We start from the raw sequence: 57,671 nt of genomic DNA on the forward strand, positions 1-57,671 counted from the left end.
TTGTGACCCAATGTGGAAGTGCAGTCCGATGAAGCGTACATTGCTCATGCCGAGTGCCAAGTCGATGACACGGTCCATATCATCCATGCTGATTCCGAACTTGTTTTCTGCCAGTCCGGTTGTGATATGTGCATGAGTGTGTGCACCGACATTGGGGTTGATGCGGAAGGCCACACGAGCCACTTTACCTTTGGCGGCAGCCAACGCATTGATTACTTCCAGCTCGGGGACAGATTCCACGTTGAAACAAAGGATATCATTGTCCAGTCCCAGCTCTATTTCCCAGTCGGCTTTTCCCACACCGGCATAGACAATCTTTCCGGCAGGGAAGCCGGCTTGAAGAGCGGCACGTATCTCGCCTCCGCTCACACAGTCGGCACCCATTCCACTATCGCGGATGACGGCGAGGATTTTCGCGTTGGCATTTGCCTTGACGGCATAGTGTACCTGAAAGTTCTCGTAGCGTTCCGCTTCGCGGTTGATGACGTTTAGTGTATTGCGTAGTAAATCTGTATCGTAATAATAAAAAGGTGTTTGCAGGTTCCTGAATTTTTCGATAGGGAAGATGCCTTTCATGCTGTGAGGATAATTGATGATTAGTGGTTGAACAGAGATTTGCTTAATGCTTGCAGAGCACGTTTCTTGTCTTCTTCCTTGATGAGGAAAGAGATGTTGTAATTGCTGCCACCGTAAGAAATCATGCGTACGGGAATCTCACTCATGGCTGCCACAGCCTTAGCCTCGAAACCTACATTGTTCCAGCTCAGGTCGCCCACAACACAGACAATACACATGTTGTGGTCAACTGTTACCGTACCGTATTTCTTCAAATCATCGACAATCTCATGCAGGTGCTTGGTGTTGTCAATGGACATGGACACACCGACCTCTGAAGTACAAATCATGTCGATGGAAGTCTGGTAGCTCTCGAAAATCTCGAAGACTTTCCGAAGGAAACCGTGCGCAAGGAGCATACGGCTTGACTTGATTTTGATTGCGGTGATGTTGTCCTTGGCAGCTACAGCCTTGATTTTTCCACTTTCCGACTCGTTGGAGATGAGCGTACCGGGTGCCTGCGGTTCCATGGTGTTGAGCAGACGTACGGGAATGTTGGCATATTTAGCCGGCTGTATGCAGGTCGGGTGAAGAATCTTGGCGCCGAAGTAGGCCAACTCGGCAGCTTCTTCAAACTGCAATTGACGAACGGGAGCCGTCTTGTCGACTACACGCGGGTCATTGTCATGCATACCGTCGATGTCTGTCCATATCTGGATTTCACTGGCATTGACAGCAGCTCCGATGAGTGATGCCGTATAGTCGCTTCCGCCGCGTTGCAGGTTATCAACCTCACCGTAGGCATTGCGGCAGATATATCCTTGTGTGATATAGATGTCAGCTTCGGGGAGTTTGGCCAGCTGTTGTGCGAGCTTCTCCTTGATGTAGTTCAAGTCCGGTTCGGCATTCTTGTCCGTCCGCATGTAATCGAGTGCCGGGATAAGAACTGCATTGATGCCCTGTTCGAGCAGGTAGTTGGTCATCATGTTGGTTGAGATGATTTCTCCTTGTGCCAGGATTATCTTTTCTTCAAACAGGGTGAACAGGTCCTTGGTATAAGAGCGGATGAAGTTAAATTCGTCTTTCAGGAAAGCGAGTGTCTTCTGCTTGTATTCATCTGTCGAATAAAGCTCATCCACATGCTTTCTGTAAGCAGTTTCGAGGTTGTTGATGATTTCGTTGGCACCCTCTGGATTCTTTTTGTAGAGATAGTCCGAAATCTCAACCAATGTGTTTGTAGTCCCCGACATGGCCGAAAGCACTACGATTTTCTTCTCTCCGTCTGTAATCAGCTTGGCAACATCCTTCATGCGCTGGGCTGAACCGACAGACGTTCCTCCGAATTTTAAAACTTTCATTGTCTATATCTTATGATTAGTTGTTAATTGATTGTTGTTGATAAAATGTCTGTGTGATTTCTTCGACGTGGTGTTCCCGACATTGGTAGACGATGCCCGGATAGTCTCGTACGATTTTCAAGTTGTGTGTGGTCATGACGACTGCCGCTCCCTTGGAACTTATCTCGTGGAGAAGCTTGACTATCTGACAACCGGTTTCTTCGTCCAGATTGCCTGTTGGCTCGTCTGCCAGAATAATCTTCGGCCGATTGAGAATTGCCCTGGCGAGAACGATGCGTTGCTGTTCTCCACCCGACAACTCATGGGGTAACTTATATCCCTTGTTGCTCATTCCCACCCGTGACAGCACCTCCTCGATGCGTGTATCCATTTCGTGCCGGTCTTTCCAGCCGGTGGCTTTCAATACAAAAGCGAGATTGTCATATACAGTCCGGTCAGTGAGTAGCTGGAAGTCCTGAAAGACAATGCCTAGCTGACGGCGCAACCGGGGAATATGTTTGCGTTTGAGTGAGTTCATGTCGCATTCTAATACTCGGGCGTTACCTGCAGCAATACTCAATTCCCCATAGATGGTTTTGAGCAGACTGGTCTTGCCTGTTCCGACTTTGCCTATGATATAGACAAACTCCCCTTCGTTCACTTGGAAGTTGACCTCCGACAGAACGAAATGTTCCTGTTGGTTGATTTCCACCTGTTGGTAATCGATGAGCATGTTGTTTCCCTTTCGTTGACGAGTTAAGAAGTAGATGGGCGGGGAAACCGACAGTCAAAGGCAGTATCCTCAGCCTTCTTGCTTATCGGTTCCCTCATTTTCTTTCGGTTTTACTTATGTCTTTTTTGCAGTTCCCGGGCAAGATCCTCGATGCGCATTCCCTTGGAAGTGAGAAGGACGATGAGGTGATAGAGCAGGTCAGACGCTTCGTAAATCAGTCGTTCGTCTGTCCCGTTCGTTGCTTCGATGACTGTTTCCACAGCTTCTTCACCCACCTTTTGTGCCATGCGGTTCACTCCGGCCTGGAAGAGCGATGTCGTGTACGATTTCTCGGGCATTTCCTGGTGTCGCTTTTCAATAAAGTCCTGCAGGTAACTGAGGAAGAAGATATCAGCGTCGTTTTTCTCTCCCCAACATGTGTCAGCTCCCGTATGGCAGACAGGACCGTCAGGATGTACCTTGACAAGCAACGTGTCCTGGTCGCAGTCGGCCTTGATGGAGACAACATGGAGGAAATTTCCACTGGTCTCGCCTTTCGTCCACAATGTCTGGCGTGAACGGCTGAAGAAGGTCACTTTTCCCGTCTCCACAGTCTTGTCGTATGCCTCCTTGTTCATTAAACCAAGCATAAGCACCTTGCCGGTGCAATCGTCTTGGATGATGGCAGGAATAAGCCCATTCATTTTGTCAAAATCTAATTCCATGTGTGTACTGTTGGTTAGTTTATCTTAATCGTACATTTACATTGTGCGCACAAAGATACTGTTTTAATTTCGAAATATTTATTTCTCCGAAGTGAAAAACACTAGCTGCAAGCGCAGCGTCGGCTTTTCCTATCAAAAATGCATCCCTGAAGTGTTCCATTGCACCGGCTCCTCCTGAAGCGATGACAGGAATGGGAAGGGCGTCCGCCAGCTTCGCCAACGCTTCGTTGGCATATCCCGTTTTTACCCCGTCATGATTCATGCTGGTGAAAAGAATTTCGCCTGCTCCTCTGTCCGCGGCTTCATGAGCCCATTCGAAAAGTCCCCGTCCAGTCTCGATGCGCCCTCCATTGAGATAACACTTCCAACCGTCTGGTGTTTCTTTGGCATCGATGGCAACGACGCAGACTTGTGAGCCGAAATGTGAAGCAATCTCATCAATGAGTTGAGGATTACGCAAGGCGGACGAATTGACAGAGACTTTGTCAGCACCCGCTTGCAGCAGGCGTTCCACATCGCTCAGTTCGTGGATGCCGCCTCCTACGGTAAAGGGAATATTGATATTGGCTGCAACTCGCTCGACAAGCTCAGTGAAGGTCTTCCGTTTTTCATGGCTGGCGGTGATGTCAAGAAACACCAGTTCATCCGCACCTTCCTGTGAGTAGAAGCGGCCGAGTTCGACAGGATCTCCGGCTTCTCGGAGATTGACAAAGTTGGTTCCTTTGACCGTCTGTCCATCCTTGATGTCCAGGCAAGGTATGATTCGTTTGGCTAACATGGCAGGTCCTCCTGTGCTGATGCTTGCACTTTACCGTTGTTGGCGATAAAGCGGTTGATGTCCTGAAGATTGATTCGGTTCTCATAGATGGCTTTCCCCACAACTACGGCCGGTATGCCGGCTGCATTGAGCTGCCGGAGGTCTTCCAGGGAACTGACTCCTCCACTGGCGATGAGATAAAGTCCTGGAAGTTGGGTGAGTATGTCCTGATAGAGTGGGAGTGAGGTTCCTTGCAACATGCCATCTTTGCTGATGTCGGTGCAGAGCACTTGCCTGACGCCCTGCTGGTGATAGTTGCTGAGATAGGGCAGGAGTTCGATTCGGCTGTCTTCCAACCAGCCATTGACGGCAATGAACCCATCTTTGGCATCGGCACCCAGAATGATACGTTCCGCACCGAAACGCTCCATCCAGGCTGAGAACAGTTCCGGTTGTGTCGCGGCGATACTGCCTATGGTGACCATCTGCGCTCCGCAGGAAAAGGCCGTTTCCAGGTCCTGGTCGCTTTTGATGCCGCCGCCAAAATCAATAATCAGCGATGTATGGGTGGCAATCTCCTCCAGCACCTTGTGATTGACGATGTGTTTAGACTTGGCACCATCCAAGTCTACCAGATGCAGTCGGCGGATGCCATTGTCTTCAAAAGCCTTGGCTACATCCAGTGGACAGTCGGCGTATACCTTCCGGCTACTGTAGTTCCCCTGTGAGAGTCGGACACATTGTCCGTCCATCAGGTCGATTGCAGGAATTATGTCGATCATTGTGTGTACAGTTATAGAGTAAATAGATATTCCTGTCATTACAGAGCCAGGAAGTTCCTTAAAATCCGTTCGCCCACGCTTCCGCTTTTTTCGGGATGGAACTGCGTGGCATAAAAGTTGTCTTTCTGCAGGGCGGCACTGAATGGAAGGATATAATCCGTTTGTGCTGCGGTATCCGGGCATATCGGTGCGTAGTAGCTATGGACAAAGTAGACGAATTCTTCGTCGGTGAAGCCTTTAAACAGTTCCCCTTGGGTATGGCTTAACGTATTCCAGCCCATGTGAGGAACTTTGTCGTCATGATTCCGGGGCTGGAAGCGGAGGATGTTGACGTCGAAGATTCCCAGCCCGTCCACATCCCCTTCTTCAGAATGCTTGCAAAGCAGCTGCATGCCAAGGCAGATGCCCAACAAGGGTTGGCGAAGCGAGCAGATAAGCTTGTCCAATCCCGTTTGTTGCAGATGGCGCATGGTGTTAGCCGCTTCGCCTACTCCGGGAAAGATTACCTTGTCCGCTGCCAGCAGAGTTTGCGGATTAGCCGTGATGCAAGGCTCAACGCCTAACCGTTTCAGCGCATGACTGACAGAGTAGAGGTTTCCCGCATTGTATTTTACGATAGCTACATTCATACTATATAATAAGGTGTTAGTTGAAAATGACCGTTTTGTTGTGATATGCCAATATCTTCTGTTCGATATGTTTCTGGACTGCTCGGGAAAGAACAATCTTTTCCAGGTCTTTCCCCTTGTTGATCAGGTCCTCCAACGTATCTTTATGCGTGATCCTCACCACATCCTGTTCGATGATGGGGCCGGCGTCCAGCTCGTTGGTGACATAGTGACTGGTGGCTCCGATGATTTTCACTCCCCGTTCGAAGGCTGCATGGTAAGGGCGTGCCCCGATGAATGCCGGCAGGAAGGAATGGTGGATATTGATGATACGCTGTGGATACGCCTTGATCATGCGGTCAGAGATGACCTGCATGTAGCGTGCCAATACGATGAAGTTGACATTATATTCCTCCAACAGTTGCAGTTCCGCCTTTTCCTGTTCCATCTTGTTTTCTTTGGTAATGGGGAACACGTAAAAAGGAATGCCGAAGCGTTCAGCCACCGGCTTAAGGTCAGGATGGTTGCTGATGATGAGCGGAATATCTACATGCAGCTCTCCCGCAGTATACCGTGCCAGAATATCAAACAGACAGTGTGACATCTTCGACACAAAGATAGCCATTTTGGGCTTTATGTCTGAGAAATGGAGCTGGAATTCCATCGCGTACTTTTGTGCATACAATGTCTGGAAATAATCGTGTATCTTTTCCTTGGGGATAAGAAAATTCTCCAAATCCCATTCGATACGCATAAAAAATGCACATTCAGCGTGGTCGACATATTGATCGAGGTAGATGATGTTGCCTTGATTAATGGTAATAAAGTTGGTCACTTCAGCTAGGATACCCTGTTTGTCCGGGCAATGTAACAGTAATCTCGCAGTTGTAGTCATACGTATTTTTCTCTTGTCTATTTTTGTAACGGCACAAAAGTATGAAAAAAATGTGAGTCATTGCATTTTATTTCTTCAAAACCTTCTTGCATATTCGAAAAAGTATTTATATTTGCATCCGTAACCCAACAAGGTGCGTTAGTTCAGTTGGTTAGAATACATGCCTGTCACGCATGGGGTCACGGGTTCGAGTCCCGTACGCACCGCAATAAACATTGAATATCAATGTTTTACAAATTAAACACCCGATTTTACACCCAAGAATGTAAAGTCGGGTGTTATAGTTTTTATCTGTATTTACTATTTGGGGGCTGAGCCGGAAAAAAATCCGCTGACCCGGATTTCTTCCTTGTGGACTCCAAACCGATAGAAGTCTGCCGCCTCGCAAGAGGAAAACGTTGCAAGATGGGACAGACGGGAGATTTTTCCAAGGCTCCTGATTTCGGCTATTGTGCTTCGCAAGACACATATTGGTTATAAGCTTCATGCCCTCTGTGGGTTAAGTGGGGTGATTCATTCCTATGACTTGTCAAAGGCAAGCGTACATGACCTCAATTACATGAAAGACGTGAAACTGGAATATCACGATTGCAGCATCTATGGAGACAAAGGATATATTGGGGCTGACGTACAGCTCGACCTCTTTGAAACCGCACATATCAGGCTGGAATGTCCCTACCGCCTGAACCAAAAGGATTGGAAACCGACTTTCATTCCTTTTGCAAAAGCCCACAAGAGGATTGAAACGATATTTTCACAATTATCAGACCAGTTCCTGGTCATCAGGAACTATGCTAAGATAACAAACGGTTTGTTTGCCAGAATCATTGGCAAAATTAGTGTGCTGACCGTGTCGCAATAGTCAACTATATCAATAACAAGCCTATTGGCAGAATTAAGTACGCACTAAATCAATTCCGCCAATAGGTTGTTCTATATAATGATTATTATGTTTAATATAAAGGTGGAAATAGATTTTTTCCCAGTATAAGTGCATCTCCTATTGCTCTCTTTAGGGACATTCAGTAAATAGTATAAAATTAGCCAACTAATTCATACATAAAGTATTGCGAATTAGTTGGCTTTTTTGTATCTTTAGGCATTCCCCCGAATTTAAGGTTTGGCAGCCAAAACGGGGGAAATTCCCAAACTAAGATATGGCTAAGATACAAAATATTTCAGAAATTCACCCTACTTTGGGCTTTACAGAATTTGATATTCTGGAAAAATATCGCAAGAGTTTTCATGAGAGTGAGCTTGGCAGGCTTCATTCCGTGTTCCCGTTTGACCGTATGGCAAAGACTATGGGCCTGTCGGAACAGCGACTGGGACGCAGGAACATCTTCAGTCCTTCGGCTAAGATTGCCCTCATGGTTCTGAAGGCGTACACCGGCTTCTCTGACAGACAGCTGGTGGAGCATCTTAACGGAAACATACACTACCAGATGTTCTGCGGAATCATGATAAATCCGTCTTTCCCCATAACCAACTACAAGATAGTCAGTGCCATCCGCAATGAAATAGCATCCCGTCTTGACATTGATTCCCTCCAGGAAGTGCTGTCCTCACACTGGAAACCTTATCTTGAGAACCTTCATGTGTGTATGACCGATGCCACATGCTATGAGAGCCATATGCGTTTTCCTACGGATATGAAACTCCTTTGGGAAAGCCTGGAATGGCTCTACAGGCATATCTGCCTTCATTGCAGGGATCTGGGTATAAGGCGTCCGCGCAANTGTATGACCGATGCCACATGCTATGAGAGCCATATGCGTTTTCCTACGGATATGAAACTCCTTTGGGAAAGCCTGGAATGGCTCTACAGGCATATCTGCCTTCATTGCAGGGATCTGGGTATAAGGCGTCCGCGCAACAAGTATGCGGATGTGGCGAAGTCCTATCTGTCCTACTGCAAGAAAAGAAAGAGGAAGGCTTCAAGGACAAGGATGCTCAGGCGTCGTATGATCAGACTCCTTGAAAAGCTTCTCATACAGAGGGATGAAATCCATAGAGAACATGGGACCTCACTCCGATATACCCGGGATTACCGGAAGCGTCTTTCCATCATCAGAAAGGTTCTTGTACAGGAAAAGGATTTGTTTGAAGGCAGGAAGGTCAGTGACCGTATTGTCAGCATTGACCGTCATTATGTACGTCCCATTGTAAGAGGTAAGGAAACAAAGTCTGTCGAGTTCGGTGCGAAGGTCAACAACATACAGATAGACGGCATATCGTTCATCGAACACCTCTCCTTCAAGGCTTTCAACGAAGGCATACGCCTGAAGGACTGCATCCGCATGCAGCAGAAGCTCATGAATGTGAGAGTAAGATGCGTGGCTGCCGATTCCATATACGCCAATAATGCCAACAGAAAGTTCTGTACAAAATATGGAATATCCACCTCCTTTGTACGCAAGGGAAGGGCGGCCAGGGATGAATCCTTGAGAAAGGTTCTCAGAAGTGAACTCTCAAAAGAAAGAGCTACCCGGCTTGAAGGCAGCTTCGGCACACAGAAGCAGCATTACTCACTCTCAAGGATAAAGGCACGGACCAGAAAGACGGAAATCCTATGGATTTTCTTTGGAATACATACGGCAAATGCCGTACTGATGATNAGAGCTACCCGGCTTGAAGGCAGCTTCGGCACACAGAAGCAGCATTACTCACTCTCAAGGATAAAGGCACGGAACAGAAAGACGGAAATCCTATGGATTTTCTTTGGAATACATACGGCAAATGCCGTACTGATGATGGACAAGATCGGAAACAGAGCTGTTAAAGCGGCATGACATGATTTTACTGACAGAATCAGAAGAGGTCATCTGACTTCTTCCGCAACGTCATGTCCTGCTGATAAGAGTATATGAGAAAATACAGAAGAATGACAATAAAAATGGCATATGAAGTGATTATATTTTGTCATCTTCATATGCCATTGTATTTTATAGGGGCATTTACTGAATATCCCTCTTTAAAAACAAAACCGTATTTGGGGATAATACCCAAATACGGTTAAATCAAGCTAGAACAATTCAATTGCCAATTGTTCTTCTCATTTTTCTTCTTGATAGTTGATATTCAATTCATCCAGAATTTTTAATGCCTTATCTAATACAGTCGTGTCATCCAATTGGACAATGCCTCCATTAGGTCCTGGTTCAATATGAAGTCCTACACTCTTACCATCTTTGAAGTTTTGTCCTCCAAAGAAATTGCGGACTGTATCGACAGACAAATTCAGTTCATCGGCAATTCTATGCATGCTTCCATCGGGTAATGAATCTTTGATTCTACGAAGTTCATTAAATGTAATTGTCCTTTCCATGATATTACAAGTTTAAAGAATAAATACTTGAGTGAATGAATTACGGAATAAAAATAGCAAAAGATTTATTGACATGCAAAGAAATGTGACAATATTATGTCTACCGGATGAAAAATCAAAAACCGGAAAGTTTCCACAATACGCTTATCAGTTGAATAAATCCTGTTAAAATCAGTATATTACCCAAGAAGAATATATCAGATATTGCATATCCACTACGAGTGTAACGCTCCGTAATCCAGGTGGCCTTTTGTGAGGATAATTTATAATCAAGCAGGATAAACAGAAAATAAACAATTACGGCCAATATGCCACCATAGAGAATATCAAAAATAATTATAACCTTCAACAAAGGGAGCATGAAATAGAGCAGTATGCCTTCTAATAAGGTAATAAGCAACAAAGAACGACTACGAAAAAGGCACAACGAAAATACCAATATTGCAGTACTTATGCCTACAGCCTTTGAATCTTCAGAACTTTCAACTCCAATGATATATTCTTTTGCAAGGTCTGATGTATAATAGACAAGCAACAACAGCAATCCTATCGTGCTTAAGATAGAAATCCCCCTTTTTAATGAATTGTTTCGGAGTAGTATTATGAACCATGACAGCAATAAAGGGATATACAAGTAGATGCAGGAAAGGAGTTCAATCAGCTCCTTTCCTATCCATCCACTTATATGTCCTAGAATAATCACTGCGTTATAAAGATTCAAATGATTTCCATAACTTCACGTGGTATCCATCCTATGCTGCCATCTTCCAGCTGAATTTCACACCACTCCTTCATTGTCGAGTCCTTAATGAGCACTTTATGTCCTTCATGGAGGATAAACAAATCGGTACCACCTGTATCCGGGGTGCTTTTTGCCGTCACGCTAGGACTCATAATGATAGCGGACTGTCTGTTGACCAACAGATCCTTTTGTTGGAACGCACACACATTTGCAGCAATTATTATTACTATGCAGACAGCAGTTCCTATAAATCCAACCTTCCGCCATACTAAATTCTTCCCAAATATATATATGCCCAAGCATATAAGTGCCAGAATGAACGTAATAATACCCACTCTAGCCCAGCCATCTGTTCCCAAGCAGTTGCGCAGGGAAGTAAACCAGCTCGTCAAAAAGAATGTATTGACAGCATCAACTTTGTCTATCGTATTATTTCGCGCCATCTCCAGGTTAAAACGTATGTCGCTGTCTCCCGGATTGAGCAAGTGGGCACGTTCATAGTTTAGCACAGCATGTGCTATGTCCTTATGTTTATAATAGCTGTTGCCCAAGTTATAATAGATATCTGCCGATTCGCCTTGTTGTGCTAAAAGCTGCTCATAAAGCCCGATTGCCGAAATATAGTCTTGCTTTGCATAAGCGCTGTCAGCCAGTGCTTTTGTCACATTCTGATCAAATGCAGATTTCTCAGCTGGAGCAGATGCCTCTATTTGAGTCGAGTCTGTCTGTGCCTTTTCAGATGACTGTTCTTGTGCCTGTAAAGAAATTACAGGCAGACAAAGAAGAATAGTCATATAAATAATATTTCTCATATATAGGTTCTATCGATTTAATGTTTGAAACTGTCTTCTATTTTACTAATGATAGTTACTGCAGAGGAATATACTTTATCCATCGCTTCACTCTCATCTCCCGGAGCGTAACGAGCAAATTCACAGTCGTTCAGTGTATCCATAAATTCCTTAATCAGTTCATCTGACACCGCTGCCCGTTTTAGTTCTGAATCGATATTATCTTTCGACAACTCTGATACTGGGATATTAAGCTTATCGCTAATGTAGCCCCATAGCGCTTTCAGTACCTCATCATAAAACTCGTTTTTCTTGCCTTGGTTCATTAGAGAACCAGCCAGTTTCATCCGTTTCACAGCCATCTTATTGGCCTTCTTCGTACGGATCTTTGCTGTGTTTGCATTTTCCAATGCTTGTTTCCGCCCCATAATAATGAGAGCAATAAACAATGCCAATGGAATAATGTACCACAGGTAATAAGCCATAGAGCCAAAGAAAAAGTCACCTCGCTGTTTGAATGTCGTGTCACCCAGCTTAATATAAAGAATGTCTTTTCCCAAGCGCTTGATGTCTTCCTTATTTGTAAAATCCGCAAGTACCTGACTGGCATCTCCCTTACCCTTCTCAACATTGAGTTCATAGGCTTCTGTTGTCAAGGTCTTGTAACTGTTGGTTTTCAAATCAAAATAAGAGAATTCAACAGCCGGTATAGTATATTTTCCCGGATGACGAGGTATAGCAAGGTACTCAAACACCTTATTTCCACTCAAGCCTGATTGGGTCAATGAAAATTTGTTATCTATCTTCGGATCATAAATCTCAAAGTCTGAAGGGAATTTGACTTCCGGAGTATCGATGAGTTTCATATTTCCTGTACCAGACAGGACTATCTTTACTGTCACAGCATCTCCAGTCTTTACATTCTTGGAATTGATGGATGATGTGAGTGAAAAATTGCCGACAGCTCCACCAAATGATGCCGGTTTATTATCAGGCAAAGGAAGCACTTCAATGCTGACTTTCGGAGTGACAACTGGTTTGCGAACAGAAATATACGCTGAACTACCATTAAAGAAGGCATCAAAGGGATCGATGTTTCGATTAGGTTGTTCGATAACACCTGTGTAAGTTATAGATGGAACCTCTAACTTTCCTGTCTGTTGCGGAAAGAGAACATATTGACTCCATACAATGGTTTTGTAATTACGCCCCCGATAGTGCTCAAGCGAGAATGTTTTGTTCCGTGGCAATGGAACCTCTTGGGTATGAAAACCCTTCAAGTCCGGCATTTTCCCTCCTTGAAGTTCTGTCAGATTGAGAGTCGTATAAATCTTATAAGTCAATAAAACGGCTTCCTGTTCATGTACCTTTGATTTGCTAACCGTAGCCGTCATAAACAGGTCGTTGTTGGATATATTTTGAGAAACTGACGTCCCCCGTTGAGAACTGGAGTTCCCTCTTCCATTCCCTCCAATTCCATTGCTTTGATCCGGAGGTAATACTTTAACTGTGACAGAATTGGATTTATACTCCTTCCCGTCTACTTTGATTGATGCACCAGGGATGTTAAAGGTCCCTTCCTTTGTAGCAGCCAATACATAAGTGTAGGTAATAGAGCTTGAGGAAGACATATTACCATTGATGATTTGTGCGCTAGTTTGTTGTGAGCGGCTAGGTCCCATCAGTACATCGAAGTTAGTGATAGAAGGTGCTCTGAATTCCTTCACGTTCATCGTATTTACAGTAAACGTGAGTCGGAACTGTTCACCATTCACCACTACATCCGGCGCATGGGTCGTGAACTCTACATTATCAGCCCACGTCGTACCGATGCTCACCATCCATAGCATTACAAGGAAGACTATTTTTTTCATTTCGCTATTACTTAATTATATAATTACCAATCTTTATCATATTTCTTACCTCGCATTTGAAGGTTCTTCTTTACCTTTTCCTGCACATTCTTTTCATCCTGCATGACTGCATTCAACAGTTGTTCAGCATTCTCTTTTGACATTTGGTCTTTGTTTTCTTGCTGCTGTTGATTCTTGTTGTCCTGCTGCTTCTGGTCCTGATTCTGTTTGTCTTGTTTCTGTTCTTGCTGTTTCTGCTTATCTTCCTTTTGGTCCTGACCATTTTTATCCTGTTGTTGGTCCTGCTTTTGGTTCTGCTGTTGATCTTTCAACATCTTTTGAGCCAAGGCCAGATTGTAGCGAGTCTCATTATCCGTCGGATTATTACGCAACGATTGTTTATAGGCTTCGATACATTGAGGATACTGTTTACCAGACTGCAAAATGACACCGGTATTATGATAGATTTTTGCCAATTTGGTTTTATTGGTCTCAATCTTGGATGCTGTCTCATATTGCTTCATAGCCTCTTGCGCTTTCTGCTGCATGAGCAAAGCATTCCCCAAGTTATATAAAGCTTCTGTAGATTTTGGATTTGCATCCAATGCCTTTCGGTATTCCACTTCTGCCTTGACAAATAAGCTGTCATTGTACAGTTTGTTGCCACGACGGATGTGGTCGCGTTCGCTTTTCTGTGCCATCACACTAGTCGACGAGCAGATGGCCAGCAGGAAGATTCCAATGTATTTTATATGTTTCATATCCTTAATATCCATATCTCTGTCAACGAAATAGTTTGATATTCTTAAATAGAGGATTCTTCTTATCAAGTACCACCACCTCAATGATGAGAAGCACTATAATAATCCATGCTAAAGCCGGGAACTGTTCATTATAATTCGAATAGACTGTACTTTCCAAATCGCTCTTTGTCAGCTTATCTATTTCTTTTTGCAATAAAGACTGTGCAGAACTGGAATTGTCTACTCGAATATAAACCCCATTACCTGCCTGCGCTACTTCCCGGCACATTTGTTCATTTAGCCGAGTTACGATAACATTTCCCTGGTTGTCTTTCCGATAGTCATTACTGCCTTCCAAAGGTATCGGTGAACCATCAGGAGAGCCTATACCCAGTACAAAGACTTTCATCCCTTTGGATGCAGCTTCTTTCGCAGCTTCTACAGCCCCACCTTCATGGTTCTCACCATCCGTTATGACAATAATGGCTCTTCCAACTTTCTCTTGGGGAGTAAAGCTCTTTATGGCTAGTCGTATCGCTTCGCCGATGTTGGTGCCTTGGCTGCTGATTAACGAAGGCGTTATTGATTCCAAAAACATCTTGGCCGAGATATAATCACTTGTGATAGGCAGTTGTGTGAAAGCATCTCCAGCGAAAACAATTAATCCTACCTTATCATCATTAAAATTGCTTACCAGACGTGATATCAGGCTTTTTGCTTTTTCCAAGCGACTCGGGACAACATCTTCAGCCAGCATGGAGTTTGAAATATCAAGGGCAATAATTGTTTCAATACCACTTCGCTTCACCTTTTCCAGTCTCGTGCCGAATTGGGGCCTGGCCAACATGACTATGGAAAGTCCTAATGCAATCCACAGTATCCAGAACTTAAAGACCGGTCGATGCGCAGAAGCTTCGGGCATTAACATACTCAAAAGCTCCGGATCACCATATTTACGTAATCGTTTAGTACGGCGATAGTTTGAATAGAAATAGAATATAGCCACAAATGGCAATATTATCAATAAATACAGGACGTTAGGATCTGCAAATCGAAACATAATCAGTTCTCCTTTTAATCGATTTTAAGGTATTCGTTTTAAGATAGAATTGCGAAGAACGACCTCCAGCAAAATAGATACAACCAATATCCACGCAAACAGCTGATAGTCATCTTCCCGTTTACTAAACTCCTTGACATTCAATTTTGTCTTTTCCAACTTATCAATCTCTTGATATACTTCCTCTAATTTAGCATTACTACCAGCACGGAAATAATTTCCATTGGTTGTTCCTGCTATCTGCGTTAGAGTCTGTTCATCAATCTCAACAGGAACCTGCATATACTGCACGCCTGCATAAGTCGGTACAGGATAGGGAGCTGTTCCATTTGTTCCTACGCCAATCGTATAGATACGAATCCCGAAGCTCTTGGCTATTTCTGCTGCCGTCAGAGGTGAAATATCTCCGGCATTGTTGGTTCCATCAGTCAGAAGGATGATAACCTTAGACTTTGCTTTACTGTCTTTCAAACGAGATACGGCATTAGCTATTCCCATTCCTATTGCAGTTCCATCAGAAATAAGTCCTCGTTGAGCAATATCGCACTTTATGTTTTGAAACAAATTTAATAAAACAGCATGATCTATAGTAAGTGGGCACTGTGTAAAGCTTTCGCCTGCAAATATCGTCAAGCCAATATTATCATTAGGACGTCCATTGATGAATTGCGACGCAACTTCTTTCGCAGCTTCCAACCGATTAGGTTTTAAGTCCTCGGCCAACATACTGGTTGAAACATCGACTGCCAACATAATATCAATACCTTCCACTTCAGTATTTTGCCAGTTATCAGTAGTTTGTGGACGTGCCAATATGATTACTAACATCGTAAATGAAAGTAAACGCAATAGGAACGGTGCATGTAGAAGATAAACTTTATAACTTTTCGGTGCAGAAGCATACATGTGGGTGTCTGACACTTGAAGTGTCGGCGACGTCTTCCCTTTAGACAGAATGTACCATAATATATAAGGTATAAGTAAGAGAAGCAGAAACAGATATTCTATATTCGCAAAAGTCATGTCCTTCTAAATTAAAAGCATAAATTATAAATATCACGAATCACCACTACCAGCATACCTACAATGGCAACAACCAATATGATAATGGAAGACAACAATGCAATCTTGGCATATCGAGAGCGTTTCTCTTCTACCGTAATCTCTGTAGGGATAGGCTTAGCATTCGGATCTTGCTCAATCTTAGTCTGATTAATAAAATCAATGGCATTGATCAGATTCATATCATTCTCATTCATCAAGGGATGATGTTTGGCAAACTTGACGAGGTCAGCTGTTTCAAATAGGCCTTTCAGTTCGTCGATAAGCTTCTGATCCTTTTCTTGGAGCAGACGATCAATTATTTCCGAAGAAGTCATCTCCAAGGCATTGAATCCAAATCTTTCCTTAATATAAGTACGGATAGTATCAGTCAGTTCTGTATAATAAGCTTTTGATTCTCCGCTTTGTCGCCAACTCTTATCAGCCTTAATTCGTTCAATTTCGTTCAAAGCCTGTTGATGTGGTGGCAATTTAGGTTCAATCTTGATGGTACGTAGGATAGGCTTATTATCCTTATAGCGTATAACCAGATAAACTACCAAGATAACAAGAGGTATGACAAAGAGGGACAGCCAAATAACTAAAGCCCAATCACTCCATACAAAAGGAGCTTCCATAATCCCTTTCGGTCCGAAGAACTGTTCCGGATGAGCTTCATCAATAGGTACAGGCAGCGTAAGTACTTTTAATGCCAAGCTCTTTGATTGATAAGGTTTTCCGTCAACAGCTACTACAAACGGAGGTATGTAGTAGAATGCTGAATCGAAAGAGGTTACCAGATATTCCTGCGTTACGAGTAAACGCTGTTTATTATTAAGGTATTGCGTATCCGGTTTAGCAATATCAAGCACCTCTATCCCATGTACTAAAGTATCCCGTATGACCGGTAAAACCATTTTCTGATGAGCATCAAGACTCACTTCGAGTCTAACTTTTGTCTGTTCACCAATAAGTATTTGCATCGAATCAATTGAAGCCTCTACGGTTACATTTTGTGCTTTAACCGATAAGGGCAAAAGCATAACCAAAATTCCCCAAAAGGCTTCTTTCAATCTCTTATGTAGAACTAGTCTATTCATGTCAGCTACGTTTTGCAAACAAGTTTAATAATGATTTCACGTAGTCCTGATCCGTACGTATGGATACAGAGTCTACCTTACTTTTTGTAAATATCTCGTGCAAAGTTGTTTGCTTTGATATCCACCAATCATGGTGTGCTTTTCTTAAAGCTTTAGAAGAAGTGTCAATATACTGCATGTGTCCCGTCTCTGCATCCCGTACTTTCATCAAGCCCACATCGGGTAAGTCTTCAATTCGTCGATCGTAGACTTGTATGGCAACGACATCATGTTTACGATTTGCAACGACCAAGGCATTGCGAAAATCATCATTTGTGATGAAGTCACTTAATATAAAAGCTGTGCAGCGCTTCTTTATGACATTCGTCAGATACTCGACCCCCTCTTTCAAGTTAGTGCGTCTACTTTTCGGCTGAAAGTCGATAAGCTCACGGATGATATAGAGAATATGTTTACGCCCTTTTTTAGGTGGAATGAATTTCTCTATTCGATCTGAGAAAAAAATGACACCGATTTTATCGTTATTTTGAATAGCTGAGAATGCCAATGTTGCAGCAATCTCAGTTACCATATCACGTTTCATCTGTTTGATTGTTCCGAAGTCCAAGCTTCCTGAGACATCCACTAACAACATCACAGTCAACTCTCGCTCTTCTTCAAATACCTTGATGTAGGGCTTGTGGAAACGGGCTGTCACATTCCAATCAATGTCTCGCACATCATCGCCATACTGATACTCACGAACTTCCGAAAAAGCCATACCTCTACCTTTGAACGCAGTGTGATATTGTCCGGCAAAAATATTGCTAGATAGCCCGCGAGTCTTTATCTCAATCTGGCGAACCCGCTTTAAAAGTTCGTTTGTCTCCATTATTTTTAAGTATCTGATTAGGGTACCTCAACTCGGTTCAATATCTTGCTGATGATTTCTTTAGACGTAACGTTTCCCGCTTCAGCTTCATAAGTTAAGCCTATACGATGCCTCAATACATCATGGGCAACTGCACGTACATCTTCCGGAATCACATAACCTCTGCGTTTGATAAATGCATAAGCACGTGCTGCCAATGCCAAGTTGATAGATGCACGCGGCGAGCCTCCAAACGCAATCATATCCTTCAATTCCTTCAAATCGTATTTATCCGGATAACGGGTTGCAAAAACGATATCGGCAATATATTGCTCGATCTTTTCATCCATATAAACTTGACGTACAATGTTGCGTGCCTCCAAAATGTCTTCACTGCGTAAGATAGGGCGTACCGTAATCTTTTCCCCTGAAATGTTTTGGCGGATAATCTTCTTTTCCTCTTCCAATTTAGGATAATCGATCACCACCTTCAGCATGAAACGGTCGACTTGTGCTTCCGGAAGAGGATAAGTGCCTTCTTGTTCTATGGGATTTTGTGTGGCAAGTACCAGGAAGGGTTCTGGCAATTGAAAAGTCTCTTTACCTAAAGTAACCTGACGTTCCTGCATCGCCTCCAACAGAGCACTTTGGACTTTTGCCGGTGCACGGTTGATTTCATCAGCTAAGACAAAGTTCGCAAATACCGGTCCCTTATTAACAAGGAAACGCTCTTCTTTTTGACTGTATATCATGGTACCTACCACATCGGCAGGCAACAAGTCCGGAGTAAACTGTATACGGCTATATTTTGCATCAATCAAAGATGCCAATGTTTTAATAGCCAAAGTTTTTGCTAATCCAGGAACGCCTTCCAACAAAATATGTCCGTCAGATAACAAGCCAATTAACAGTGATTCTACCAAGTGCTTTTGCCCAACAATCACCTGATCCATTCCTGTCACCAAATTTGTAACAAAGGCACTTTGTTTTTCGATTCGCTCATTTAATTCACGAATATCAATTGCTTCAGCCATAATTCTTTTTTGTTTTAGTGTTCTATTAGTCTTAAGTTTTCAATTCCTGTCAAGAGCCTGTTGCTCTTGTTAGGGTTGTCCAAAAGTATAGCTTATAATTAACAGGGACAACTAATTTTTACTAAAAAAGTTTCTCAAATACTAGATTTTAAAAGTATTTGCAATCCAACCATATAAACGTAAGAAAGTCTTAAAACCCTATCTAATGCTTTTACCAACCCGGACCTCGCATAAGAGGGTGCAATCCGAGACCGGATTGTACCCCAATTATTGCATTCTTTTTGATTAATTAGCTAGTTATCTTTGTTCATTTTTTAAAGAGGTCACTCTACGACTGTTCCATAGAGATCAAAATCATCAGCTGAGGTTATTTTAACCTGGTAAAAGTCACCTATTCGGAGCTCTTTGTTCTCGAGAGCTATGAGAACTTCCGGATCCACCTCAGGGGAATCATATTCTGTTCGTCCGACAAAATAATCTCCCTCGATACGATCTATAATAACTTTAAATATTTGACCGATTTTTGTAGCTCCTAATTCAGCTGATATATCCTCTTGTATAGCCATGAGTTCATCCAAACGTTGACGCTTGACATTCTCAGGCACATCATCCTCATAATGCTCTCCTGCATACGTCCCCTCTTCCTCTGAATAGGCAAATGCTCCCATTCGGTCAAACCGAACATCACGGACAAATCTTTTCAATTCCTCAAAATCATCTTCAGTTTCTCCAGGAAATCCAACCATTAAAGTCGTACGTAAATGAATCCCTGGGACTTCCCGGCGAAACCGTTCAATGAGTTGATAAGTCTCTTCCTTATTAACATGTCGGCGCATACGAGCTAAAACAGGCGTACTAATATGTTGTAAGGCAATGTCCATGTACTTACAAACATTTTTGTGCTCACGCATCACACGAAATAGGTCGTCGGGGAAATGAGAAGGATAGGCATAATGTAAACGTATCCATTCGACCCCATCAACTTCGGCCATGCGTTCAACCAGCTCTGCTATTTTTTGTTCTTTGTATAAGTCTACACCATAGTATGTCAGTTCCTGAGCAATCACTTGAAATTCTTTAACGCCCTGTGATACCAACCATTTAACTTCTTCTATGATATCTTCTATTGGGCGTGATACATGATGCCCAGTAATAATTGGGATGGCACAATAAGCACATTGCCTATCACAGCCTTCTGATATTTTCAGGTAAGCATAATGACCTGGTGTAGTTAAGGTACGTTCCTGCTGAAGTTCTGGATGATACGCCTTACCTAGATCTTGCAGTAATTCTGTCCAATTAAATTTACCATAAAACTTGTCGACTTGAGGTATTTCTACTTGTAGCTCCTTCAAATACCGTTCCGAAAGACATCCCATCACATAGAGATGACGCAATCGGCCCTCTTCCTTCGCTTCACAAAACTCCAAAATCGTATTGATGGATTCTTCTTTAGCATCCCCTATAAAACCGCAAGTATTTATTACGGCGATTTCACCAGTCGGATGCTCCGAATCATGAGTAACCTTATAACCGTTGGCACGCAACTGCCGCAATAACTTTTCTGAATCTACAAGATTCTTTGAACACCCGAGGGTGATGATATCTATCGTATTTTTTCTCATTTATTACTTCCAAATAGCGAATCAACAAACTCCATTCGATTAAATAACTGTAAGTCTTCCATTCCTTCTCCTAAACCTATATATTTCACAGGTATCTTGAATTGGTCTGATATACCTATAACGACACCTCCTTTGGCTGTACCGTCCAATTTAGTAATGGCCATAGCGGTTACTTCTGTTGCTAACGTGAACTGTTTTGCTTGTTCAAAGGCATTTTGACCAGTAGAACCATCCAGCACCAATAAGACTTCAGCCGGAGCATCAGGAATGACTTTCTTCATTACATTCTTAATCTTCGTCAACTCGTTCATCAAGCCAACTTTATTGTGCAATCGTCCGGCTGTATCAATAATTACAACATCTGCATTATTTGCTACAGCAGAACTTAAGGTATCAAATGCGACAGAAGCCGGATCGGCCCCCATTTTCTGCTTGATAACAGGTACACCGACGCGATCTCCCCAAATAACCAATTGCTCTACAGCAGCGGCACGGAAAGTATCCGCTGCACCTAGATACACAGATTTCCCAGCTTTCTTGAACTGATAAGCCAATTTGCCAATAGTGGTTGTCTTACCGACGCCATTGACACCTACTACCATAATAACATACGGCTTTTTATCGATTGGAATATCAAAATTCACAGCATCAACAGCATTATTCTCGGTCAATAACGCTGCGATTTCTTCTTTCAATATCTTATTGAGCTCTTCCGTGGTTACATATTTGTCACGTGCTACACGCTCCTCAATACGCTTGATAATCTTTAAGGTTGTTTCAACACCAACGTCAGAAGTTACCAACACCTCTTCCAGATTGTCTAACACTTCATCGTCGACCTTTGATTTGCCAGCCACAGCACGCGCGATTTTCGAGAATACGCTTTCCTTTGTCTTCTCCAGACCTTTATCTAAGGTTTCTTTCTTTTCTTTAGAGAAAAAACTGAATAATCCCATACAAATGTTTTTAAGTGATACTTGCCACAAAGATAAACATTTTCAGCAAATGATACAATGAAGCAAAAACCATAATAAAAAGTGGGTGATTGGACATTGTACATCGGATAGTTCTCCATAAAACAACACTTGCCTGTAGGCCGGAGTGCCTTACACTCTGCCTGCAAGCAAGTGCCAATATTTTATCAGATGGAGAACTGTAATTTATGTTCTAAGATCCCCTTTCCCTTTCAATATTTAATATTCAATGTCTGTAAAATCTGTCGCATCTTCTCATAGGTCGTAATACGTGTAGGTACCAATGGCAGACGTAACCGATTTTCAATAAATCCCATAGCGTTCAACATGGCTTTTACACCTGCCGGATTCCCATCCACAAATAACAAATTAAACAGTTCTGTAAATCTATGATGAATAGTCAAAGCATTGGCATAATCCCCTTGTAATGCCAAACGCGTCATTCTACTGAACTCACGAGGAAACGCATTCCCGATAACGGAAATAACCCCTACTGCACCTAAAGTTATCAAAGGAAAGGTTATACCATCATCTCCGGATATAACATCAAAGTTATCAGGCTTATTCTTGATGATATCATCCATTTGCGTAATGTTCCCTGAAGCTTCTTTAATAGCAATCACATTCGGAAAATCACGGGCTATGCGTAATGTCGTTTCTGCAGTCATATTTACTCCTGTACGACCTGGAACGTTGTAAAGAACGATGGGCAAATCTGTTGCAGTAGCTATTGCTTTATAGTGCTGATAAATGCCTTCTTGAGACGGCTTATTATAATAAGGAACAACAGACAATATTGCATCAACACCCGTAAAGTCATCCTGCTTCAAGGAATCAATAATAGCTTGCGTATTATTTCCTCCGCAACCGAGCAATATAGGCATACGCCCATTAACACGTTCTATAACAAGACGTTTGATTTCATTTTTCTCTTCTGTCGTTAAAGTGGGGGTCTCAGCCGTCGTTCCTAAAACACAAAGGAAATCAGCTCCATTTTGCAGGAGGTAATCTACCAAACGAATTAAGGCGGCATAATCCACACTCCCATCCTCTTTGAAAGGAGTTATCAATGCAACCCCCATCCCTCTAAATTGCCGATGTATCATAAATATATTATAAATCCGTATTTAATTGACCGCAAAAATACTAAAAACGCAAAAATACTTACTCTATGAGCTTCAAAAAATCATCTTCATTGACAATTTTTATACCCAGCTTCTTTACTTTTTCCAATTTGCTAGGCCCCATATTATCTCCGGCCAGTATAAAAGAAGTCTTTGAAGAAATACTACCTACGTTTTTGCCTCCATGTTGTTCAATCAGCGCTTTATATTCATCACGCGAATGATGAATAAATACACCGCTAATGACAATGGACATGCCTTTTAGTTTCTCGGTCTGTCCTTGCAGCGTTTGTTCGGACAAGCTCATCTGCACTCCGGCTCTTTTTAATCGTTCGATAAGTAAGCGGTTATTTTCATTGGAGAAATAAAGAATTACACTTCTAGCAATCTTTTCTCCAATTTCATCAACATGAATAAGTGTATCCAATGTGGCATGAGACAATTCCTCGATGTTTTTGAATACACGTGCCAGTTTTTTTGCAACCGTTTCTCCAACAAAGCGTATGCCTAATGCAAAAAGCACTCGTTCAAAAGGAACATTACGTGAATCCTCTATACCCTTGATAATGTTGTCAGCTGATTTTTTTCCCATACGTTCCATACGGCAGATAGCATCAGCTTGCAGTTCATAAAGGTCGGCTATGTCCCTAATTAATCCATGTTGATAGAATTGGTCGACTGTTTCTGGGCCTAAACTGTCTATATTCATTGCCCGACGGCTGATAAAATGTTCAATACGGCCTTTGATTTGAGGAGGACAAGCAATATCATTCGGGCAATAATAGGCAGCTTCTCCTTCATAACGAATCAAAGGAGTCCCACATTCCGGACATGTAGTAATAAACTGCACTTTTGTACTATCTGATTGCCTGGAGGCTATATCTACACCCGTAATTTTAGGGATTATCTCTCCTCCTTTTTCCACATAAACCATATCACCGATGTGCAAATCCAGATTTGCAATAATATCTGCATTATGCAGGGATGCCCTTCTCACCACGGTGCCTGATAACTGTACAGGCTCCAGGTTGGCAACTGGCGTAATGGCTCCCGTACGGCCTACTTGAAAACTGACGGAATCCAAACGGGTTATCGCACGTTCCGCCTGGAATTTATAGGCAATGGCCCAACGAGGGGATTTTGCGGTGTATCCCAAATTACGTTGTTGGCGCAATGAATTTACTTTCAAAACAATACCATCTGTCGCAACGGGGAGATTCTTTCGTTCCGTATCCCAATATTTGATAAATGAAAAGATTTCTTCCAGCGTATGACATTTACGTGCGACATGGGAGATTTTGAATCCCCAACGTTCTGCCATCTGTAAATTCTCAAAATGTCCATCACTTGGCAAATTCTCGCCCAACATATAATATAGGTAGGCATCTAGCTTACGCGATGCGACTACAGCAGAGTTTTGCGATTTTAGCGTCCCAGAAGCTGCATTACGAGGATTGGCAAATAATGGTTCTTCCCTCAACTCTCGTTCTCGATTCAAGCTGTCAAAAACCTCCCAAGGCATTAAAATCTCACCACGCATCTCAAACGATTGCGGATAACCTTCACCTTTAAGTATTAAAGGAATAGAGTGTATCGTCTTGACATTGTCCGTTACATCGTCTCCCTTTTCACCGTCTCCACGAGTTACAGCTTGCACAAGTCTGCCATTTTCATAAAGCAATGATATCGAAGTTCCATCATATTTCATTTCGCAACAAATCTCAAAATCTTCTCCTTCCAACCCTTTACGCACACGTTCATAGAAGTCTGTGACTTCCGCTTCCGAATAAGTATTTGCCAAGGATAGCATAGGGTACTTGTGATAAACTTGCTGGAAATCTTTATTCAAATCACTCCCAACACGCATGGTTGGCGAATTTGGGTCAGCCATTTCCGGATGTTTTGCCTCTAGATCCTGAAGCTCACGCATTAAGGAATCAAACTCTTGGTCGGTTATTACGGGAGCATTCAAAATATAATAGTTGTAATTATGTTCGTGCAATTCGTTTCGTAGTTGCAATATGCGTTCTTGTTCTGTCATAAAATTAGCAAATTGAATTTTAATGTTAGGTGAGCAAAGTTACAACAAAAAAGCCAACAGACTATGAGCTGATAAGAAAGATAGATGAATTTCCAATGAAGAAAATTCCCATTGACCGATATCTTTTTCGTATTTTTGCACGAAAAAGATTTTAATTGCGATAATGAGAATAGATATAATCACCGTTTTACCGGAAATGATAGAGGGCTTCTTTAATTGTTCGATTATGGCGAGAGCCCAAAAAAAAGGATTGGCCGAGTTCCATCTTCACAACTTGCGAGATTATACACTTGACAAACATCGTAGGGTTGATGATTACCCGTATGGGGGATGTGCCGGTATGGTTATGCAAATTGAACCTATTGATCGTTGTATCTCAGCGTTAAAAAGTGAGCGAAACTATGATGAAGTGATTTTCACAACACCTGATGGTGAGCAATTTGACCAAAAAATGGCAAACACATTATCGCTAACTGAGAACCTGATTATATTATGCGGACATTTTAAAGGTATTGATTATCGCATCCGTGAACATCTTATAACCAAAGAAATCAGTATTGGAGATTATGTTTTGACAGGAGGAGAACTGGCTGCTGCTGTGATGGCTGATGCTATTGTACGTATCATTCCGGGAGTAATCTCCGACGAGCAATCTGCTTTATCAGATTCTTTCCAAGACAACCTGTTGGCTCCGCCTGTTTATACCCGCCCGGCAGAATACAAGGGCTGGCGTGTTCCTGATGTATTGTTATCGGGTCATGAACGTAATATCCGTGATTGGGAATTACAACAGTCTATTGAAAGAACTCGTCTTCTACGACCCGATTTGCTTAAATAATATCTATTCACTTATATAGTACAGATAAATTGCATGAGAGCATATTCAAGAATATATTTGATCATAAAATACAATAAGGTATAAAAAAGTCCCCCAACAACAGCTAGAGGACTCTTCATAAAATTCAGATGATTAACATTCCAAAGCTCCAATAATGTCAGTGACTGATTCAAAATGATGGCGATCCAAATAGTCATTAATACCATCAATCACTTTCAAAGAAACCGTTGGGTCTATAAAATTTGCTGTTCCTATTTGTACAGCGGTAGCACCGGCTAACAGAAATTCAATAGCGTCACGCGCATTCATGATGCCTCCTAATCCAATTATTGGAATCTTAACTGCCTTACTAACTTGCCAGACCATTCGGAGTGCTATTGGTTTAACCGCTGCACCACTCAAACCACCGGTAATAGTTGATAGTATAGGGCGACGCCGTTCTGCATCAATAGCCATGCCCAAGACAGTATTTATGAGCGAAACACTATCAGCTCCACCGTCTTCTACAGCGCGTGCTATCTCTGTAATATCAGTCACATTGGGGGATAATTTTACAATTAGAGTCTTATTATAGACTTTTCGTACAGCTTTTACTACTTCGTTAGCTCCTTTGGCAGTCACTCCGAAGGCCATGCCTCCTTGCTTTACATTAGGGCAAGATATATTTAATTCAATGGCAGGAATACCGGATAATTCATTGATAATTTCGGCTGTCTTCATATAACTCTCTATATCGGACCCCGATACATTCACAATCATATTAGTTTGTATATCTTTTATCTTGGGATAAATATGATTTACAAAATAATCTACACCTTTGTTTTGAAGCCCTACAGCATTCAACATTCCAGAAGGGGTTTCTGCCATACGGGGATAGGGATTCCCTTCTCGATGATTGAGGGTAGTTCCTTTAACAATGATTCCTCCCAATTGTTCCAAACTAAGAAAGTCTGCGAACTCAATACCATAACCAAAAGTGCCCGATGCCGTCATTACCGGGTTGTTCATATTAAGATGATTTATTTTTACATTTAAATTTGCCATAACAATCGTTTTATATTAAACACAGGACCTTCCTTACATACGCAGACATTGCCTTCATCCTTGAGATTCTCAACACAACATAGACAAGCGCCTACTCCACAAGCCATATGGTTTTCGAGGGATACCTCGCATTCTATTCCATTTGTTTTGGCAAACTTGGCAACAGAAACCATCATCGGTTTGGGACCGCAGGTATAAATCATATCAAAACGTTCATTTTGGAGTATCGAATGTTGGGTCACGTAGCCCTTTTCACCCTGGCTTCCATCTTCGGTTGTTGTATATACCTTACCGTATTTTTCGAATTCTTCCAATTGCAATAAATCTTTGCTGGAGCGTGCTCCCAAAAGGAATGTTGGCTCAAAACCTCTTGATTTGAGTCGCTCTCCCAAATAAAGCATGGGAGCAGTTCCAACTCCCCCACCGATTAACAGAGTCTTCAAATGTGTATTTTCTGGGATTGTGAATCCCTTTCCAAGAGGATAGACTACATTTATCAGATCTCCTTTTTTCGCTTGTGCGAGATGCTTGGTTCCTTCGCCCACGAGTTGAATCAGAAACCAAATCTCATTCTGCTTTTTGTCAATAAAATTCACGGATATAGGACGTCGCAGAAAAGTAGCGGGAGAATTGTCTACGCGAATTTCTGCAAACTGTCCGGGGCACATCTCCGGTAAAGAACCTGTAGGAGTCAGTTTCAATAAAACATAGTTAGCATGTAGGCGGATATTTTCCGTAACCGATAAATCTTGAATGTATTTCTTCATCATAGAAAAAACTGTATTATATACTCTGTGGGCAAAGATACGTATTTTGCTTCATACCGTAAATATGCATTTATAACGAATGAAAGGTAATAAATCTCTATTTAGAAGGAGTCAAAGTTTCATAGGTACCATCATCATAAAAAATACGAACTTCTACAATCTTTCGAGGAGGTCGTTCTATATAGCGAACACTTTCCATCGAAGGGATATTTTCAGGCTTTCCGGGCGTATTTTCTATTTCATTTATATCATCTGCAGGGAAAAGTTCATTCATAACAGGCGCAATGATTTGCCCCTCTCCATTTTCTGGACTGTTTATCAAGTTACTTTCATGTACAGTTCCTTTTTCGCCTTTTCCATAGAGTAGCCATTCCAAATGGATTCCAGGATAAGCTTGATTAATCTTCATAATAACATCTAGACTAGGATTATTTCTTCCTGTCAGAATGTGTGATAAAGAAGCCTGCTTCACTCCAATAATCTTGGCAAACTGAGAAGAAGTAACTTTAGCTTCTCTCATAATTTCTTCTATCCGCTCTTTCATTTTGCAAATTCTCTAAGATGTTACAAATGTAAATAAGCGAGATTAAATATCCAAATTTGTCTATAACAAAAATAAAATATATTTGTATTGACTACTGATTGCATTTGTATTATGTACTTAAGTACTTAACTAATAACAAATCTATAATTAACTTGTATTAAATTAAATATAGTACTAGTATACAGCGTGTTATATATAAAGAAAGGAGCATACTATACAAATCTAAGTTTATATACATTTCATTTTTAACCCTGTCTACCATATAGCCTCACTGTTCAGACACTAATATATTGGTATTCATTAGAATATTATCAATTAAGAAGAGTGGATAAATATACATTAAAACAATTGTATTGTTATATTATGATATATAATGTAATATCTAAATATAATAAATCAAGTTTTATTCTACCGATCTTATCACCTATTTATTATACTATTGTAATATAATATAGGGCATTTTATAATGATTATTATAATTGTAATACAAAAAGTCCCTATAAGAAATAATATCTTACAGGGACATATTTAATGAAGGATTGTATAGACAAGTTCTTTGAGAAGCTCTCCATTTGTTATTGAAGAATTACCTACTCCTTTAGACTTGGCATCGCATTGGCGAATGGCCGCGATAATCTGCATAACCTTTACTCCACTGAATTTTTTCATTGCGAGCATGTATTCCCGAGATTGCCATTGATTTCGCAATCCTAATTGAATGGCTATTCCAGCTTCTGTCTTCTGAGGTGCATAATAAGCAAGCATCAAATTGGAGAAGAAGTTAAAGAGCACAGCCAATGTCATCTGGAGAGGATTATTTTTGGGATTTTCCTCAAAATATTTAATAATCTGGTTTGCCTTAAATACATCCTTCTCAATTAATGCATTTTTCAATTCAAAGTTATTAAAGTCTTTACTGATACCTATATTTCTTTCAATCTGCTCAGAAGTAATCCGGTTCATCCCTTTGGGTAAAGTAAGAATCAGTTTATCCAACTCACTACTCATTCGGGACAGGTCAGAACCAACAAAACCAGCCATCAGTTCACAAGCTTTGGGTTCTATATCCACCCGTTTTCGCTTCAGGTAATTTGTGATAAATGCAGGTAGCTGTGATTCCTTCAAACGCTTGGACTCATAAAGTACCCCATTTCTCTCAATCTCTAATGTAACTTTTTTTCTTCGATCCAAACAGCCGTTCTTATGGCAGAATACTAAGATCGTAGAGGGCTGTACCTTCTTCAAATAATAAGACAGCTTATCGATATTCTTTAAGCCTTGGGCTTCCTTGACAATAAGCAGTTGGTATTTACTCATCATCGGAAACCGTTTGGCTGCATTGATGATAGTTTCTATATCAGTATCTCCTCCATAGAAAATCATTTGATTGAACTCTCTCTCTTCAGGAGTCAGGATTGTATCTGCCATATAATCGGCAATCTTATCAATGTAATAAGACTCATCTCCCATTAAATAATAAATGGGAGCATATTGTCTATTTTTTAAGTTACGGATTATTTCCTCAATGCTTATTTCCTGCTTAGCCATCTTAAATTCATTTTTGATTACCATTCATATTTCAAGTGCTTCACCGTCCGTTTTTCATCAATAATCATGCGGAGGGATTCGATACCGATTCGTACATGTTCGCGCGCGTAATTGTGCGTAACCAGCGTGTCACTCTTTTCCGTCTTAACGCCCTCGGGAACCATTGGCTGATCTGATACCAGCAGCAACGCCCCTGTTGGTATATGATTGGCAAAGCCCACGCTGAATAGAGTTGCTGTTTCCATGTCAACAGCCATAGCACGAGTTGACAACAGATATTCCTTAAACTTTACATCGTGTTCCCAAATGCGCCGATTGGTTGTATATACAGTACCTGTCCAATAATCCCGTCCATGATCGCGGATTGTAGAAGAAACGGCTCGCTGTAGCATAAAAGCCGGGAGGGCCGGAACTTCAGGGGGAAAATAATCGTTTGATGTACCCTCACCACGTATTGCAGCAATGGGAAGTATTAAATCTCCTAATTGATTTTTCTTGTCAATTCCTCCACATTTTCCAAGGAACAGGCAGGCTTTTGGTCGAATTGCTCCTAACAAATCCATAATGATAGCCGCATTGGGACTTCCCATTCCAAAATTGATTATTGTGATACCATTGGCAGAAGATGATCTCATATTAGCATCCTCACCTGCAACTTCAGAATTACATTCTTCTGCAAACAACTCCACATAGTTGTTGAAATTTGTCAACAATATATATTCTCCAAAGTCTTCCAGACGCCTGTGCGTGTAGCGCGGAAGCCAATTCTCGACAATTTCTTGCTTCGTCCTCATAATTTCTATACTTTTGTCTAAATGAATATGGCTTGATATAAACTCTCACAAAAGTAGCAAATGTTATCATTAAACTTACCTCCTTTCCAACCAAAAATAGAACTTCATGATGGGAAAACAACTATCTTCGACATTCTGCGCAGGCGATATGTAGTGTTAACTCCCGAAGAATGGGTCCGGCAGCACTTTGTACATTTTCTTATTGAGCATAAGGGATATCCTCAAGCATTAATGGGCAATGAAGTCATGCTGAAGCTGCACAAAACGACCAAGCGTTGCGACACGGTCCTTTATAATCGTGATCTGTCGGCAAAAATGATTATAGAATACAAAGCCCCCCATATCGAGATAACCCAACAGGTCTTTTCACAAATCAGCAATTATAATATTGTCTTGAGGGTAGATTATTTGATAGTCAGCAATGGGCTGAAGCATTTCTGCTGTAAGATGGATTATGCCCGACAAACCTATACCTTTCTTCAAGAGATACCGGATTACTCGTCTTTATAAAAAATACAATAAGTTCTTCTTTGGATACTTCCTAAAGTTCTTAATAAATGAACAAGAAGAAGCGGTAGCACATCCTTTTCTATTCAGGGATATGCTACCGCTTTTATTAATTCTAGAGGAATGACAAGACTTATTCAACGCCAGCCAGTTCAGGATCGATCATGATACGGCCACAATATTCGCATACGATGATTTTTTTACGCATTCGAATGTCCAATTGACGCTGAGGGGGAATCTTATTAAAGCAACCGCCACAAGCATCACGTTGTACATAGACAATTCCCAAACCATTACGAGAATTCTTACGGATACGCTTAAATGCTTGAAGCAAACGAGGCTCAATAGTTGTTTCCAACGCCTTTGCTTTCTCACGCAGTTTTTCTTCTTCCTGTTTGGTCTCAGACACAATCTCATCCAATTCTGTCTTTTTGACCTCCAAATCTTGCTTACGTTCCTCAAGCAACTCCGTGTTCTTTTTCAACTCTTCGGCTTTAGCAGTTGCAGAAGCATTGTATTCTCTGATTCTTTTCTCGCATAATTCGATTTCCAAAGTCTGAAATTCGATTTCCTTACTCAACACATCGTATTCACGGTTGTTGCGTACATTATCCAATTGAGTCTTATATTTATCTACCGATGCCTGTGCCTCAGAAATCTCATTTTTCTTAGTGGTGACGTTCTCTTTCAGCTCAGCTATTTCCTTATTGATCTTCTCGATGCGGGTCGTCAGGCCTGTCACCTCATCTTCCAAGTCTTGTACTTCCAAGGGGAGTTCACCGCGCAAAGTCTTAATTTTGTCAATTTCAGAGAGCATAGTCTGCAGTTGATACAGTGCTTTCAGTTTCTCTTCTACCGACAGATCTTGAGGGTCTTTCTTTACGTCTTTTGCCATATGATTATAAATATTTGATGGGATTTGTATTGATCTTTGTTTGTTCCACTTTAAGCCCGGGGAATTGTCTCTGCAGATATTCTGCAAGCAATTCCTTCGTGTATTGCTCACTTTCATAGTGGCCTATTTCAGCCAGAAGAATCTCTCGTTCATGTCCAAAATATTCATGATAACGGATTTCTCCCGTAATGAAAACATCGGCCGCAGCCGCAATAGCATCCGGAATCAGGAATGCACCGGCTCCTCCACAAATGGCCACACGTTGAATCTGACGTCCGGTCATTTTATTATGGCGAAGGCAACCGACCTCGAAGAGCTTTTTGATGCGTCGCAAGAAGTCGGTCTCAGTTTCAGGCTCAGACAATGTACCTATTATTCCGCTTCCGCTCATACCGTCATTCTGAGACGGAGTCAGGAAGGTAACATCCCTTAAACCAATCTTTTCGGCAATCTTGAAGTTTACACCTCCCACTGTATTGTCCAAGTTGGTATGTGCTGAGTAGATTGCTATATCATTTTTTATAGCTTTCAAAATACAGCGCTCCACATAAGTTGAACCGGAAATGGATTTTACTCCTTTGAACAACAGTGGATGATGCGACACAATGAGGTTAAACCCCAATGCTATCGCTTCGTCTATGACAGGTTCGGTGACGTCAAGACACAACAAAGCCCCTGTCGTTTCCGACTCTGTCAATCCTAATTGCAAGCCAGCATTATCATAGCTTTCTTGCAAAGGCAGAGGCGCGAAGCTTTCAAGGGCGCATACAAGTTCCTTTATTTTCATTCTATTTCTAAAATTACCGCAAAGATAGTGGAAATCTACGCGCTATCCTAGTACCAAATACATTTTTTGGTTGAAAAGACTTATCTTTGCCGCACAAACAAATACGAATGTCAATCCATGATCTCATTTTAGTCGCAAAATCAGAAAAATCATGATATCAGACATTCAATTGAACAAAAAACAGAATATTATAAATTGATAGAACACTATGGGATTATTTGTTAGCCTACCCCAAGGAGGCGGTACAGAAAAAACGTTGCAATTGAACTTTGGAGTCGAGACTGTTGCCGCTTTTCTTCCTGCTGAGTGGCATTTACAGAGTTTGATCCAACTGACTTGGCCCCATAAAAATACAGATTGGGCACCCATGCTTGGCGAGGTGGATGCCTGCTACATGGAGCTGGCTAAAGAGATTACTGACAGACAACCGCTACTCATTGTCACACCGGAACCGGAACGTGTACGAAAGCTTATATATAATAAGGTGAATATGGATAATGTCTACTTCCTGGAATGTCCGACCAATGATACGTGGGCACGTGACCATGGCTTCATCACAATGCTTACCGAACAAGGGCCTCTCCTACTTGATTTTTGTTTCAACGGATGGGGTATGAAGTTTGCTGCCAATGAGGACAATCAAATCAATCGTCGGCTGTTCGCTTCCGGATTATTGCATGGAGCTTATCGCAACTGCCTTGATTTCGTTCTGGAAGGTGGTTCGATTGAGAGTGATGGCAAAGGAACGCTACTGACGACTTCCACTTGCCTGCTGGCTCCCAACCGCAATGAAACCATGAATAGAAAGGACATCGAAAACCATCTCAAATCTCTGTTCCATCTCGAACAGGTTTTATGGTTGGACTACGGATATTTATCGGGTGATGATACAGACAGCCATATAGATACTTTAGTACGTTTTTGCCCGGAAGACACATTGGTCTATGTGAAATGCACGGATGAAAATGATGAGCATTATGAAGCGCTTCAACGGATGGAGGAGCAATTGTCTTCTTTCCGTACACTCGACGGACGCGCTTACCGCCTGTTGCCTCTTCCGATGCCTGACGCTATTGTATGTAACGGGGAACGCCTGCCAGCTACTTACGCCAATTTTCTTATTATGAATGAAGCGGTATTATATCCGACTTATGCCCAGCCAGATAATGATGAGAGAGCTAAAAAAGTATTGTCACAGGCCTTCCCCCATCACGACATCATCGGGGTGGATTGCCGTGCACTCATCAAGCAGCATGGTTCATTGCATTGCGCCACCATGCAATATCCTTCAGGATGTTTTGTAACAGCTAAAGAAAATAAATAACACGATATGAGAAAGATAAAGATTGGTTTAATCCAACAAGCAAACAGTAACGATTTGCGTATCAACCTGGAAAAGCTTAATCGCAATATAGCTGCCGTTTCAGCTTACGGGGCTGAGTTGGTCGTATTGCAAGAGCTACACAACACACTCTATTTCTGTCAGACAGAAGACACAACGAATTTTGACCTTGCTGAACCTATTCCAGGTCCGTCTACCGGGTTTTATAGCGAGATTGCACGACAATTTCATATTGTTCTGGTCACTTCATTGTTCGAAAAGCGTGCGCCGGGACTTTATCATAATACAGCAGTTGTATTCGATAAAGATGGAAGTATTGCCGGAAAATACCGGAAAATGCACATTCCTGATGACCCTGCTTATTATGAGAAATTCTATTTTACTCCTGGAGATTTGGGTTTCAAACCAATACAAACTTCGATTGGAAAACTTGGTGTGCAAGTCTGTTGGGATCAATGGTATCCTGAGGGAGCGCGTCTGATGGCATTGCAAGGTGCCGACATTTTGATTTATCCGACAGCGATTGGTTGGGAAAGTAGTGACACTGACGATGAAAAGGCCAGACAACTGGGTGCATGGATGATTTCCCAACGGGGCCATGCCGTAGCCAACGGGTTGCCGGTCGTGGCTGTCAATCGTATTGGACATGAGCTTGATCCTTCCGGGCAGACCAGGGGTATCCAATTTTGGGGTAATAGTTTTGTTGCCGGACCGCAAGGAGAAATTCTGGCACAAGCCGGCAGTCTCAAAGAAGAGAACCTCGTAGTGGAAGTAGACTTGGAACGTTCGGAGAATGTGCGCCGCTGGTGGCCGTTCTTACGGGATAGACGAATTGATGAGTTTCAAGAGCTGACTAGGAGATTTATAGACTAGTTGCAGAATCTTGAAGCAATTCCTTGTTTTTTCCTGACTTTGACAGCTTGATATTTCAACAATTGTAACATTTTTAAAATCAGCCATTCCAGAAAATCTTCATGGTGACGCGGGTGACGCAAACCTAAAATGAGTACCTTTATGGCATGTTTGTACGCAAGAAAAAGAACCGTAGCGGCACTGTGAGCGTGGTTATCGCAGACAAGAGCAGTGGCAAGTTCAAGGAGCTTAAGACAATTGGAGTATCGTCTGCCCCCGACGAGATTGTTCGCCTTGAGGTCAAAGCGCGTCAATGGATAGACGAATATTCCGGTCAGATGACACTTGACTTTGACGAGAGCGCTCAGGCGCTCCAAGAAGCGAGAAATACCATTGCGCGCATCGAGAGGACGCTCCAGAACACGCCACAAGTTATCCTCGGCCACATATATGACAGAATTGGCTTTGGAGTAATCGGGGACAGCATTTTGCGCCATCTCGTCATCGCAAGGGTCTGTCATCCGCAGAGCAAGGTTGCCACAGCGTCGTATCTGAAGTCCTACTTCGACGAAGACGTTCGGTTACATAACATCTACCGCTATATGGACAAGCTGTATAATACGCAGCGCGAGAAGGTCCAGCGGATAAGCGTAGAGCACACGATGAGGATTCTCGGCGGACGGATTGGGGTCGTTTTCTACGATGTGACCACACTTTACTTCGAGTCCGCACCACAGCCGGACGATGTTCTTCGTCAGGCAGGCTTCTCAAAGGACGGCAAGATGGCAGAATCGCAGATAGTCCTCGGACTGCTGGTGAGCGAGGACGGCTACCCGATGTCCTACTCTATCTTCAACGGCAGCCAGTACGAGGGGCGCACAATGATTCCCGTAATCGATGACTTTGTCCAGCGCTTCAAGCTGACAGACTTCATCGTTGTGGCCGACTCGGGCCTTATGAACACAAAGAATGTGGAGCTGCTGGAATCCGCCGGCTACCGGTATATTATCGGGGCGAGAATCCGAAACGAGTCTCCAAAGATTAAAGACTGGATTCTTGCAATTGACAGGACGGACGGGAACATTATTGAATGTTGCAAGAATGATTGCCAGAGGCTGGTTGTGAGCTATTCAGATGCACGGGCAAAGAAAAACGCATGGAACCGCAACAAAGGCGTCGATAGACTCCGCAAGGCCTATGCGAAAGGTACTCTGACCAAGGACAACGTCAATAAGCGAGGCTACAACAAATTTCTCGATATCAGCAAGGACATAACCGTAAGTATCAATGAGGAAAAGATAGCAGAAGACAGTCTTTGGGATGGACTGAAGGGGTATATAACGAATACGACCCTGTCCGGGAAAGAGGTCATATCACAATACCATGGCCTTTGGATGGTTGAGAGGGCTTTCCGTATTGGCAAAGGGACGCTCGAGATGCGTCCAATGTTCCATTTTACGGAGAAACGTATCGAGGCCCATATCTGCATCTGCTTTGTAGCCTACAAGGTGTATAAGGAACTTGAACGGGTCATCAGAGAAGTCGGCATGAAGATGAGCGTTGACAAGGTTCTTGAAATCGCCAAGACAATAACGACGCTCAGAATAAGGCTGCCCAACGGCTCGGTATATACTGAGACTCNNNGGTGTATAAGGAACTTGAACGGGTCATCAGAGAAGTCGGCATGAAGATGAGCGTTGACAAGGTTCTTGAAATCGCCAAGACAATAACGACGCTCAGAATAAGGCTGCCCAACGGCTCGGTATATACTGAGACTCTATTCACAACACCACAGCAGGAGACCATCAAACCATTGTTGGAGGCATTAGATCAAGACAAAAATAAAGCAGGGTGACGCATTGTCAAAGTCAGGAAGCAATTCCTTGTTTTTTCTTAGTTGACGTGGATAATACGAGTCTGTTTGTGACCCTGTTATCCGCGTCAGTAGTTATTCAGATTATTTCTCACTTCCCGATATATCGCTGATAGGCCAAGCGGGGAGTCCCGTTTGAAACGTAGATAATACCGCAATAGGTAAATCCATATTTAGCCACGAGATGTTGTAATATAAGATTATCACGATGAGTATCTACGCGTAAATTATTGCTACGCTCCATGCACCAGCGGAAACAAGCATCCGCTACTCCCCTCTCTTCTCCGGATGTCGCCAATCGATGAATTGTGGCATACGGCAAATCATTTAGCCAAGCTCCTTGTTCAATATGTGCATAGTTCGGGTCTTCTCCTTCGATATAGCAGAACACACCGACTACTTGTCCGTTTCTCCCCACACAGACATAGCAATGTTTTTGCTCAATCTCTTCCCTAATCAACTGCTCGGAAGGATAGCCGTCAATCCATTGATGGGGATTATTTGTAGCAATCATTAGCTGACGGGCATGAGCAAAAATATCCATCAAGCGAGTCAGATCGCTCAATTCGGCCTTACGTATTTCCATAAATTTACGATACGAATCAATTATTCCAATCGACTATTATTAAGTTGATGGTGATTGAATAAAAAAGACCCTATTTATGAACCGTTCTAACTGAAATGTCCATAAATAAGGTCTTTATAACAGAATAGTTATTTTATTCCAATCACTTTTCCTTCAAGTCAACAATCAAATGTAGTTCGTCCAATTGCTTTTGTTCCAAAGCTGCAGGAGCATCCAACATAACGTCACGACCGGAGTTGTTTTTGGGGAATGCAATGCAATCGCGGATGGAATCCAAACCTGCAAACAACGATACCCAGCGGTCAAGCCCGTAAGCCAATCCTCCATGAGGAGGAGCTCCATATTTGAACGCATTCATCAGGAAGCCAAACTGCTCTTGCGCGCGTTCGGGAGTGAATCCCAATATTTCGAACATCTTTGCCTGAAGCTGTGAGTCATGGATACGAATAGAACCACCTCCGACTTCAACACCGTTAACTACCATATCATAAGCATCGGCACGAACAGCAGCCGGGTCGGTATCCAATAGAGGAATATCCTCTTCCTTCGGATGGGTAAAGGGATGGTGCATAGCCATCAGACGTCCCTCTTCATCACTCCACTCAAACATCGGGAAATCTACGACCCATAGGCATGCGAACTTATTTTTATCACGCAATCCCAATTGATTTCCCATTTCCAAGCGTAGCTCTGAAAGTTGTTTACGAGTTTTCATAGCATCATCACCACTCAGAATCAGGATCAAGTCACCCGGTTGCGCATTGAAGGCTGCTTTCATCTGTTGCAACACTTCTTGTGAATAGAATTTATCAACACTTGATTTTACATTTCCGTCAGCTTCAACACGAGCATATACCAACCCCTTGGCGCCAATCTGAGGGCGTTTTACAAAATCCGTCAGTTGGTCAAGCTGTTTACGGGTGTAATGAGAGGCACCTTGGGCACAGATTCCTCCAATATAAGCTGCATTGTCGAACACAGAGAATCCATATCCTTTAAGAATGTCCATAAGTTCAACAAAACGCATTCCGAAGCGCAAGTCTGGTTTATCGCTACCATAATATTTCATGGCATCTGCCCAAGGCATGCGCAAGAAAGGTTCTGTCAATTCCACTCCACGGAGTTCCTTGAACAAATGTTTGGCCATCCCCTCAAAGGTCTCAATGATATCTTCCTGCTCTACAAAGCTCATCTCACAGTCGATTTGAGTGAACTCCGGCTGGCGGTCAGCACGCAAATCTTCATCACGGAAACACTTCACAATCTGAAAATAACGGTCCATTCCAGAAACCATCAGGAGTTGCTTCAATGTTTGTGGTGATTGTGGAAGAGCATAAAATTGCCCCGGGTTCATACGGGAAGGAACGACGAAGTCACGGGCTCCTTCAGGAGTTGAACCTACCAGCATGGGGGTCTCTATCTCCAAAAAGCCTTTGCTGTCGAGATAACGACGTACTTCCATGGTCATACGGTGGCGCAGTTCCAGATTCTTGCGTACGGCATTACGTCGCAAATCAAGATAGCGATACTTCATGCGCAAGTCATCACCTCCATCCGTATTGTCTTCAATGGTAAACGGAGGAGTCAATGCTGTATTCAATACGGTGAGAGTATTGACAATAATTTCAATATCACCTGTTGGAATATGGGTATTCTTATTGGAACGCTCATTGACGGTACCTTTCACCTGAATGACGAATTCACGCCCCAGACGATTAGCCTGTCCGCAAAGTGCTGCGTTATTTTCTTCATTAAAAACCAACTGTGTAATGCCATAACGGTCACGCAAATCAATAAAAGTCATACCTCCCATCTTGCGTGAACGCTGCACCCAGCCGGCAAGAGTTACTTCTTTACCTGCATCGGAGAGTCTCAGTTCTCCACATGTATGTGTTCTGAACATTGCGATTAAGTTTTTATGTATTTTCAATTTGCGGACAAAATTAGTGAAAATAATAAGGATGAAGCATCATCCGTTGGGAGAATATACGGCTAACCTACAAAAAAGCCTTAAAATAACTTCTACTCAGATACTTTTTCAAGCACAAAATAAGCCTTGCATGTATAAAACGTAACATGCAAGGCTCATCAAGATTAATTATCCGATTCTATTTAGTTAGATAGATAGTTCATTCAAGACATTAATCAGTTCCCGATCAATGGGCTTATTCCGTTTAATAGCCTTATTGAAAGGAACATAAACAATCTCATTGTTACTGATTCCGATCATCACATTACGCTGTTCCTCTTTCAGAGCTTCAATGACTGCTACTCCCAGACGGCTTGCCAAGATACGGTCAAAGGCGCTAGGGGTACCTCCGCGTTGCAAGTGTCCGAGGATTGTCACACGTACATCATATTGCGGATACTCCTTGCGTACACGTTCTGCATAGTGCATGGCACCACCGCTTTTGGGACTTTCCGACACGATTACGATACTGCTACTCTTGCTTTTACGTACACCACGACCAATAAATTCCTCCAACTGGTCAATATCGGTTTCGTCTTCCGGGATTATGGCAGCTTCAGCTCCTGAAGCAATGGCACTGTTTTGTGCCAGGAAACCGGCGTCACGTCCCATTACTTCTACAAAGAAAATACGATCGTGTGACGTTGCTGTGTCACGTATCTTGTCAACACATTCGATAATAGTATTCAAGGCTGTGTCATAACCAATTGTGGAGTCGGTTCCATACAAGTCATTGTCAATTGTACCAGGCAATCCGATACAAATCATATTATGCTCATTGGCCAACAGTTGGGCTCCCGATAAGGAACCATTTCCACCAATCACAACCAGTGCATCGATTCCATGTGCCTGAAGATTCTCATAAGCTTTCTGACGTCCTTCAGGAGTCATGAATTCTTTCGAACGCGCTGTTTTAAGAATGGTTCCGCCACGTTGTATAATATTGCTGACACTCTCTGAGGTCAAGTCTTTTATGTCATTGTTAATCAATCCCTCATAGCCCCGATAGATTCCTTTTACTTTCCATCCGTTGTAAATGGCTGAACGAGTCACCGCACGGATTGCTGCATTCATTCCTGGAGCATCACCCCCGGAGGTTAAGATACCAATACATTTAATTGTTCCCATGATGTTCTTTTTACCTATGAATAATTTGTTTAGATGCTGCAAAAGTAGAAAAAATAGTTGTACGCATGCAAGAATCTTTTCTAATTTAGAAGCTGTCTATACCTTATTTAATATATGTGTAATAGGTTGCAACAGTCTTTTAAGCTCAGAATTTAATCTCTTCCAATATCTGAAGGATACGTTCTGCCGTACGTCCATCCCAGCGTTCCGGAAGGGAGCCTGTTTTCCACTCTCCTCTTCTCAGAACCCGGAGGGCTTCTGCCAGTTCTTTCATATCCAGACCTACGGCAACGTTGGTCCCCTGATTTACTGTTTCAGGATGTTCCACATAATCATGTAAGGTAATACAAGGTATTCCGAGAAACGTTGCTTCTTCCGCCACATTGCCTGAATCTGTGATAATTCCGGCTGCATGTGCTTCCAAATAGCCAAATTGCAAATAAGGCTGGGGAGGCAACAAATGGAGGCGAGACAAATCAAGATGCAAAGAACGTATCTTATCTGCTACATACGTATGAAGTGGAGCCATGATTGGCAAATCCGTCTCCCGCAAAAGAGTTTCCAACAAATTCTCCAATGTTTCCGGCTCATCGACCACTGCGCGTCGGTTCAGAGTGAACAACAGGTAGGCTCCGTCAGTGATATCAGCCGGCATATCGGGACGCACGAATCTCTGTCGATTGTAACGCAATGTATCAATCAGGAGATTACCTACGAAATAGACATGGGCCTGTTCTGTTCCCGTTTGATTCAGGTTGCGATTGGAATTCATCCCCGCAGTAAAGAAATAGTCAGATAATCCATCTGTAATCATCCGGTTAACCTCCTTGGGCATATTCATATCAAAGGAACGGATTCCTGCAACCAAATGCGCCACTTTGATGCCTTTCTTTTTTGCTACGATGGAACATGCCATGGTTGGGGTCATATCATCGACAACCATCACCAAGTCTGTAGGGTGAGCATCCAGGTCATGTGCAAAAGAAACCAAGATTCCCGCCAAACGTTCAAAGAAGTCCGTTGCTTCCACATTGAGATATACATCGGGAGCATCCATTCCCAAATCCTCAAACAATGTAGAGTCCAAACTTGCATCCTGTCGTGAACCGGTGTAGACCAAACGATATTGAATATCTTTGCCCTGAGCCTGTTCAGCTTTGATTGCACGTGCTAAAGGGGCTATTTTCATGAAATTGGGACGTGCGCCGGCAATAATCGTAATCTTCATACTTAAAAAATGAATATTTAGAGATTTACAGTACTGCTGAATCCTTATAAATTATAGGAGAGCTAATAGCCCACAAATGTAGAGTATTTTAAGTAATCAAGCAACATTCACAATGCACTAAATATCATTTAATAAGCAGGCAGACCTCCTTGTCTGTTGCCAATCTGGTATTGTCCAGCTTATCATACGGCAGATAAAAAAGTGTATATTTGCACCGTATAACTAAAAAGATTGTAACAAAAATGATTAACGGACACGGCGATGACATCCATCACTATACTCATCCGATAACAAGTAATTTCAGTTCCAATGTATACTGCGGAATTGATCATCAAGAGTTATTCCAACGACTTGGCTCTAAAATTTCATGCCTTTGTAATTATCCTGAACCTGCACCTGTCACGTTAGAAACGGCTTTTGCTGATTTTTTTCAGGTAACCGGGGAGAGCGTATGTGTCACCAATGGTGCAACAGAAGCCATTTATCTCATCGCCCAAGCCTTTCGCGGGCGCAAAAGCGCCGTATGGGCACCAACTTTCAGTGAATATGCAGATGCATGTCGTTTGCATCATCACAAGATTTCCTATTTCTACACCTACGATAGCCTTCCGACAGATGCTGAAGTCGTATGGTTGTGCAATCCAAATAATCCGACAGGAGAAGTGCGTACCCTGTCCAAATTGAAAGACTGGATATCCTGCAATCCTCACAAACTTTTCGTTATAGACCAGTCTTATGAGGCTTTTACCTTGCATCCGCTGTATAGCGTTTGTGAAGCAGCAGCTCTACCCAATGTTCTTTTAATTCATTCCCTGACAAAGCATTTTGCTATCCCTGGTCTTCGCATTGGGTATTTGACAGGACACCCGGAGATATTGCGCGATATACGTGTGCAACGGATGCCATGGTCAGTGAATGCTCTGGCTATTGAAGCGGGGTTTTATGCATTGGAACAACATTTGTCTCTTCCATTTGACTTGGTTAGCTATCTCAACGAAAAAGAAAAATTTGTAAATGCCTGGAAACAGACCCGAATGGTAGATGTATGGGACAGTGATACCCACTTCTTTTTACTTCGTTTGCGTCAAGGTAAGGCTGCTGCGCTCAAAGATTTTCTGGTTCGTGAGTATGGAATATTAATCCGAGATGCATCTAATTTCCGTGGACTTGACGAAAGTTTTTTCCGTCTCGCCACCCAAACACCCCGTGAAAACAAGATGCTTATCCAGGCATTTATGCACTGGTTGCAACAATAATATTCATTTTATGTATATCCTTACATCTATATTATCCCTGATTACAGGTTGGAGCCTTGATAAGATTTTTGGAGATCCACCTGCGTTGCCCCATCCGATTGTTGGCTTTGGCAAACTGATTGCCAAAGGAGAGCGTTGGCTGAATCGTGGAAAATTCCGCCTCCTTAAAGGATCTGTCATGGCTATAACCTTGGTCTTTGGCATTTATATTTGTACTTATACGGTTTTACAGGCAACTCAGGAAGCTGGTTGGCCATGGTTTTCTTACCTGCTGTCCTCTGTCTTGATATTCTATTGCTTGGCAGGTACTACACTCATTCGTGAAGTCCGTGCCGTATTCCGTGCCGTAGAAAGGTCGACAGAGGCAGGGAGAAAGCAAGTGTCCCGCATCGTTGGTCGTGACACCCATACGCTATCTTCTCAAGAAATACGAACGGCAGCCCTGGAAACATTGGCCGAAAATTTGAGTGATGGTGTTGTAGCTCCCCTATTCTGGTATCTGCTGTTAGGAGTTCCCGGAATGATGGCATACAAGATGGTGAATACACTTGATTCCATGATTGGATACAGGACGGAACGCTATAATCTGTTTGGGCGTATTGCCGCACGTATGGATGATATGGCAAATTACCTGCCGGCACGTCTGACTGCCTTGCTGATGGTCATTGCCTCCGGTCATCTGCAGCTTTTTCATTTTGTAAGGCAATATGGGAACCAGCATGCCAGTCCCAATTCCGGTTATCCGGAAGCAGCGTTAGCCGGCATCCTGCAGTGCCGTTTTGGAGGCCCGCACGATTATTTTGGCAATACGGTCTGGAAACCATACATTGGTACCCAAGAGCGGCTTTTGACGACCGTAGACCTGGAACGTTCCCTACAAATCAATATTCGTGTAGAATGCATGATGGTATTACTTGTAGTAGCCATACAACTGGTAATGTATCTCTAGAATATGGGAGTGGTTTCGGTACTCAAAAATGACATTACTCAGTAGCAAGAATAAAGATAACACATGGAATGAGCAGAAATAATACGAAAAACGCCGTACCCCAATTGGATACGACGCCTTGTTGCATACCTCTTTATTTCCTTTGGATAAGGCTTTCATTGTAACCTTATCAAATCAGTTCCCAACTACTTATTATGAAGATAGTTCGGGAGTTGTTCTACACGAACGTTCATGGCTATAATCACACCATGCTCATCCAGTAGATAGTTTTTGAAGCCTTTGTCCAAATGATAGAGACTAAACAAATTCGAAGCTTCACCGTCAGGTTCCACGAAATAACGGGCATTTCCTAAACGGTCCTGTTTGAGGGTCTCGTCAAATATTGACTGATAACGGTCAAATGAGACTGAGACCATCTTTACATTCCGTGGCAAGTCATTGAGCGCATGGTCCAGCAACATATTGTTCACACGTGCCGATGCATCATAACTTGCCCAAAAGCTCAAAAGCACATAGTTACCTTTCAGTGCTTTAAGACAGGCTTTCATATGATGCTCTTCAATTGAAAAATCGGGAGCTTTGTTTCCAACACTCAGTCCGGTTGTTGGTTTGTCTTTATCAATGAAAGCCGTTAAGGAAAAAAGTAATACTGCAACAAAAATCCATCTTACATGTCTCATGCAATATGATTTTAGTTCATACTTATCCGGACCTGCCCTAAAAGATGACAGTGATTTCCATCCGGACTATTACCTCTTTATCCTCTATCACAATAACAAGAGATAGAAGATATCATAACGATGAAATCCGGGCACAAAGTTCCCACATATTTCGCTAACAGACAAGCATTTTAAAGAAAATCATGTTTTATAACATATATTGCGCCTTTTTCAAGGAGCATTTTCATTCACTTCCGTCCGAAATAACTACTTTTGTTCATTCTAAACCATAACCACTGAAGAAAGATATGAATGACATCAATACAGAACTTATCCTAATTCGTATTACCGGATTGGATAGACCTGGTTTAACTGCCTCTATGACTGAGATATTAGCTCGATATGATGTAACAATTCTAGATATTGGACAAGCAGATATACACAGTACCTTGTCGTTAGGTATTCTCTTTAAGACACGTGAAGATCAATCGGGCAATATCATGAAGGAGTTACTCTTTGAGGCCTCAAATTTAGGTGTTAACATTCGTTTCTATCCGATTTCAACCGAAGAATACGAGAATTGGGTAAGCCTGCAAGGGAAGAACCGCTATATATTGACATTATTGGGCCGTAAACTTACTGCCCGGCAAATCGGAGCTGTCACTCGCATTTTGGCAAATCAAGGACTGAATATTGATGCCATCAAGCGTTTGACCGGCCGTATACCACTCGATGAGAAGGCAGCCAGCACGAGAGCTTGTATCGAATTCTCAGTTCGTGGAACTCCGAATAACAGAGCACAGATGCAAGAAGATCTCATGAAACTGTCGCGCGACCTGGAAATGGACTTTTCTTTTCAGTTGGATGACATGTACCGACGTATGCGCCGCCTGATTTGCTTTGATATGGATTCAACGCTTATCAAGACAGAAGTTATCGATGAACTGGCAGATCGTGCAGGAGTCGGAAAGGAGGTTCGGGAAATAACCGAACGAGCCATGCGGGGTGAAATTGATTTTAACGAGAGCTTCCGTGAACGTGTTGCACTGTTGAAGGGGCTTGATGAATCCGTCATGCAGGACATTGCCGAGCATCTGCCTATTACGGAAGGAGTGGAACGTCTGATGTATGTTCTTAAACGCTATGGATATAAGATTGCAATTCTTTCCGGAGGATTTACCTATTTTGGCAATTACCTGAAAAACAAGTTTGGCATTGATTATGTCTATGCAAACGAGCTGGAAATTGTGGATGGCAAACTGACAGGACGGTATGTAGGAGAAATTGTGGATGGGCGTCGTAAGGCTGAACTGTTACGTCTGATAGCACAAGTGGAAAATGTAGATATACGACAGACGATTGCTGTAGGCGACGGTGCCAATGACCTTCCGATGATTTCGCTAGCCGGTTTGGGTATCGCCTTCCATGCCAAGCCCAAGGTGGTTGCTACTGCCCAACAGTCAATCAATACCATAGGCTTGGACGGTGTCCTATATTTCCTTGGGTTTAAGGACTCCTACTTGGATGAACGTGGAAAAAGACTTTCTTGATCACATTATAATAAACACATTCTAAAAACTTTTAATCAGAAAATAATCTATGAACTTTTCCGACCTAGACCTAGAGGATTGCATTCTGGATGCGCTGGATTCGATGAATTTCCGCGAATGCACCCCGGTTCAAGAACATACAATTCCCATTCTATTGGAAGGGAAAGATCTGATAGGTGTTGCTCAGACAGGTACTGGAAAAACGGCAGCCTATCTCCTGCCCGTGCTGAATCAGTTAAGTCGGGGTACTTATAAAGAGGATGCCATCAATTGTGTGATTATGGCTCCAACCCGTGAATTGGCCCAGCAAATTGATCAGCAGATTGAAGGGTTTTCCTACTTTATGCCGGTTTCCAGTGTTGCCATTTACGGAGGAAATGATGGAATACGCTATGAGCAGGAAAAAAGAGGGTTAGCCTTGGGAGCCGATATTATCATCGCAACTCCTGGACGCCTTATCAGTCACTTGAACTTGGGAAATGTCGATCTCTCTGAGGTTTCTTTCTTCATTCTCGATGAAGCCGACCGCATGCTTGATATGGGATTTTATGATGACATCATGCAGATTGTCAATCGCTTGCCTAAGGAACGACAAACGATTATGTTCTCTGCAACCATGCCTAACAAGATTCAGCAGCTGGCACAGACCATACTCCATGATTCCGTAGAGGTGAAACTTGCTGTGTCAAAACCTGCCGAAAAGATTATACAGACCGCATACATTTGCTATGAACGGCAGAAATTAGGTATCATCCAATCATTGTTTGCCACAACCAAGCCGGAACGGGTTATTATCTTTGCTTCATCCAAACTTAAGGTGAAAGATGTCACCCGGGCACTACAACGCATGAAACTGAATGTCGGAGAGATGCACTCTGATTTGGATCAGAAACAGCGTGATCATATCATGCATGAATTCAAGAACGGGCGTATTGACATATTGGTTGCCACTGACATTGTAGCGCGAGGTATTGATATTGATGATATCCGTTTGGTGATTAACTATGATGTACCTCATGACTGCGAGGATTATGTACATAGAATCGGACGTACGGCTCGTGCCAATCATGACGGATGCGCCATCACATTTGTGAGTGAAAAGGAGCAAACGAACTTCAAAGCGATCGAAGACTTCCTGGAGAAAGATATTTACAAGCTACCTCTTCCATCCGAATTAGGTGAGGCGCCGGAATACAAGCCCATAACTGGACATGGTGGCAGAAAAGGCGCACATGGACGTAGACGGAATGATAAAGCACCCAAGAAGGGTTGTGTAGAAGAAAAACCTGCAGGGAAAAAGAACGGCAATTCCCGTCGAGGGCATTCCTCTCGCAAGCGTAAGCAACAATCTTCACAAAAGCAGTCATAAAAATAGGCCCCTTGAAAACAGGAGGAAACAATATCTCCAGCTCTCAAGGGGCTTTATTTTATTCATGGAGCAGTTTACATCTCATTGTGAAGTGACATCTCCCCTTCTGGAGATATCTGAATATAAACCTGGTAGCAACTGGTCTCGTCAGGAATACATAGAGAAGCTTCATACCAAAATCCTCGGCTATCCACTCCAATAAAGTCCATATCGCCCAATACTGCATTCTGCAAAAATTTGGCGTCAACTAATGCCTCAAAGTCTTTTTTGGTAAAATCTTTGGCATAAAGTGACTTTTTCCCTTCATACACACAGATGTGAATGACATTGTCATAAAAGGCTTGTTCTATTTTTATTCCATTCTCATTATAAGATGTTTTGACGACACGCATGGTCGAAGGATTAATATATACATAACCTCGATAGCGATGGCGATCAAACATTACCACGGAATCCTTTTGAACCACACTGTCGTAAAGAGCGATAGGCTCACGGAGAACATTTAAAAATTCCAACGAATCCAATTCATACTCGGAACGATGGAGCTTGATGAGTTCACCTGTAATGGAATGATACCAGAATTTGTTGCTATCCAGCTGCATAATCCTATAAGAAACCGTATCGGTCCCACATATCATCAGTTGTCCATTGAGCACTTTAAAATAAAGCGGTTGTGACTCTCTTCCTGGATAATAGAGCGAATCACCCTCAGCACGAAACTGGACAACATCTCCACTATCGTCAGCCCAAATACCTTGCAGTGATTTTTTTGCGACAGTGTCTTCAACCACAATGGCTGTCTCAGCCGGTTCCATCAGGCGATGACAGGCGCATAGACTTCCAAGAGCCGCTCCAAGAACACATCCGACTTGTATCAACTTATTCATATCCTTCAGCATTGCGTAGCCAAACGGCTTTCAGATCCTTTTTTGACGATTCATGTTCTTGTATAAAATCTATTGCTCCTATATGTTGTCCAAAATCGGTACGTTTGAAAGCTTCAACAAAATAGCCTCTTGAGTCTGTGAACACACGCGGCTCAATCAGGTATACTCCTTCTATATTTGTAGGAATGTAATTCATTGCTTTTGTTTTTTATCACACAAAAGTACATAAAACTCGTCAGGTAATAACACTCTTATTAAAGAAAATTAATCTCCGGTGCATACCCCGTTTTTCAAAGGAAAAGGCTACATTTGCAGTATGAAAGTATTGTTATTACATATTGAGAGGCTGTTGGCAGACAACGAATGTGTTATCATACCGGATTTAGGTGGCTTTATTACCTATTATACACCGGCACAGCACATTGACAGCGAAAACCGTTTCCTTCCCCCCTATCGTACCATCGGTTTCAATCCTTTGTTACGCATGAATGATGGACTGCTTATCCAATCTTACATGCAAACCTACGAAGTCAGTTATCCGGTTGCACACCAGATGGTGGAAAGTGCCGTGAATGAACTGTGCGAGGTCCTGTATAAAGAAGGTGAAGTACAGATTGGACGACTGGGAAGATTGTCTGTCAATATTGACAATACAATCCACTTTAAGCCGGCGGAAGAGCATGTTGAATCCATGAGTCTCTATGGATGGGGTGCTTTTGAAATGAGTGAGTTAAAAGACTTACGCAGTAAAAAGGTGGAAATGGAACCGATGCTTCCGCAGCATATTGACAGCAACAGAAAGAGCAATACACTAGTTATCAATATTAACCGCACGTGGCTAAATAATGCGGTAGCGATTGCAGCAGCCGTCATTCTTTTCTTCTTTCTTTCCACTCCGGTAGATAATACTTATGTGGAAGCAGAAAGTTATGCTTCGCTGGGTAATCGCGAATGGTTTGACCAGTTGCGTTCTCGTTCACTTACCACTACCCTATTGGCTGCGCCACAAACTCCTGTTCCGCAAAAAGAGAAGAAAACGAAAACAACGCACCCGACAATTCATGAAGAGAAAATCGAATTGGTAAGCAAATCGGTTGAAAAGACGAAGCCTAGTGCAACAAAAACAGTTGCCGAGAAGAAACCTGTTACGTCTGAAAAAAAGCAAAATGCGATTGCAGCCAAAAGCGAGAAAGTGCACGCAAGAAAACTTTACCACATCATTGTGGCAAGTGTAGGCAATCGGGCTGATGCGGAAAAGACCGTGAAAGACTTGGCGGCCAAAGGTTATCCGGGAGCAACGATCATAGAACGTGACGGTCGTGTACGCATTGCACTGATGTCAGGAACGGATAAGGAAACGTTGAATAACCGTATGCTCCAACTGAGAAAGAATGACATGTTTAAAGGTGCGTGGATGCTTACAACGCGAAACTAACCTACAGAGTAAAGATGAAAAGAGTACGTTGCCCGAAGTGTGATCACTACATTATTTTCGATGAGACCAAGTATGAAGAGGGACAATCGCTTGTATTTATTTGTGATGAATGCAAGAAACAGTTCAGTATTCGTATTGGAGCATCTAAACTTAATGCCATCCGGAAAGAAGAAAAGATTGATGAACAAGAAAATAAAGACAGCTTCGGAAGTATTGTAGTTGTCGAAAATGCATTTGCTTACAAACAAGTGCTACCATTGAAGGAAGGTGACAATGTAATCGGTAGACGCAATAAAGGCATGAATATTGAGGTGCCTATTGAAACGAATGATCCTAATATGGACCGGAAGCATTGCACAATCAATGTCAAACGGAATAAACAGGGAAAACTTCTCTATACCTTGCGTGACAATGGAAGCCTGTGTGGAACATTCGTCATGAATGAGTTGGTCGGAGATCGTGAACAGGTGCGTATTGAGGACGGAGCTATTCTGACTTTGGGAGCCACCACTGTGATCTTACGTGCCGCTGAAGAAAGACAATAATCTCGGTAAGCTTATATTTTCAATCGGATATAACCTATCTAATCAATACGAACATGGCATACAGACTTCTGGTTCTTGATCTTGACGGAACATTAACAAACAGCCGAAAAGAAATTACTCCTCATACCTTGGAAACATTAATTCATGCACAGGAAAGAGGAATTAAAATAGTTCTGGCCTCAGGACGTCCGACTTATGGAGTGGCACCGGTAGCTGATAAACTGCGTTTAACTGATTTCGGCGGATACATTCTATCGTATAATGGTGGAGAAATCATGGATTGGAAAAGCAAAGAAATGCTTTATGAAAATGTACTCGAACCGGAAGTCCTTCCTTATTTATACGAATGCGCCCAAAAGAATAACTTTGCCATTGTGACTTATCATAATGAATTCGTCATTACTGAATATCCTGATGACGAATACGTACAAAAGGAGGCCTTGTTGAATGTCATGCAGCTGAAAAAAGTGGACCATTTTCTTGATGCCATACAATTCCCTGTTGTAAAGTGCATGATTGTCGGTGATCCGGCACGTTTGGTTCGTTTAGAAAAAGAAATGTTTGATTATTTGAAAGACCGGATGGGAGTTTTCCGTTCTGAACCCTATTTTCTGGAACTTGTTCCTAAAGGAATCGACAAGGCTCAGTCGCTTGCGGTCTTGCTTAAAAGGCTGGATATTGTTCCTGAGGAAGTGATTGCTTGTGGGGACGGCTTCAATGATTTGCCTCTTATCAAGTATGCCGGACTAGGAGTTGCCATGGCCAATGCACAACCGGTGGTACGTGAACATGCCGATTATGTGACCCGGTCCAATGATGAGGATGGTGTCGCTCATGTGGTGGAAGAGTTTATTCTATGAAGCAGGAGTCATAGATACAAAACTGTTTCCCCCGAAATGTCATTTTGTCAAATTGTCAAATGAGGTCCTCTGAGGTGACTCCATTTTCGCACTCAGCCCGGTTGAAAGGAATCTTCTTTGCCATTTCATGTAATTCACAGATAACAGGATGCTACTATATTGATAAAACTTGGCAGCAGTTGCTACGGGTATTCCTTGCATAAAGTATATTAGTGTACGAAATGCATGCCTTATGTAGGGATATTTAGTAAATGTCCCTATAAAATACAATGGCATATGAAGATGACAAAATATAATCACTTCATATGCCATTTTTCCTGACTTTGACAATGCGTCACCCTGCTTTATTTTTGTCTTGATCTAATGCCTCCAACAATGGTTTGATGGTCTCCTGCTGTGGTGTTGTGAATAAAGTCTCAGTATATACCGAGCCGTTGGGCAGCCTTATTCTGAGCGTCGTTATTGTCTTGGCGATTTCAAGAACCTTGTCAACGCTCATCTTCATGCCGACTTCTCTGATGACCCGTTCAAGTTCCTTATACATCTTGTAGGCTACAAAGCAGATGCAAATATGGGCCTCGATACGTTTCTCCGTAAAATGGAACATTGGACGCATCTCGAGCGTCCCTTTGCCAATACGGAAAGCCCTCTCAACCATCCAAAGGCCATGGTATTGTGATATGACCTCTTTCCCGGACAGGGTCGTATTCGTTATATACCCCTTCAGTCCATCCCAAAGACTGTCTTCTGCTATCTTTTCCTCATTGATACTTACGGTTATGTCCTTGCTGATATCGAGAAATTTGTTGTAGCCTCGCTTATTGACGTTGTCCTTGGTCAGAGTACCTTTCGCATAGGCCTTGCGGAGTCTATCGACGCCTTTGTTGCGGTTCCATGCGTTTTTCTTTGCCCGTGCATCTGAATAGCTCACAACCAGCCTCTGGCAATCATTCTTGCAACATTCAATAATGTTCCCGACCGTCCTGTCAATTCCATGAATCCAGTCTTTAATCTTTTGAGACTCGTTTCGGATTCTCGCCCCGATAATATACCGGTAGCCGGCGGATTCCAGCAGCTCCACATTCTTTGTGTTCATAAGGCCCGAGTCGGCCACAACGATGAAGTCTGTCAGCTTGAAGCGCTGGACAAAGTCATCGATTACGGGAATCATTGTGCGCCCCTCGTACTGGCTGCCGTTGAAGATAGAGTAGGACATCGGGTAGCCGTCCTCGCTCACCAGCAGTCCGAGGACTATCTGCGATTCTGCCATCTTGCCGTCCTTTGAGAAGCCTGCCTGACGAAGAACATCGTCCGGCTGTGGTGCGGACTCGAAGTAAAGTGTGGTCACATCGTAGAAAACGACCCCAATCCGTCCGCCGAGAATCCTCATCGTGTGCTCTACGCTTATCCGCTGGACCTTCTCGCGCTGCGTATTATACAGCTTGTCCATATAGCGGTAGATGTTATGTAACCGAACGTCTTCGTCGAAGTAGGACTTCAGATACGACGCTGTGGCAACCTTGCTCTGCGGATGACAGACCCTTGCGATGACGAGATGACGCAAAATGCTGTCCCCGATTACTCCAAAGCCAATTCTGTCGTATATGTGGCCGAGGATAACTTGTGGCGTGTTCTGGAGCGTCCTCTCGATGCGCGCAATGGTATTTCTCGCTTCTTGGAGCGCCTGAGCACTCTCGTCAAAGTCAAGTGTCATCTGACCGGAATATTCGTCTATCCATTGACGCGCTTTGACCTCAAGGCGAACAATCTCGTCGGGGGCAGACGATACTCCAATTGTCTTAAGCTCCTTGAACTTGCCACTGCTCTTGTCTGCGATAACCACGCTCACAGTGCCGCTACGGTTCTTTTTCTTGCGTACAAACATGCCATAAAGGTACTCATTTTAGGTTTGCGTCACCCGCGTCACCATGAAGATTTTCTGGAACGGCTGATTTTAAAAATGTTACAATTGTTGAAATATCAAGCTGTCAAAGTCAGGACAAAATATAATCACTTCATATGCCATTTTTATTGTCATTCTTCTGTATTTTCTCATATACTCTTATCAGCAGGACATGACGTTGCGGAAGAAGTCAGATGACCTCTTCTGATTCTGTCAGTAAAATCATGTCATGCCGCTTTAACAGCTCTGTTTCCGATCTTGTCCATCATCAGTACGGCATTTGCCGTATGTATTCCAAAGAAAATCCATAGGATTTCCGTCTTTCTGTTCCGTGCCTTTATCCTTGAGAGTGAGTAATGCTGCTTCTGTGTGCCGAAGCTGCCTTCAAGCCGGGTAGCTCTTTCTTTTGAGAGTTCACTTCTGAGAACCTTTCTCAAGGATTCATCCCTGGCCGCCCTTCCCTTGCGTACAAAGGAGGTGGATATTCCATATTTTGTACAGAACTTTCTGTTGGCATTATTGGCGTATATGGAATCGGCAGCCACGCATCTTACTCTCACATTCATGAGCTTCTGCTGCATGCGGATGCAGTCCTTCAGGCGTATGCCTTCGTTGAAAGCCTTGAAGGAGAGGTGTTCGATGAACGATATGCCGTCTATCTGTATGTTGTTGACCTTCGCACCGAACTCGACAGACTTTGTTTCCTTACCTCTTACAATGGGACGTACATAATGACGGTCAATGCTGACAATATGGTCACTGACCTTCCTGCCTTCAAACAAATTCTTTTCCTGTACAAGAACCTTTCTGATGATGGAAAGACGCTTCCGGTAATCCCGGGTATATCGGAGTGAGGTCCCATGTTCTCTATGGATTTCATCCCTCTGTATGAGAAGCTTTTCAAGGAGTCTGATCATACGACGCCTGAGCATCCTTGTCCTTGAAGCCTTCCTCTTTCTTTTCTTGCAGTAGGACAGATAGGACTTCGCCACATCCGCATACTTGTTGCGCGGACGCCTTATACCCAGATCCCTGCAATGAAGGCAGATATGCCTGTAGAGCCATTCCAGGCTTTCCCAAAGGAGTTTCATATCCGTAGGAAAACGCATATGGCTCTCATAGCATGTGGCATCGGTCATACACACATGAAGGTTCTCAAGATAAGGTTTCCAGTGTGAGGACAGCACTTCCTGGAGGGAATCAATGTCAAGACGGGATGCTATTTCATTGCGGATGGCACTGACTATCTTGTAGTTGGTTATGGGGAAAGACGGATTTATCATGATTCCGCAGAACATCTGGTAGTGTATGTTTCCGTTAAGATGTTCCACCAGCTGTCTGTCAGAGAAGCCGGTGTACGCCTTCAGGACCATGAGGGCAATCTTAGCCGAAGGACTGAAGATGTTCCTGCGTCCCAGTCGCTGTTCCGACAGGCCCATAGTCTTTGCCATACGGTCAAACGGGAACACGGAATGAAGCCTGCCAAGCTCACTCTCATGAAAACTCTTGCGATATTTTTCCAGAATATCAAATTCTGTAAAGCCCAAAGTAGGGTGAATTTCTGAAATATTTTGTATCTTAGCCATATCTTAGTTTGGGAATTTCCCCCGTTTTGGCTGCCAAACCTTAAATTCGGGGGAATGCCTAAAGATACAAAAAAGCCAACTAATTCGCAATACTTTATGTATGAATTAGTTGGCTAATTTTATACTATTAACTGAATGTCCCTATGTATTCATTTCGTCAAATACAAAACAAGCATTTCCTAAGACATCCCAAGGTGGAAAAATCAGAAAACCGACTTTTGAACCGTCAAGTTAATCCCTTCACAGCAGGAAAATGCGGATTTATGGGATAAAACTCAAGATTTCGTCGCATCAATTTTCCAATTTCACCGCAACGTTTTCCAGGAATCTCGCCTCAAAATCTATCTTTTCCTACAATAAAATATTAAGTTTCCCAAAATTAAATGATAGTGTGATGTATAAGAGTTAATTTATGTATACGCAAGATAAGACGAGGGCTAACTCCCTTCTTGAAATTTGTCTGGAGATACAGCAAATTGCTATCTATTGTCTTCATTTATACACAGAATGGTATCTTTTAGAAATACACATTGTATATAAATCGGAAGCCTATAGCCTTATCCGCATATACATCTGAAATTCATTCTTCAACCTATTGCCGTGTCGGTTCGGCGTTTTGCAATGCCGTGCCTGAAGATGATTTACCTGTCACCAGATTTTTGAAAGAGGAAGGATAAGGAGTCTCAAATTTCATCAGTTCGCCGGTAACAGGATGATAGAACCATAATTTAAAGGCATGAAGAGCCAGACGTCTCAAAGGGTCATCACCATTACCGTATTTAGTATCTCCTACAACCGGATGACCAAGGTCCTTCATGTGCACACGAATTTGGTTTTTACGGCCTGTTTCCAATTCCAGTTCCACCAATGAATAACCATTGGCACGACGGATTACCGTATAGTGAGTGATGGCCTTGTCTCCCCCATTGTTGGAGAGGCTGGAATAGGTGACATAAACCTTATTATCTTTCAACCAGGAAGTGATGGTCCCATTATTTTTTTCAACTTCTCCGGATACCACAGCCACATAACGGCGATCGGTTACAATCTCCTGCCAATGATCCTGCAAGTTACGTTTTGTTTGTTCGTCCTTTGCAAATACCATCAGTCCCGACGTATCCTTATCCAAGCGGTGAACAATGAATATCCGGTGCTGTCTGCCTGAACGTTGTACATAATCTGTCAGGATAGAATAAGCAGTACGCTCCTTCTCGCGATTAGTTGCAATGGAGAGAAGTCCTTCACGTTTTTCTACTACAATGAGATACGCATCTTCATAAACAATACTCAACAGCGAACTGTGGAATTCTTTTTGTCCCTTTTTCTTACTGATTTGTACCTTCATCCCCGGCTTTAAGGCAAAATTATACTGCGTAGTGATCACCTGATCAACATATACCGCACGCCCGGTCAGCAATGCCTTTACCTTGTTCCGGCTAATACCTGACATGACTTTCAAAAGAAAAGTCATCAACTCCTCCGGTTCATACACATTAAACGTCGTATATTGTGAAGCCGCACGGGGGCGCTGTGGCATGCGGTCTTTGGTTGTTCTGCTCATACAATGCGATTTAGAGTACTATTAAAATCTCAGTTCATTATTTTCTTTTCTCCAGCAACACCACATTCTCAACATGATGAGTGTGAGGAAACATGTCAACAGGTTGAACTGCCTTTACCTGATAAGATACATCCAATAGTTGCAAATCCCGTGCTTGAGTGGCAGGGTTACAGCTGACGTATACAATTCGCTCTGGGGCAGCAAAAAGTATGGTATTGATGACATCGGAATGCATACCGGCACGTGGAGGGTCTGTAATGATGACATCAGGACGCCCATATTGCCTGATGAAGCTTTCCGTAAGGATATCTTTCATATCACCGGCAAAAAACAACGTATTATCGATACCGTTTACCTGCGAATTGACTTTAGCATCCTCTATGGCCTCAGGTACATATTCGATACCAATAACCTGACGTGCTCGTCTCGATACAAAATTCGCAATCGTTCCAGTTCCGGTATACAAGTCATAGACTAATTCTTTTCCAGTCAGACCGGCAAATTCACGTGCAACCTTATATAATTGATAAGCTTGTTCACTATTGGTCTGATAGAATGATTTAGGACCAATCTTAAAGCGAAGACCTTCCATTTCCTCATAAATATAATCATTCCCCTTAAAGGTATGAACCTCTAGATCAGTAATAGTGTCATTGCACTTATTATTGATAACATAAAGTAGCGATGTAATTTGCGGAAAGGTTTCCCCTACATACTGCAGAAGGTTGGTCATCTGTGTGTGCTCAGTTTCGTTGGTGACACAACATTGCAGCAACACCATCAGCTCTCCCGTCGAAGAAGTACGTATCATGAGATTTCGCAGCAGCCCACGTGGCTCGTCACTCTTGGCGCGGAAATTAAAGAATGAATAATCATGTGCATACGCATAATCCCGAATAGCATTACGTACCTGATTGGAAATATCATCTTGCAACCAGCATTTTTCAATAGCGAGCACTTTATCGAAAGCGTTAGGGATATGGAAGCCAACAGCATTCATCTGTTCATAGACCACATTCTGGTTCACTTCTTCTTCCGTCAGCCAACGCTTATTGGAAAACGTAAATTCCAGTTTATTGCGGTAGAATACAGTCTTCTCAGAGCCTAATATAGGGGAAATTGGAGGCAATTCAATCTTCCCAATCCGTGTCAGGTTATCCTCTACCTGCTGTTGCTTATACTTGATTTGTTCCTCATAAGGAAGACATTGCCATTTACATCCCCCGCATATACCGTAATGCTGACAAAAAGGAACTGCACGTTTGGGGGAATATTCATGAAAATGTACGGCAACAGCCTCTGCATAATGATGCTTTTTGCGTTTCACCTGCAAATCGACGACGTCTCCCGGTACCACATAAGGTACGAATACGACTAAATCATCTACACGCGCCAAGGCCTTTCCTTCTGCTGCGACATCGGTTATCAATACCTTTTCCAACAAGGGCAGCTGTTTTTTCTTTCGAGCCATTCTTAGTCAATCTAATGAAAATTTTCGCAAAGATAGATATTTTCTCATGAGAATGATGAAAGTTATTATGAAACTCTTATTTTTTTGTAAGGGGCCCTATTTTTTTCGACAATATGCTTTTTGTATTCCAAAGAAAGAACTAGTTTTGCGCGCGAATAACTCAAATGTGATTTTTAACTAATAGACAAAATCTTATGACCGAAAAACGAGTGTATATCTTCGGCAATGGAAAAGCTGAAGGTAGAGCAGACATGAGAAATC

General features: G+C 42.6%; 52 protein-coding genes, 1 tRNA gene and 5 pseudogenes (2 of these 58 cut by a window edge). 18 read left to right on the forward strand and 40 right to left on the reverse strand.

The window, feature by feature from the left end:
* The 8 genes and pseudogenes from lysA to purU all read right to left on the reverse strand — a co-directional run.
* Positions 1-576: the 5' portion of a diaminopimelate decarboxylase gene (lysA, locus tag C8275_RS09045; protein WP_106484892.1), read on the reverse strand. Its footprint begins 588 nt before the window's first position; 576 of the gene's 1,164 nt are visible here — the first part of the coding sequence; its start codon is at positions 574-576; the stop codon falls past the left edge of the window.
* A gap of 20 nt (positions 577-596) precedes the next feature.
* Positions 597-1,913, reverse strand: coding sequence for an aspartate kinase (locus C8275_RS09050; RefSeq protein ID WP_022384596.1), 1,317 nt, complete (start codon positions 1,911-1,913; stop codon positions 597-599).
* A 16-nt stretch (positions 1,914-1,929) separates the two neighbouring features.
* Positions 1,930-2,625 carry a cell division ATP-binding protein FtsE gene (locus C8275_RS09055; protein WP_022384595.1) on the reverse strand — a complete coding sequence of 232 codons (696 nt, stop codon included), beginning with the start codon at positions 2,623-2,625 and terminating at the stop codon, positions 1,930-1,932.
* 110 nt (positions 2,626-2,735) lie between these two features.
* Positions 2,736-3,341, reverse strand: a pseudogene (gene hisIE / locus C8275_RS09060) (bifunctional phosphoribosyl-AMP cyclohydrolase/phosphoribosyl-ATP diphosphatase HisIE); the annotation flags it as partial.
* A gap of 7 nt (positions 3,342-3,348) precedes the next feature.
* Positions 3,349-4,107 carry an imidazole glycerol phosphate synthase subunit HisF gene (gene hisF / locus C8275_RS09065; protein WP_022384593.1) on the reverse strand — a complete coding sequence of 253 codons (759 nt, stop codon included), beginning with the start codon at positions 4,105-4,107 and terminating at the stop codon, positions 3,349-3,351.
* On the reverse strand, positions 4,101-4,868 hold the full coding sequence (hisA, locus tag C8275_RS09070) for a 1-(5-phosphoribosyl)-5-[(5-phosphoribosylamino)methylideneamino]imidazole-4-carboxamide isomerase (RefSeq protein ID WP_106484894.1): 768 nt from the start codon (positions 4,866-4,868) through the stop codon (positions 4,101-4,103). Before hisA ends, hisF begins: the two co-directional genes overlap by 7 nt.
* A 38-nt stretch (positions 4,869-4,906) precedes the next feature.
* Positions 4,907-5,497 carry an imidazole glycerol phosphate synthase subunit HisH gene (gene hisH, locus C8275_RS09075; protein ID WP_106484895.1) on the reverse strand — a complete coding sequence of 197 codons (591 nt, stop codon included), beginning with the start codon at positions 5,495-5,497 and terminating at the stop codon, positions 4,907-4,909.
* A gap of 16 nt (positions 5,498-5,513) precedes the next feature.
* The gene (gene purU / locus C8275_RS09080; protein ID WP_022384590.1) at positions 5,514-6,371 is read right to left on the reverse strand and encodes a formyltetrahydrofolate deformylase; all 858 of its coding nucleotides are present in this window, start codon (positions 6,369-6,371) and stop codon (positions 5,514-5,516) included.
* 132 nt (positions 6,372-6,503) lie between these two features.
* Between purU and C8275_RS09085 the strand changes: the two genes are divergently transcribed.
* The 4 genes and pseudogenes from C8275_RS09085 to C8275_RS14975 form a co-directional block, all read left to right on the forward strand.
* Positions 6,504-6,577: transfer RNA gene (locus C8275_RS09085), tRNA-Asp, on the forward strand.
* Between the two features lie 139 nt (positions 6,578-6,716).
* Positions 6,717-7,298, forward strand: a pseudogene (locus C8275_RS09090) (IS982 family transposase); the annotation flags it as partial.
* A gap of 230 nt (positions 7,299-7,528) precedes the next feature.
* Positions 7,529-8,059, forward strand: a pseudogene (locus C8275_RS14970) (transposase); the annotation flags it as partial.
* 51 nt (positions 8,060-8,110) lie between these two features.
* Positions 8,111-9,163 (forward strand): annotated as a pseudogene (locus tag C8275_RS14975) (transposase); the annotation flags it as partial.
* Between the two features lie 263 nt (positions 9,164-9,426).
* Here the strand turns inward: C8275_RS14975 and C8275_RS09105 are convergent.
* The 14 genes from C8275_RS09105 to ligA all read right to left on the reverse strand — a co-directional run bounded on the left by C8275_RS09105 (position 9,427) and on the right by ligA (position 24,677).
* Positions 9,427-9,699, reverse strand: coding sequence for a hypothetical protein (locus C8275_RS09105; RefSeq protein WP_022383543.1), 273 nt, complete (start codon positions 9,697-9,699; stop codon positions 9,427-9,429).
* 115 nt (positions 9,700-9,814) lie between these two features.
* A complete protein-coding gene (locus tag C8275_RS09110) occupies positions 9,815-10,402 on the reverse strand; it encodes a hypothetical protein (RefSeq protein WP_157948235.1) in 588 nt (195 codons plus the stop codon).
* A 14-nt stretch (positions 10,403-10,416) separates the two neighbouring features.
* The gene (locus C8275_RS09115; RefSeq protein WP_106484897.1) at positions 10,417-11,253 is read right to left on the reverse strand and encodes a tetratricopeptide repeat protein; all 837 of its coding nucleotides are present in this window, start codon (positions 11,251-11,253) and stop codon (positions 10,417-10,419) included.
* A gap of 17 nt (positions 11,254-11,270) precedes the next feature.
* Positions 11,271-13,106, reverse strand: coding sequence for a BatD family protein (locus tag C8275_RS09120; RefSeq protein ID WP_106484898.1), 1,836 nt, complete (start codon positions 13,104-13,106; stop codon positions 11,271-11,273).
* Between the two features lie 23 nt (positions 13,107-13,129).
* Positions 13,130-13,846, reverse strand: a complete 717-nt coding sequence (locus tag C8275_RS09125; protein WP_106625783.1) for a tetratricopeptide repeat protein — start codon at positions 13,844-13,846, stop codon at positions 13,130-13,132.
* Between the two features lie 22 nt (positions 13,847-13,868).
* Complete coding sequence (locus C8275_RS09130) at positions 13,869-14,888, reverse strand: VWA domain-containing protein (protein WP_106484899.1); 1,020 nt, start codon at positions 14,886-14,888, stop codon at positions 13,869-13,871.
* 24 nt (positions 14,889-14,912) lie between these two features.
* Positions 14,913-15,911 carry a VWA domain-containing protein gene (locus tag C8275_RS09135; protein WP_106484900.1) on the reverse strand — a complete coding sequence of 333 codons (999 nt, stop codon included), beginning with the start codon at positions 15,909-15,911 and terminating at the stop codon, positions 14,913-14,915.
* A gap of 11 nt (positions 15,912-15,922) precedes the next feature.
* Entirely contained in the window at positions 15,923-17,029 is a 1,107-nt protein-coding gene (locus C8275_RS09140; RefSeq protein ID WP_369861185.1) for a BatD family protein, read from the reverse strand.
* Between the two features lies 1 nt (position 17,030).
* Positions 17,031-17,900 (reverse strand): DUF58 domain-containing protein, encoded by an 870-nt coding sequence (locus C8275_RS09145; RefSeq protein WP_022383551.1) that lies wholly within the window; start codon positions 17,898-17,900, stop codon positions 17,031-17,033.
* Positions 17,901-17,917: 17 nt separating this feature from the next.
* Positions 17,918-18,913 carry a MoxR family ATPase gene (locus tag C8275_RS09150; protein WP_106484901.1) on the reverse strand — a complete coding sequence of 332 codons (996 nt, stop codon included), beginning with the start codon at positions 18,911-18,913 and terminating at the stop codon, positions 17,918-17,920.
* A gap of 323 nt (positions 18,914-19,236) precedes the next feature.
* A complete protein-coding gene (gene rimO / locus C8275_RS09155) occupies positions 19,237-20,538 on the reverse strand; it encodes a 30S ribosomal protein S12 methylthiotransferase RimO (RefSeq protein WP_106484902.1) in 1,302 nt (433 codons plus the stop codon).
* On the reverse strand, positions 20,535-21,494 hold the full coding sequence (gene ftsY / locus C8275_RS09160; RefSeq protein ID WP_106484903.1) for a signal recognition particle-docking protein FtsY: 960 nt from the start codon (positions 21,492-21,494) through the stop codon (positions 20,535-20,537). The genes rimO and ftsY overlap by 4 nt, the downstream gene beginning before the upstream one ends.
* Positions 21,495-21,724: 230 nt before the next feature.
* Positions 21,725-22,618, reverse strand: a complete 894-nt coding sequence (gene dapA, locus C8275_RS09165; RefSeq protein ID WP_106484904.1) for a 4-hydroxy-tetrahydrodipicolinate synthase — start codon at positions 22,616-22,618, stop codon at positions 21,725-21,727.
* Between the two features lie 58 nt (positions 22,619-22,676).
* The gene (ligA, locus tag C8275_RS09170) at positions 22,677-24,677 is read right to left on the reverse strand and encodes an NAD-dependent DNA ligase LigA (protein ID WP_106484905.1); all 2,001 of its coding nucleotides are present in this window, start codon (positions 24,675-24,677) and stop codon (positions 22,677-22,679) included.
* Between the two features lie 163 nt (positions 24,678-24,840).
* Here ligA and trmD point away from each other — a divergent pair, with 163 nt between their 5' ends.
* Complete coding sequence (trmD, locus tag C8275_RS09175; protein ID WP_106484906.1) at positions 24,841-25,515, forward strand: tRNA (guanosine(37)-N1)-methyltransferase TrmD; 675 nt, start codon at positions 24,841-24,843, stop codon at positions 25,513-25,515.
* Positions 25,516-25,647: 132 nt separating this feature from the next.
* Here trmD and C8275_RS09180 read toward each other — a convergent pair whose 3' ends face one another.
* The 5 genes from C8275_RS09180 to C8275_RS09200 all read right to left on the reverse strand — a co-directional run bounded on the left by C8275_RS09180 (position 25,648) and on the right by C8275_RS09200 (position 30,212).
* Positions 25,648-26,559 (reverse strand): dihydroorotate dehydrogenase, encoded by a 912-nt coding sequence (locus tag C8275_RS09180; RefSeq protein ID WP_106484907.1) that lies wholly within the window; start codon positions 26,557-26,559, stop codon positions 25,648-25,650.
* The gene (locus C8275_RS09185; protein WP_106625785.1) at positions 26,547-27,326 is read right to left on the reverse strand and encodes a dihydroorotate dehydrogenase electron transfer subunit; all 780 of its coding nucleotides are present in this window, start codon (positions 27,324-27,326) and stop codon (positions 26,547-26,549) included. The genes C8275_RS09180 and C8275_RS09185 overlap by 13 nt, the downstream gene beginning before the upstream one ends.
* Positions 27,327-27,423: 97 nt before the next feature.
* Positions 27,424-27,870 (reverse strand): helix-turn-helix transcriptional regulator, encoded by a 447-nt coding sequence (locus C8275_RS09190; protein ID WP_106484908.1) that lies wholly within the window; start codon positions 27,868-27,870, stop codon positions 27,424-27,426.
* Between the two features lie 528 nt (positions 27,871-28,398).
* Positions 28,399-29,418, reverse strand: coding sequence for a DNA polymerase III subunit delta (holA, locus tag C8275_RS09195; protein ID WP_022383562.1), 1,020 nt, complete (start codon positions 29,416-29,418; stop codon positions 28,399-28,401).
* A gap of 17 nt (positions 29,419-29,435) precedes the next feature.
* On the reverse strand, positions 29,436-30,212 hold the full coding sequence (locus tag C8275_RS09200) for an AMP nucleosidase (RefSeq protein ID WP_022383563.1): 777 nt from the start codon (positions 30,210-30,212) through the stop codon (positions 29,436-29,438).
* 60 nt (positions 30,213-30,272) lie between these two features.
* Here C8275_RS09200 and C8275_RS09205 point away from each other — a divergent pair, with 60 nt between their 5' ends.
* On the forward strand, positions 30,273-30,722 hold the full coding sequence (locus C8275_RS09205; protein WP_106484909.1) for a type I restriction enzyme HsdR N-terminal domain-containing protein: 450 nt from the start codon (positions 30,273-30,275) through the stop codon (positions 30,720-30,722).
* 130 nt (positions 30,723-30,852) lie between these two features.
* Here C8275_RS09205 and C8275_RS09210 read toward each other — a convergent pair whose 3' ends face one another.
* Positions 30,853-31,614, reverse strand: coding sequence for a zinc ribbon domain-containing protein (locus C8275_RS09210; protein ID WP_022383565.1), 762 nt, complete (start codon positions 31,612-31,614; stop codon positions 30,853-30,855).
* A 4-nt stretch (positions 31,615-31,618) separates the two neighbouring features.
* Positions 31,619-32,401, reverse strand: a complete 783-nt coding sequence (locus tag C8275_RS09215; protein ID WP_106484910.1) for a Nif3-like dinuclear metal center hexameric protein — start codon at positions 32,399-32,401, stop codon at positions 31,619-31,621.
* Positions 32,402-32,609: 208 nt separating this feature from the next.
* On the opposite strand from C8275_RS09215, the gene C8275_RS09220 reads away from it, so the two are divergent.
* The 4 genes from C8275_RS09220 to C8275_RS14645 all read left to right on the forward strand — a co-directional run bounded on the left by C8275_RS09220 (position 32,610) and on the right by C8275_RS14645 (position 36,450).
* Positions 32,610-33,725, forward strand: a complete 1,116-nt coding sequence (locus tag C8275_RS09220) for an agmatine deiminase family protein (RefSeq protein WP_106484911.1) — start codon at positions 32,610-32,612, stop codon at positions 33,723-33,725.
* A 6-nt stretch (positions 33,726-33,731) separates the two neighbouring features.
* A complete protein-coding gene (locus tag C8275_RS09225; RefSeq protein ID WP_106484912.1) occupies positions 33,732-34,616 on the forward strand; it encodes a carbon-nitrogen hydrolase in 885 nt (294 codons plus the stop codon).
* A 146-nt stretch (positions 34,617-34,762) separates the two neighbouring features.
* Positions 34,763-36,283, forward strand: a complete 1,521-nt coding sequence (locus C8275_RS09230) for an IS1634 family transposase (protein ID WP_106484211.1) — start codon at positions 34,763-34,765, stop codon at positions 36,281-36,283.
* The gene (locus tag C8275_RS14645; RefSeq protein WP_157948128.1) at positions 36,280-36,450 is read left to right on the forward strand and encodes a hypothetical protein; all 171 of its coding nucleotides are present in this window, start codon (positions 36,280-36,282) and stop codon (positions 36,448-36,450) included. Before C8275_RS09230 ends, C8275_RS14645 begins: the two co-directional genes overlap by 4 nt.
* Positions 36,451-36,559: 109 nt before the next feature.
* Here the strand turns inward: C8275_RS14645 and C8275_RS09235 are convergent, their stop codons facing one another.
* The 4 genes from C8275_RS09235 to C8275_RS09250 all read right to left on the reverse strand — a co-directional run bounded on the left by C8275_RS09235 (position 36,560) and on the right by C8275_RS09250 (position 41,379).
* A complete protein-coding gene (locus C8275_RS09235) occupies positions 36,560-37,054 on the reverse strand; it encodes a GNAT family N-acetyltransferase (protein ID WP_106484913.1) in 495 nt (164 codons plus the stop codon).
* Positions 37,055-37,196: 142 nt separating this feature from the next.
* Complete coding sequence (aspS, locus tag C8275_RS09240; protein ID WP_106484914.1) at positions 37,197-38,957, reverse strand: aspartate--tRNA ligase; 1,761 nt, start codon at positions 38,955-38,957, stop codon at positions 37,197-37,199.
* Between the two features lie 213 nt (positions 38,958-39,170).
* Complete coding sequence (pfkA, locus tag C8275_RS09245) at positions 39,171-40,151, reverse strand: 6-phosphofructokinase (protein WP_022383570.1); 981 nt, start codon at positions 40,149-40,151, stop codon at positions 39,171-39,173.
* Between the two features lie 145 nt (positions 40,152-40,296).
* Entirely contained in the window at positions 40,297-41,379 is a 1,083-nt protein-coding gene (locus tag C8275_RS09250; protein WP_106484915.1) for a UDP-N-acetyl glucosamine 2-epimerase, read from the reverse strand.
* Between the two features lie 242 nt (positions 41,380-41,621).
* On the opposite strand from C8275_RS09250, the gene C8275_RS09255 reads away from it, so the two are divergent.
* Positions 41,622-42,635 carry an aminotransferase class I/II-fold pyridoxal phosphate-dependent enzyme gene (locus C8275_RS09255; protein WP_106484916.1) on the forward strand — a complete coding sequence of 338 codons (1,014 nt, stop codon included), beginning with the start codon at positions 41,622-41,624 and terminating at the stop codon, positions 42,633-42,635.
* 10 nt (positions 42,636-42,645) lie between these two features.
* Positions 42,646-43,584, forward strand: a complete 939-nt coding sequence (gene cbiB, locus C8275_RS09260; RefSeq protein ID WP_106484917.1) for an adenosylcobinamide-phosphate synthase CbiB — start codon at positions 42,646-42,648, stop codon at positions 43,582-43,584.
* A gap of 185 nt (positions 43,585-43,769) precedes the next feature.
* Here the strand turns inward: cbiB and C8275_RS09265 are convergent, their stop codons facing one another.
* Positions 43,770-44,264, reverse strand: a complete 495-nt coding sequence (locus tag C8275_RS09265) for a thioredoxin-like domain-containing protein (protein ID WP_106484918.1) — start codon at positions 44,262-44,264, stop codon at positions 43,770-43,772.
* Positions 44,265-44,551: 287 nt separating this feature from the next.
* Between C8275_RS09265 and serB the strand changes: the two genes are divergently transcribed.
* Entirely contained in the window at positions 44,552-45,793 is a 1,242-nt protein-coding gene (gene serB, locus C8275_RS09270) for a phosphoserine phosphatase SerB (RefSeq protein ID WP_022383576.1), read from the forward strand.
* Positions 45,794-45,842: 49 nt separating this feature from the next.
* The gene (locus C8275_RS09275) at positions 45,843-47,162 is read left to right on the forward strand and encodes a DEAD/DEAH box helicase (RefSeq protein ID WP_106484919.1); all 1,320 of its coding nucleotides are present in this window, start codon (positions 45,843-45,845) and stop codon (positions 47,160-47,162) included.
* Between the two features lie 74 nt (positions 47,163-47,236).
* Here the strand turns inward: C8275_RS09275 and C8275_RS09280 are convergent, their stop codons facing one another.
* Positions 47,237-48,049 carry a DUF4738 domain-containing protein gene (locus C8275_RS09280; RefSeq protein ID WP_157948237.1) on the reverse strand — a complete coding sequence of 271 codons (813 nt, stop codon included), beginning with the start codon at positions 48,047-48,049 and terminating at the stop codon, positions 47,237-47,239.
* Between the two features lie 46 nt (positions 48,050-48,095).
* Positions 48,096-48,245, reverse strand: a pseudogene (locus C8275_RS09285) (dTDP-4-dehydrorhamnose 3,5-epimerase family protein); the annotation flags it as partial.
* A 120-nt stretch (positions 48,246-48,365) separates the two neighbouring features.
* On the opposite strand from C8275_RS09285, the gene C8275_RS09290 reads away from it, so the two are divergent.
* The 3 genes from C8275_RS09290 to C8275_RS09300 are packed head-to-tail and all read left to right on the forward strand — an operon-like array spanning position 48,366 to position 50,889.
* Entirely contained in the window at positions 48,366-49,484 is a 1,119-nt protein-coding gene (locus tag C8275_RS09290; protein WP_106484922.1) for an SPOR domain-containing protein, read from the forward strand.
* A 14-nt stretch (positions 49,485-49,498) separates the two neighbouring features.
* Complete coding sequence (locus C8275_RS09295; RefSeq protein ID WP_022383581.1) at positions 49,499-50,029, forward strand: FHA domain-containing protein; 531 nt, start codon at positions 49,499-49,501, stop codon at positions 50,027-50,029.
* Positions 50,030-50,082: 53 nt separating this feature from the next.
* On the forward strand, positions 50,083-50,889 hold the full coding sequence (locus tag C8275_RS09300) for a Cof-type HAD-IIB family hydrolase (protein WP_106484923.1): 807 nt from the start codon (positions 50,083-50,085) through the stop codon (positions 50,887-50,889).
* 334 nt (positions 50,890-51,223) lie between these two features.
* Here C8275_RS09300 and C8275_RS09305 read toward each other — a convergent pair whose 3' ends face one another.
* The 4 genes from C8275_RS09305 to rlmD all read right to left on the reverse strand — a co-directional run bounded on the left by C8275_RS09305 (position 51,224) and on the right by rlmD (position 57,410).
* Positions 51,224-52,774, reverse strand: coding sequence for an IS1634 family transposase (locus C8275_RS09305; protein ID WP_106484924.1), 1,551 nt, complete (start codon positions 52,772-52,774; stop codon positions 51,224-51,226).
* 245 nt (positions 52,775-53,019) lie between these two features.
* On the reverse strand, positions 53,020-54,378 hold the full coding sequence (locus tag C8275_RS09310) for a transposase (RefSeq protein ID WP_106484925.1): 1,359 nt from the start codon (positions 54,376-54,378) through the stop codon (positions 53,020-53,022).
* A 592-nt stretch (positions 54,379-54,970) separates the two neighbouring features.
* Entirely contained in the window at positions 54,971-55,915 is a 945-nt protein-coding gene (locus C8275_RS09315) for an RluA family pseudouridine synthase (protein ID WP_106484926.1), read from the reverse strand.
* Positions 55,916-55,976: 61 nt separating this feature from the next.
* Positions 55,977-57,410: a 23S rRNA (uracil(1939)-C(5))-methyltransferase RlmD gene (gene rlmD / locus C8275_RS09320; RefSeq protein ID WP_106484927.1), complete on the reverse strand. Its 1,434-nt coding sequence runs from the start codon at positions 57,408-57,410 to the stop codon at positions 55,977-55,979.
* Between the two features lie 194 nt (positions 57,411-57,604).
* On the opposite strand from rlmD, the gene ppdK reads away from it, so the two are divergent.
* On the forward strand, positions 57,605-57,671 hold the 5' portion of the coding sequence (gene ppdK / locus C8275_RS09325; RefSeq protein WP_106484928.1) for a pyruvate, phosphate dikinase. It continues 2,660 nt past the right edge of the window; the window shows 67 of its 2,727 coding nt (coding positions 1-67); the start codon lies at positions 57,605-57,607; the stop codon falls past the right edge of the window.

The sequence above is a fragment of the Bacteroides sp. Marseille-P3684 genome (assembly GCF_900291465.1).
Lineage (GTDB): Bacteria > Bacteroidota > Bacteroidia > Bacteroidales > Bacteroidaceae > Phocaeicola_A.

Bases quoted from the DNA above. Each gene is read 5' to 3' on its own strand.
- C8275_RS09050 (WP_022384596.1), bottom strand. From the start codon at position 1,913: ATGAAAGTTTTAAAATTCGGAGGAACGTCTGTCGGTTCAGCCCAGCGC.
- C8275_RS09055 (WP_022384595.1), bottom strand. From the start codon at position 2,625: ATGCTCATCGATTACCAACAGGTGGAAATCAACCAACAGGAACATTTC.
- hisF (WP_022384593.1), bottom strand. From the start codon at position 4,107: ATGTTAGCCAAACGAATCATACCTTGCCTGGACATCAAGGATGGACAG.
- hisA (WP_106484894.1), bottom strand. From the start codon at position 4,868: ATGATCGACATAATTCCTGCAATCGACCTGATGGACGGACAATGTGTC.
- hisH (WP_106484895.1), bottom strand. From the start codon at position 5,497: ATGAATGTAGCTATCGTAAAATACAATGCGGGAAACCTCTACTCTGTC.
- purU (WP_022384590.1), bottom strand. From the start codon at position 6,371: ATGACTACAACTGCGAGATTACTGTTACATTGCCCGGACAAACAGGGT.
- C8275_RS09105 (WP_022383543.1), bottom strand. From the start codon at position 9,699: ATGGAAAGGACAATTACATTTAATGAACTTCGTAGAATCAAAGATTCA.
- C8275_RS09115 (WP_106484897.1), bottom strand. From the start codon at position 11,253: ATGAGAAATATTATTTATATGACTATTCTTCTTTGTCTGCCTGTAATT.
- C8275_RS09120 (WP_106484898.1), bottom strand. From the start codon at position 13,106: ATGAAAAAAATAGTCTTCCTTGTAATGCTATGGATGGTGAGCATCGGT.
- C8275_RS09125 (WP_106625783.1), bottom strand. From the start codon at position 13,846: ATGAAACATATAAAATACATTGGAATCTTCCTGCTGGCCATCTGCTCG.
- C8275_RS09130 (WP_106484899.1), bottom strand. From the start codon at position 14,888: ATGTTTCGATTTGCAGATCCTAACGTCCTGTATTTATTGATAATATTG.
- C8275_RS09135 (WP_106484900.1), bottom strand. From the start codon at position 15,911: ATGACTTTTGCGAATATAGAATATCTGTTTCTGCTTCTCTTACTTATA.
- C8275_RS09140 (WP_369861185.1), bottom strand. From the start codon at position 17,029: ATGAATAGACTAGTTCTACATAAGAGATTGAAAGAAGCCTTTTGGGGA.
- C8275_RS09145 (WP_022383551.1), bottom strand. From the start codon at position 17,900: ATGGAGACAAACGAACTTTTAAAGCGGGTTCGCCAGATTGAGATAAAG.
- C8275_RS09150 (WP_106484901.1), bottom strand. From the start codon at position 18,913: ATGGCTGAAGCAATTGATATTCGTGAATTAAATGAGCGAATCGAAAAA.
- rimO (WP_106484902.1), bottom strand. From the start codon at position 20,538: ATGAGAAAAAATACGATAGATATCATCACCCTCGGGTGTTCAAAGAAT.
- ftsY (WP_106484903.1), bottom strand. From the start codon at position 21,494: ATGGGATTATTCAGTTTTTTCTCTAAAGAAAAGAAAGAAACCTTAGAT.
- dapA (WP_106484904.1), bottom strand. From the start codon at position 22,618: ATGATACATCGGCAATTTAGAGGGATGGGGGTTGCATTGATAACTCCT.
- ligA (WP_106484905.1), bottom strand. From the start codon at position 24,677: ATGACAGAACAAGAACGCATATTGCAACTACGAAACGAATTGCACGAA.
- trmD (WP_106484906.1), top strand. From the start codon at position 24,841: ATGAGAATAGATATAATCACCGTTTTACCGGAAATGATAGAGGGCTTC.
- C8275_RS09180 (WP_106484907.1), bottom strand. From the start codon at position 26,559: ATGGCAAATTTAAATGTAAAAATAAATCATCTTAATATGAACAACCCG.
- C8275_RS09185 (WP_106625785.1), bottom strand. From the start codon at position 27,326: ATGAAGAAATACATTCAAGATTTATCGGTTACGGAAAATATCCGCCTA.
- C8275_RS09190 (WP_106484908.1), bottom strand. From the start codon at position 27,870: ATGAAAGAGCGGATAGAAGAAATTATGAGAGAAGCTAAAGTTACTTCT.
- holA (WP_022383562.1), bottom strand. From the start codon at position 29,418: ATGGCTAAGCAGGAAATAAGCATTGAGGAAATAATCCGTAACTTAAAA.
- C8275_RS09200 (WP_022383563.1), bottom strand. From the start codon at position 30,212: ATGAGGACGAAGCAAGAAATTGTCGAGAATTGGCTTCCGCGCTACACG.
- C8275_RS09205 (WP_106484909.1), top strand. From the start codon at position 30,273: ATGTTATCATTAAACTTACCTCCTTTCCAACCAAAAATAGAACTTCAT.
- C8275_RS09210 (WP_022383565.1), bottom strand. From the start codon at position 31,614: ATGGCAAAAGACGTAAAGAAAGACCCTCAAGATCTGTCGGTAGAAGAG.
- C8275_RS09215 (WP_106484910.1), bottom strand. From the start codon at position 32,401: ATGAAAATAAAGGAACTTGTATGCGCCCTTGAAAGCTTCGCGCCTCTG.
- C8275_RS09220 (WP_106484911.1), top strand. From the start codon at position 32,610: ATGGGATTATTTGTTAGCCTACCCCAAGGAGGCGGTACAGAAAAAACG.
- C8275_RS09225 (WP_106484912.1), top strand. From the start codon at position 33,732: ATGAGAAAGATAAAGATTGGTTTAATCCAACAAGCAAACAGTAACGAT.
- C8275_RS14645 (WP_157948128.1), top strand. From the start codon at position 36,280: ATGAAGATGAGCGTTGACAAGGTTCTTGAAATCGCCAAGACAATAACG.
- C8275_RS09235 (WP_106484913.1), bottom strand. From the start codon at position 37,054: ATGGAAATACGTAAGGCCGAATTGAGCGATCTGACTCGCTTGATGGAT.
- aspS (WP_106484914.1), bottom strand. From the start codon at position 38,957: ATGTTCAGAACACATACATGTGGAGAACTGAGACTCTCCGATGCAGGT.
- pfkA (WP_022383570.1), bottom strand. From the start codon at position 40,151: ATGGGAACAATTAAATGTATTGGTATCTTAACCTCCGGGGGTGATGCT.
- C8275_RS09250 (WP_106484915.1), bottom strand. From the start codon at position 41,379: ATGAAGATTACGATTATTGCCGGCGCACGTCCCAATTTCATGAAAATA.
- C8275_RS09255 (WP_106484916.1), top strand. From the start codon at position 41,622: ATGATTAACGGACACGGCGATGACATCCATCACTATACTCATCCGATA.
- cbiB (WP_106484917.1), top strand. From the start codon at position 42,646: ATGTATATCCTTACATCTATATTATCCCTGATTACAGGTTGGAGCCTT.
- C8275_RS09265 (WP_106484918.1), bottom strand. From the start codon at position 44,264: ATGAGACATGTAAGATGGATTTTTGTTGCAGTATTACTTTTTTCCTTA.
- serB (WP_022383576.1), top strand. From the start codon at position 44,552: ATGAATGACATCAATACAGAACTTATCCTAATTCGTATTACCGGATTG.
- C8275_RS09275 (WP_106484919.1), top strand. From the start codon at position 45,843: ATGAACTTTTCCGACCTAGACCTAGAGGATTGCATTCTGGATGCGCTG.
- C8275_RS09280 (WP_157948237.1), bottom strand. From the start codon at position 48,049: ATGAATAAGTTGATACAAGTCGGATGTGTTCTTGGAGCGGCTCTTGGA.
- C8275_RS09290 (WP_106484922.1), top strand. From the start codon at position 48,366: ATGAAAGTATTGTTATTACATATTGAGAGGCTGTTGGCAGACAACGAA.
- C8275_RS09295 (WP_022383581.1), top strand. From the start codon at position 49,499: ATGAAAAGAGTACGTTGCCCGAAGTGTGATCACTACATTATTTTCGAT.
- C8275_RS09300 (WP_106484923.1), top strand. From the start codon at position 50,083: ATGGCATACAGACTTCTGGTTCTTGATCTTGACGGAACATTAACAAAC.
- C8275_RS09305 (WP_106484924.1), bottom strand. From the start codon at position 52,774: ATGTTTGTACGCAAGAAAAAGAACCGTAGCGGCACTGTGAGCGTGGTT.
- C8275_RS09310 (WP_106484925.1), bottom strand. From the start codon at position 54,378: ATGGCTAAGATACAAAATATTTCAGAAATTCACCCTACTTTGGGCTTT.
- C8275_RS09315 (WP_106484926.1), bottom strand. From the start codon at position 55,915: ATGCCACAGCGCCCCCGTGCGGCTTCACAATATACGACGTTTAATGTG.
- rlmD (WP_106484927.1), bottom strand. From the start codon at position 57,410: ATGGCTCGAAAGAAAAAACAGCTGCCCTTGTTGGAAAAGGTATTGATA.